This window comes from Acetobacter sp. AC2005, assembly GCF_037901235.1.
Classification (GTDB): Bacteria; Pseudomonadota; Alphaproteobacteria; order Acetobacterales; family Acetobacteraceae; genus Acetobacter; species Acetobacter oryzoeni.
On record NZ_CP149625.1, the window covers coordinates 2,385,172 to 2,442,842 of the forward strand.

The 57,671-nt window shown below is 50.1% G+C and carries 41 protein-coding genes and 4 pseudogenes (2 of these 45 only partly in view); 25 read left to right on the forward strand and 20 right to left on the reverse strand.

Annotated features, from left to right (window positions below):
* Positions 1 to 804, reverse strand: partial view of an IS1380-like element IS1380A family transposase gene (locus QQM41_RS11375; protein WP_012812583.1) — the 5' portion only. It extends 582 nt beyond the left edge of the window; the window shows 804 of its 1,386 coding nt (coding positions 1-804); it begins with the start codon at positions 802 to 804; its stop codon lies beyond the left edge, outside the window.
* A gap of 95 nt (positions 805 to 899) precedes the next feature.
* Here QQM41_RS11375 and QQM41_RS11380 point away from each other — a divergent pair.
* From QQM41_RS11380 to QQM41_RS11435, 12 genes and pseudogenes are all read left to right on the forward strand, one after another.
* A pseudogene (locus tag QQM41_RS11380) lies at positions 900 to 1,502 on the forward strand (TonB-dependent receptor domain-containing protein); the annotation flags it as partial.
* A gap of 94 nt (positions 1,503 to 1,596) precedes the next feature.
* Entirely contained in the window at positions 1,597 to 2,286 is a 690-nt protein-coding gene (locus QQM41_RS11385; RefSeq protein WP_339078114.1) for a Fe2+-dependent dioxygenase, read from the forward strand.
* Positions 2,287 to 2,723: 437 nt separating this feature from the next.
* Entirely contained in the window at positions 2,724 to 4,412 is a 1,689-nt protein-coding gene (gene cydD, locus QQM41_RS11390) for a thiol reductant ABC exporter subunit CydD (RefSeq protein ID WP_339078115.1), read from the forward strand.
* On the forward strand, positions 4,409 to 6,100 hold the full coding sequence (gene cydC, locus QQM41_RS11395; protein ID WP_339077177.1) for a thiol reductant ABC exporter subunit CydC: 1,692 nt from the start codon (positions 4,409 to 4,411) through the stop codon (positions 6,098 to 6,100). Before cydD ends, cydC begins: the two co-directional genes overlap by 4 nt.
* A 64-nt stretch (positions 6,101 to 6,164) precedes the next feature.
* Positions 6,165 to 7,778 (forward strand): cytochrome ubiquinol oxidase subunit I, encoded by a 1,614-nt coding sequence (locus QQM41_RS11400; protein WP_339077178.1) that lies wholly within the window; start codon positions 6,165 to 6,167, stop codon positions 7,776 to 7,778.
* A 14-nt stretch (positions 7,779 to 7,792) separates the two neighbouring features.
* Positions 7,793 to 8,932 carry a cytochrome d ubiquinol oxidase subunit II gene (gene cydB, locus QQM41_RS11405; RefSeq protein WP_339077179.1) on the forward strand — a complete coding sequence of 380 codons (1,140 nt, stop codon included), beginning with the start codon at positions 7,793 to 7,795 and terminating at the stop codon, positions 8,930 to 8,932.
* A gap of 13 nt (positions 8,933 to 8,945) precedes the next feature.
* The gene (locus QQM41_RS11410) at positions 8,946 to 9,140 is read left to right on the forward strand and encodes a hypothetical protein (protein ID WP_019087756.1); all 195 of its coding nucleotides are present in this window, start codon (positions 8,946 to 8,948) and stop codon (positions 9,138 to 9,140) included.
* Between the two features lie 343 nt (positions 9,141 to 9,483).
* A complete protein-coding gene (locus QQM41_RS11415) occupies positions 9,484 to 10,824 on the forward strand; it encodes a sorbosone dehydrogenase family protein (protein ID WP_339077180.1) in 1,341 nt (446 codons plus the stop codon).
* 324 nt (positions 10,825 to 11,148) lie between these two features.
* Positions 11,149 to 11,967 carry a mechanosensitive ion channel family protein gene (locus QQM41_RS11420; protein WP_003630273.1) on the forward strand — a complete coding sequence of 273 codons (819 nt, stop codon included), beginning with the start codon at positions 11,149 to 11,151 and terminating at the stop codon, positions 11,965 to 11,967.
* 200 nt (positions 11,968 to 12,167) lie between these two features.
* Positions 12,168 to 14,444: a TonB-dependent receptor gene (locus QQM41_RS11425; RefSeq protein ID WP_339077181.1), complete on the forward strand. Its 2,277-nt coding sequence runs from the start codon at positions 12,168 to 12,170 to the stop codon at positions 14,442 to 14,444.
* Between the two features lie 269 nt (positions 14,445 to 14,713).
* Entirely contained in the window at positions 14,714 to 15,235 is a 522-nt protein-coding gene (locus QQM41_RS11430) for a DUF4142 domain-containing protein (RefSeq protein WP_128106212.1), read from the forward strand.
* Positions 15,236 to 15,582: 347 nt separating this feature from the next.
* A complete protein-coding gene (locus QQM41_RS11435) occupies positions 15,583 to 17,193 on the forward strand; it encodes a B12-binding domain-containing radical SAM protein (RefSeq protein ID WP_339077182.1) in 1,611 nt (536 codons plus the stop codon).
* A 21-nt stretch (positions 17,194 to 17,214) separates the two neighbouring features.
* Here the strand turns inward: QQM41_RS11435 and QQM41_RS11440 are convergent, their stop codons facing one another.
* The 5 genes from QQM41_RS11440 to QQM41_RS11460 all read right to left on the reverse strand — a co-directional run bounded on the left by QQM41_RS11440 (position 17,215) and on the right by QQM41_RS11460 (position 24,685).
* Positions 17,215 to 18,855: a TolC family protein gene (locus tag QQM41_RS11440; protein ID WP_339077183.1), complete on the reverse strand. Its 1,641-nt coding sequence runs from the start codon at positions 18,853 to 18,855 to the stop codon at positions 17,215 to 17,217.
* Positions 18,852 to 20,678, reverse strand: coding sequence for an FUSC family protein (locus QQM41_RS11445; protein ID WP_339077184.1), 1,827 nt, complete (start codon positions 20,676 to 20,678; stop codon positions 18,852 to 18,854). The genes QQM41_RS11440 and QQM41_RS11445 overlap by 4 nt, the downstream gene beginning before the upstream one ends.
* Positions 20,659 to 21,735 (reverse strand): multidrug transporter subunit MdtN, encoded by a 1,077-nt coding sequence (gene mdtN, locus QQM41_RS11450; protein WP_339077185.1) that lies wholly within the window; start codon positions 21,733 to 21,735, stop codon positions 20,659 to 20,661. The genes QQM41_RS11445 and mdtN overlap by 20 nt, the downstream gene beginning before the upstream one ends.
* Positions 21,708 to 21,986 (reverse strand): YtcA family lipoprotein, encoded by a 279-nt coding sequence (locus QQM41_RS11455; RefSeq protein ID WP_339077186.1) that lies wholly within the window; start codon positions 21,984 to 21,986, stop codon positions 21,708 to 21,710. Before QQM41_RS11455 ends, mdtN begins: the two co-directional genes overlap by 28 nt.
* A 338-nt stretch (positions 21,987 to 22,324) precedes the next feature.
* Positions 22,325 to 24,685: a TonB-dependent receptor gene (locus tag QQM41_RS11460; protein ID WP_339077187.1), complete on the reverse strand. Its 2,361-nt coding sequence runs from the start codon at positions 24,683 to 24,685 to the stop codon at positions 22,325 to 22,327.
* A 298-nt stretch (positions 24,686 to 24,983) separates the two neighbouring features.
* Between QQM41_RS11460 and QQM41_RS11465 the strand changes: the two genes are divergently transcribed.
* The 6 genes and pseudogenes from QQM41_RS11465 to QQM41_RS11490 all read left to right on the forward strand — a co-directional run bounded on the left by QQM41_RS11465 (position 24,984) and on the right by QQM41_RS11490 (position 30,879).
* Positions 24,984 to 25,574 (forward strand): PadR family transcriptional regulator, encoded by a 591-nt coding sequence (locus tag QQM41_RS11465; RefSeq protein ID WP_339077188.1) that lies wholly within the window; start codon positions 24,984 to 24,986, stop codon positions 25,572 to 25,574.
* 32 nt (positions 25,575 to 25,606) lie between these two features.
* Positions 25,607 to 25,711 (forward strand): annotated as a pseudogene (locus QQM41_RS11470) (methyltransferase); the annotation flags it as partial.
* A 94-nt stretch (positions 25,712 to 25,805) separates the two neighbouring features.
* The gene (locus tag QQM41_RS11475) at positions 25,806 to 27,191 is read left to right on the forward strand and encodes an IS1380-like element IS1380A family transposase (protein ID WP_012812583.1); all 1,386 of its coding nucleotides are present in this window, start codon (positions 25,806 to 25,808) and stop codon (positions 27,189 to 27,191) included.
* Positions 27,192 to 27,452: 261 nt separating this feature from the next.
* Positions 27,453 to 28,475 (forward strand): IS110 family transposase, encoded by a 1,023-nt coding sequence (locus QQM41_RS11480; protein WP_041247965.1) that lies wholly within the window; start codon positions 27,453 to 27,455, stop codon positions 28,473 to 28,475.
* A 281-nt stretch (positions 28,476 to 28,756) separates the two neighbouring features.
* A pseudogene (locus QQM41_RS11485) lies at positions 28,757 to 29,278 on the forward strand (O-methyltransferase); the annotation flags it as partial.
* 90 nt (positions 29,279 to 29,368) lie between these two features.
* A pseudogene (locus QQM41_RS11490) lies at positions 29,369 to 30,879 on the forward strand (MDR family MFS transporter).
* A gap of 54 nt (positions 30,880 to 30,933) precedes the next feature.
* On the opposite strand, the gene QQM41_RS11495 reads toward QQM41_RS11490, so the two are convergent.
* The gene (locus QQM41_RS11495; RefSeq protein ID WP_339077189.1) at positions 30,934 to 32,583 is read right to left on the reverse strand and encodes a tannase/feruloyl esterase family alpha/beta hydrolase; all 1,650 of its coding nucleotides are present in this window, start codon (positions 32,581 to 32,583) and stop codon (positions 30,934 to 30,936) included.
* A 158-nt stretch (positions 32,584 to 32,741) separates the two neighbouring features.
* Here QQM41_RS11495 and QQM41_RS11500 point away from each other — a divergent pair, with 158 nt between their 5' ends.
* On the forward strand, positions 32,742 to 33,938 hold the full coding sequence (locus QQM41_RS11500; RefSeq protein ID WP_339077190.1) for a DUF3500 domain-containing protein: 1,197 nt from the start codon (positions 32,742 to 32,744) through the stop codon (positions 33,936 to 33,938).
* Positions 33,939 to 33,961: 23 nt separating this feature from the next.
* Entirely contained in the window at positions 33,962 to 34,480 is a 519-nt protein-coding gene (locus QQM41_RS11505) for a hypothetical protein (RefSeq protein WP_339078116.1), read from the forward strand.
* A gap of 86 nt (positions 34,481 to 34,566) precedes the next feature.
* On the opposite strand, the gene QQM41_RS11510 is transcribed toward QQM41_RS11505, so the two are convergent.
* From QQM41_RS11510 to QQM41_RS11530, 5 genes are all read right to left on the reverse strand, one after another.
* The gene (locus tag QQM41_RS11510) at positions 34,567 to 37,008 is read right to left on the reverse strand and encodes a TonB-dependent receptor (protein WP_339077191.1); all 2,442 of its coding nucleotides are present in this window, start codon (positions 37,006 to 37,008) and stop codon (positions 34,567 to 34,569) included.
* Positions 37,009 to 37,275: 267 nt separating this feature from the next.
* Positions 37,276 to 39,765 carry a phosphocholine-specific phospholipase C gene (locus QQM41_RS11515; RefSeq protein WP_339077192.1) on the reverse strand — a complete coding sequence of 830 codons (2,490 nt, stop codon included), beginning with the start codon at positions 39,763 to 39,765 and terminating at the stop codon, positions 37,276 to 37,278.
* A 29-nt stretch (positions 39,766 to 39,794) separates the two neighbouring features.
* A complete protein-coding gene (locus QQM41_RS11520; protein WP_339077193.1) occupies positions 39,795 to 40,910 on the reverse strand; it encodes a purine nucleoside permease in 1,116 nt (371 codons plus the stop codon).
* A gap of 2 nt (positions 40,911 to 40,912) precedes the next feature.
* On the reverse strand, positions 40,913 to 41,743 hold the full coding sequence (locus tag QQM41_RS11525) for a ribonuclease T2 family protein (RefSeq protein WP_339077194.1): 831 nt from the start codon (positions 41,741 to 41,743) through the stop codon (positions 40,913 to 40,915).
* 36 nt (positions 41,744 to 41,779) lie between these two features.
* Positions 41,780 to 42,550, reverse strand: a complete 771-nt coding sequence (locus tag QQM41_RS11530; protein ID WP_128105476.1) for a phosphatase PAP2 family protein — start codon at positions 42,548 to 42,550, stop codon at positions 41,780 to 41,782.
* 148 nt (positions 42,551 to 42,698) lie between these two features.
* On the opposite strand from QQM41_RS11530, the gene QQM41_RS11535 reads away from it, so the two are divergent.
* Positions 42,699 to 43,793, forward strand: a complete 1,095-nt coding sequence (locus tag QQM41_RS11535; RefSeq protein ID WP_339077195.1) for a nitronate monooxygenase — start codon at positions 42,699 to 42,701, stop codon at positions 43,791 to 43,793.
* Here the strand turns inward: QQM41_RS11535 and QQM41_RS11540 are convergent.
* The 5 genes from QQM41_RS11540 to QQM41_RS11560 are packed head-to-tail and all read right to left on the reverse strand — an operon-like array spanning position 43,788 to position 49,462.
* Positions 43,788 to 44,768: an oligopeptide/dipeptide ABC transporter ATP-binding protein gene (locus tag QQM41_RS11540; RefSeq protein ID WP_339077196.1), complete on the reverse strand. Its 981-nt coding sequence runs from the start codon at positions 44,766 to 44,768 to the stop codon at positions 43,788 to 43,790. The two genes, QQM41_RS11535 and QQM41_RS11540, sit on opposite strands and share 6 nt — an antisense overlap.
* Entirely contained in the window at positions 44,765 to 45,796 is a 1,032-nt protein-coding gene (locus QQM41_RS11545) for an ABC transporter ATP-binding protein (protein WP_339078117.1), read from the reverse strand. The genes QQM41_RS11540 and QQM41_RS11545 overlap by 4 nt, the downstream gene beginning before the upstream one ends.
* 1 nt (position 45,797) lies before the next feature.
* Positions 45,798 to 46,772, reverse strand: coding sequence for an ABC transporter permease (locus tag QQM41_RS11550; protein WP_339077197.1), 975 nt, complete (start codon positions 46,770 to 46,772; stop codon positions 45,798 to 45,800).
* Positions 46,773 to 46,784: 12 nt separating this feature from the next.
* Complete coding sequence (locus QQM41_RS11555) at positions 46,785 to 47,804, reverse strand: ABC transporter permease (RefSeq protein ID WP_339077198.1); 1,020 nt, start codon at positions 47,802 to 47,804, stop codon at positions 46,785 to 46,787.
* Complete coding sequence (locus QQM41_RS11560; RefSeq protein WP_339077199.1) at positions 47,801 to 49,462, reverse strand: ABC transporter substrate-binding protein; 1,662 nt, start codon at positions 49,460 to 49,462, stop codon at positions 47,801 to 47,803. The genes QQM41_RS11555 and QQM41_RS11560 overlap by 4 nt, the downstream gene beginning before the upstream one ends.
* Positions 49,463 to 49,675: 213 nt before the next feature.
* Here QQM41_RS11560 and guaB point away from each other — a divergent pair, with 213 nt between their 5' ends.
* The 3 genes from guaB (at position 49,676) to QQM41_RS11575 (ending at position 54,390) form a co-directional block, all read left to right on the forward strand.
* Complete coding sequence (guaB, locus tag QQM41_RS11565) at positions 49,676 to 51,154, forward strand: IMP dehydrogenase (RefSeq protein WP_050819985.1); 1,479 nt, start codon at positions 49,676 to 49,678, stop codon at positions 51,152 to 51,154.
* A 9-nt stretch (positions 51,155 to 51,163) separates the two neighbouring features.
* Entirely contained in the window at positions 51,164 to 52,477 is a 1,314-nt protein-coding gene (locus QQM41_RS11570) for an RsmB/NOP family class I SAM-dependent RNA methyltransferase (protein ID WP_339077200.1), read from the forward strand.
* Between the two features lie 95 nt (positions 52,478 to 52,572).
* A complete protein-coding gene (locus tag QQM41_RS11575; RefSeq protein ID WP_050819983.1) occupies positions 52,573 to 54,390 on the forward strand; it encodes a sodium:proton antiporter in 1,818 nt (605 codons plus the stop codon).
* Here QQM41_RS11575 and QQM41_RS11580 read toward each other — a convergent pair.
* Complete coding sequence (locus QQM41_RS11580) at positions 54,387 to 54,902, reverse strand: L,D-transpeptidase family protein (RefSeq protein WP_339077201.1); 516 nt, start codon at positions 54,900 to 54,902, stop codon at positions 54,387 to 54,389. The genes QQM41_RS11575 and QQM41_RS11580 overlap by 4 nt on opposite strands.
* Positions 54,903 to 55,048: 146 nt before the next feature.
* Between QQM41_RS11580 and QQM41_RS11585 the strand changes: the two genes are divergently transcribed.
* Positions 55,049 to 55,771, forward strand: coding sequence for a response regulator transcription factor (locus QQM41_RS11585; RefSeq protein ID WP_003623877.1), 723 nt, complete (start codon positions 55,049 to 55,051; stop codon positions 55,769 to 55,771).
* Between the two features lie 653 nt (positions 55,772 to 56,424).
* Here the strand turns inward: QQM41_RS11585 and QQM41_RS11590 are convergent.
* Together QQM41_RS11590 and QQM41_RS11595 are read right to left on the reverse strand one after the other, a co-directional pair.
* Positions 56,425 to 57,201 (reverse strand): tyrosine-type recombinase/integrase, encoded by a 777-nt coding sequence (locus QQM41_RS11590; protein WP_339077202.1) that lies wholly within the window; start codon positions 57,199 to 57,201, stop codon positions 56,425 to 56,427.
* Between the two features lie 206 nt (positions 57,202 to 57,407).
* Positions 57,408 to 57,671: the 3' portion of a hypothetical protein gene (locus QQM41_RS11595; RefSeq protein WP_339077203.1), read on the reverse strand. It continues 111 nt past the right edge of the window; the window shows 264 of its 375 coding nt (coding positions 112-375); the start codon falls outside the window, past its right edge; its stop codon occupies positions 57,408 to 57,410.

Here is a 57,671-nt window from a genome sequence, read left to right on the forward strand (position 1 = left end):
TGCAAGCCCGAACAGGAAGTCAACGTGGTTGTCTTCGCACCATGTCATCAGACTGTCCCGGGCGAAACCGCTGTCCCCACGCACCAGGATACGCACCCGGGGCCAGCGGTTCCTAATCTGCTCCACGATCCGGCTGATGTCTGCCAGTGCTTCCTTCCCCGGGTCCCGGTCTGCCGTGCGCAGGGTGGCGCTCAGGAGATGGTCTCCGCAGAAGATGTATAACGGCAGATAGCAGTTATGGCCGTAATACCCATGAAAGGCCCGGCCTTCCTGATGGCCATGGATACGGTCATCGGTGGCATCCACATCCAGAACGATCCGGGCGGGTGCGCGCTCATGCTGGTCCATGAAGAGCGTCACGAACAGGGTAGCCAGGGCCTCATGATCAGCAATGATGCGGCAGTAACGATCTGCCTTGTGGCCACTGCGCTCCAGCCGGTTCAGCGTGGATTTTCCTGCCAGTGCTGCGCAGTTTGCCCGGCCTCCTGACAGACGGCCCGAGGCCAGACCAAAGATCAGGTCATGCCGCAGGGCATCGTGATCATTGAGATCTTCATAGCCCAGTGCCAGGCCCATGATCCGCTGACGGACAAGGTCTTCAACCCGGTATTCCACAAAGCCGGGATGCCGCTTATCGCGAAAACAGGCAGCAAAGCGGCGGCTGAGACCCAGAATGTCATCAGCCTGCTTCACCAGAATGACGCCCCCATCCGAACTCATGCGACCCCCGTCAAAACGGGCCACAACACGCCGTCCACAGGAGGCTGGAAATTCATACGCGCCTGCGCTACACTCTGTCTGCATCGGGTTTTCTTATAGCTTACGAAAATTTCTTTTACACAAAATAGACTTTTTCATAATCTAACCCGATGTACAACCCTTCTGTGAGATTTCCGCGTCAAGGTTCCAAGCCAGAACGTAGCCGACTTTATGAGTTGGGGGCTAAATATTCAGCTTTCCATGATCGTATTGGTTTTGCGGCCTCTGTTTTCCGTTTGGAAAAGGGCAATTCCATTCAAACAGATCCAAGTTCCGGCACAGTTACACCAACCAGCGATACACAGCGCAACCAAGGTGTGGAGTTGAGCGTATCTGGCATGATTATGAAAAATTGGAACGTGATTGCCACTTACGCACGGTATGACAGCAAAACACTTTCTGGTACAGCAACCGATGTTGGCAAGCAGGTGCAGTATGTGCCCAGAAACCAGGCAACAGTTTGGACAACATATGAAATTGCACCCTCCAAGCCCTACAATTTTCTTGTGGGTGGCGGGATGACATGGCGGGAAGGTGTGTTTCTTGATAACGCCAATACAGCACGCGTTCCTGCAAACGTAGAATTTGATGCAGTTGTTTCTCATCGTTTCGATCAGCATTGGAAAGTTACGATGAATGGTTACAACCTTGCCAATCGTCTAAATTACGGAAACCTGTTCAGTAACCGTGTTACGCCATCTATTGGGCGTGCCTTTTTGTTCAATTTGGCAGCGGATTATTGATTGATCTTGTGTCGGAAATAAAGGAAGGGGGGCGCGTAAGAGATGCTCTTTCCTTTCTGGATATAAGTATAGAATATTAGAAAAGTTTTTGATGATGTTTTTGTGTATTCCATCTGTTCTGACTGCTGATGAGCTTGCCTATTGCCGGATGAAGTTAGAAGCAGCAGAATGGACAGATGGGCGGGAAACCGCAGGGGCTCAATCTGCCAAAAGTAAGAACAACTTACAGCTTCCCCGTAACTCAGAAACTTGTTTGGAGTTGGGGGAGCTAGTTTTGCGCGCTTTGGGCCGGAATGCCTCGTTTAATAGTGCTGTTCTGCCGTATAAAGTTACGCCCCCTTTATTTAATAGGTATGAAGGGGGTATGCAATTTGGTGCTCATGTGGATAATGCGATCCGCGGTGTTTTTGCGGGTGGCATTCACACGCGTATTCGCACGGATGTTTCCTCAACATTGTTTTTTTCTGAACCAGAAGAATATGATGGTGGCGAACTTGTTATCCATACTAACGGCACGCTGCAATCAGTTAAGCTGGCTGTTGGTGATATGGTCGTATATCCCACTACGGTATTGCATAGCGTTGCGCCAGTTACACGTGGCAAAAGATTGGCTGCATTTTTTTGGTCACAATCTATGATCGCAGAAGAAAGCCGTCGGCAAATTATGTTTGATCTGGATATGCAAATCATATCCTTGCGCGAAAGATTGGGGGATACGGATCAAACTGTATTGGCGCTTACAAATACCTATCATAATTTAATGCGCCAATGGTGCATTCTGTAAATAAGAAAATATAGTTATCATCCTCAATAAATATTTTTATATAGAAAACATAAAATATATTGAGCGTGTAATTCTATTCTTGAGAAAGGTTTTGCTTCCGGCCATCTGATCATAAGTCAGATGGCTTTTTTCTTGGTCGCCAATAAAGGCTGTATTGCAGCAGTTCATTCATCGTGACTTCATCATGTCGCGCGTTTTGCTTGTATGACCATGCTGCCGCACACCCTTTCTGCCTTCAAAATAGTTAATAAAAATATGTAAGTTAATGGAGAGGATATCTTCACTCGAGAGAGATTTTTCTTAGTAAAAAAGTATATTTCAAAAAGCCGCCTTCTTTCCCTATCTTGACATAAATAAATACATAATTACATAAACAATGAATAAAGGCGGTACCCTTATCATTCCCCGTTCCTGTGTGGGAGTGAGGGGCAGTGAGTGTGAAAGTGATGACGCAATCTTCGGGCAACAAAACCCTTGTGGGCTTTACGCGGCGCATAAGCCTTTGGCTTGGTGTGTCCGTGCTGCTTGGTGGCGTTGCTGCTGTATTATTGGTCTTACAACTTACTGTTTTTGCACAAATTGTTGCAGATCTAGCTTTTAGGCATCACGCGTTGGAGGCTGAAGTTCCAGCGTTAGGATGGCTGGTAATTTTGCTGGTTGGGCGTGCGCTCTTGCAATGGGGGGCTGATATTGTTGCTGCCCAAGGCAGCCTGCGCCTTATCTCCAAATTGCGGAATGAACTGCTACAGCACCTATTCCATGTTGGGCCTGTAGGAATGGCCAACTACACAACAGGGGAAACAGTTACGGTGCTGGATGCCGGGCTAGAAGGGTTGGAACCCTATTTTGCCCAGTATATTCCACGCGCCGCCATGATGGTGGTGTTGCCGTTTATGATATTGGCCACTGTTTTGCATCTGGATGGCTGGAGCTTCTTAATTCTGGCCTGCACCGGGCCGCTTATTCCTGTTTTTATGGCGCTGGTTGGGTATCGGGCACAGGCTATTATGGACCGACAGTGGACCCAGCTTCTGCTGCTGGGTTCATCCTTTCTGGATGCATTGCAGGGGATGACAAGCCTGCGGCTGTTTGGTCGTGCAAAGGATGTCGTTGTCGCGGTGGCAGGTATGGCAGATGAATATCGCTGTACAACCATGTCCGTCATGAAAGTGGCATTTCTTACCTCGGCAGTGCTGGAGTTTTTTGCCAGCCTGTCCATTGCGCTTGTAGCCGTTGTGTTCGGTGCACGCTTGCTGGAGGGGAAAGCAGATTTTCAGTCTGCTTTTTTAGTGCTGCTTTTGGCGCCAGAGTATTTTATGCCGCTGCGGGCTTTTTCTGCCAGTTATCATGCACGCCAAAATGCAACTGCAGCCATGGCCGGAATCAGCAAGCTTTTTGCACTTCCAGCAGGAGTTGCAGATCATACTCAGCAGCCAATGATAGAGCCACTTCTATCTGTAAACTGTGAGAATATATCAGTAGAATATGAAGAAAACAGACCAGTTTTGTCTCGTGTAAACTGTACATTCAATCGTGGCGCAGTTAGCTTGATAACAGGGGAAAGTGGCGCAGGTAAAACAACGCTGGTGCGCCTTCTGCTTGGCCTGTTATCGCCTGTTGCTGGGCGTATTGTTGCAAAAGATGTTCATGGCCAAATACATACGCATTGGCAATCTTGCATTGGTTGGGTGCCACAGCGGCCTTGCCTTATACATGGCACAGTGGCGGAAAACCTACGTCTGGCAAACCCACAAGCAGATGTTGAATGCCTTCGTAACGTTGCGCGGCAAGCTGATGCACTTTCGTTTATCGAAGCTCTGCCTCAGGGGTTTGATACCCCCATAGGAGAGCGTGGGGTATGTCTGTCTGGCGGGCAGGTGCAGCGTTTGGCGCTGGCACGTGTGTTGTTGCGGAACCCGCAAGTTCTCATTCTGGATGAGCCCACAGCTCATCTTGATCCCGAAACTGAGCAACGTGTTGCTGCCGCCATCGCGCGTGTTGCACTTGATCGTATTGTTATTGTGGTCGCTCATCGTGGGGCAATCATCAATCACGCACGGCAAGTGTTGCAGGTGCATAAGGGGCAGGTTTTTAGCGCCCCACATATGTTGGAGCACGCAGCATGACACCGTTTTTACGCCTTGCCGTGCTGATAAAGCCCATTCGGCGCGAAATGCTGATAGGGCTTGCGCTGGCAGTATTTGCATCTCTGGCTAATTTTGGGCTGCTGTTTTTGTCCGGCTGGCTTTTGGCCGCTGCGGCAATAGCGGGCCTTGGCGGAATTGTAGCACAAAATGCCTTTAATATTTTCTTACCTGCAGTAGGTGTCAGGTTTTTTGCCACTGTACGTATTCTTGCGCGGTATCTGGAACGTGTGGTGACGCATGATGCCACGCTACGGTTTATTGGGCAGGTGCGTGCATGGAGTTTTGAGAGGCTTGCACCCCAGGCTCCTGCCGTTCTGGCTCGGCAACGTAGTGGGGATATGCTGTTCCGCTTTGTGTCTGACACAGACCGGATGGGGCAGTTTTACCTGGAAGTTATGCTGCCTTTTGCCGCGGCTGCTATCTGCGGCGTAGTATATGTGACTGTAACAGGCTTATTTTCTTTTTCAGCAGCTTTGGTTTTGGCTGCAAGTCTGTTGCTGTGCGGAACTATCATTCCACTAACAATAGCCAAGCTTTCAGCAAAAGCGACCGCGCAGATCAGCCTGCAGCAAGATATTATGCATGCAGATATGGCGGAAATCTTACAAGGTATGGGCGAATTCATGTTTCTTGGCGCTGCAAACAGCGTGCAAAAACATATTGCAGACCAGCAAACCAATATTCGCTTATGCCGCCAAAGGATTTTGCTGCTCCAAGGTGGGGCGCGTTGTCTCAGCACGGTTATTGGCACGTTAAGCGCGGTGGCAATGTTGGCTCTTTCTACGCATGCTTATCATGCAGGCACGCTTTCCGCAGCGTGTTTGCCTATGTTGTCATTGGGCGGGCTTGCTGCATTTGATGTGGTGGGGCCTTTACCGGCTGCGTGGCAATTGCTTGGGCATGTGCGGGTGGCTGCACGCCGCGTATTTGCTGTATGTGATCAGCCTCCATGTGTGTCTGTATCTGCTATAATAGCCTCACCAGTTCAAGCATTGGATTTGTGTTTTTGTAACTTGGGAATGCGTTACCCAGAAGCAAAACACTGGGCGCTACGGCACGCTAACTTGTTGATCCGGCAAGGAGAGTATGTCGCTCTTGTTGGGCCATCAGGGGCCGGCAAAAGTACGCTGATAAATCTGCTGTTCCGTTTTTATGATTATCAGGAAGGAACAGCCAGTTTTGGTAACGTTGATCTGAAAAACGTCGATGCTGATGTCATGGCGCAGCACATTGGCGTGGTGGCGCAGGATTATCACCTGTTTCAGGGCAGTATCCGGCGTAACCTGATGATTGCTAACCCCAACGCCACAGAGGAAGAAATGTGGCGGGCATTACAGATAGCGCAGCTGGCAAAGTTTACACACGCTGAGCCAGCAGGTCTGGATACCTTGATTGGAGAAGGAGGTGTTCGCCTTTCTGGCGGGCAGGCGCGGCGGTTGGCCATAGCGCAGGTTGTGCTGCGTGCACCAGCCTGGATCATTCTGGATGAGCCGACCGAAGGTCTGGATGCGCAGACGGAGCAAGAGCTTATGGCCGCCTTGCTTGCTGCTCTACCGCCGCAAACAACCATAATGTGCATTACCCACAATCCTGCAGTGGCCGGATTGATGGACCGTATCGTGCGCGTTGAAGAAGGCCGGTTTCATGAGGCCGGGAGAGCGCCATGATCCGACGATGACCTGACCCACCCAAAACCCTTATTTGCTTTTACCGTAATCAGGAGATCTGACGGTGGAATTTATTGATCCCAATGTCGTCGATCTGTCGCGCTTTCAATTTGCGTTGACGGCATTGTACCACTTCATGTTTGTGCCGCTTACCCTTGGCCTTACATTCATGCTGGCAGCTATGGAGACGGTTTACGTCGTTACCGGCCGGCAGATTTATAAAGATATGGCGCAGTTTTGGGGCAAACTGTTCGGTATCAACTTTGCCATTGGTGTTGCAACCGGCATCACAATGGAATTTGAGTTTGGCACCAACTGGTCCATGTATTCTCACTTCTTTGGGGATATGTTTGGCACGCCCTTGGCTATTGAAGGCCTGATGGCCTTTTTTATGGAATCTACCTTTGTAGGTCTCATGTTTTTTGGGTGGGATCGGCTGAGCAAGCAGGCACATCTGGCCGTTACTTATCTGGTAGCTCTAGGCTCCAATTTGTCAGCCCTGTGGATACTGATTGCCAATGCCGGGATGAATGTGCCCGAAGGTGCACATTTTGATCCAGAAACCATGCGTATGCAGTTTGAAAGCTTTGTAAATCTGGTTTTCAATCCAGATGCACAGGCCAAGTTTGTACATACATCTGTTGCGGGTTACGTTTCTGCGGCAATGTTTGTGATGGGGATTAGTGCTTTTTATCTTTTGCGCGGTCAGCACCGGCAGTTTGCAGCGCGTTCATTCCGTATGGCGGCGTTGTTTGGCATTATCTCCACCGTGGCAGTTATCACGCTGGGAGATGTGCTGGGGCGGTTGGATTATGAAAAGCAGCCGACCAAAATTGCGGCAATTGAAGGCCTTTGGCATACCAGTAAACCACCGTTTGAGCCGTGGATTTTGGCCGCGCTGCCAGATGATGCCAAGCAGGAAAACCATTTTGAAGTTGGTGTGCCGCTTGTACTTACTCCGCTGATTACCCATACGTTTGATCAGCCTATTACGGGTATGCACGAACTGGAAGATGCTGCCGGGCCGCGTATTCGTTCGGGTATTGAGGCTGTAAGCGCCTTGCGCCGCTATGGCGTAACGCATAGCGATGCAGATCTTGCTCTGTTTACGCAGCATGAGCAGGATATGGGGTATGGCCTGTTGGCAGCCCGACACGCGCCCAATCAGGATGTTACGAACATTCCTGAAAATCAGATTGATACTGTGGTGAAAGCAACCCAGCCCGATATTCTCCCCAACGTGTTTGTTACGTTCTGGTCTTTTCGGTTTATGGTGTTTCTCTCCCTATGGTTCTTCGCGCTGTTTGCTATCTCGGCATATATCAGCCTGAAGCGTCGTCTGGAGCATAACAAACTTCTTTTAAAACTGTGTATGTGGTCTATTCCTTTGCCAATTTTGGCAACAGAGTTTGGGTGGATTACGGCTGAAGCAGGCCGTCAACCGTGGACAGTATTTGGCTGGCTGCCAACATTCCTGTCTGCCTCAAGCCATGGTGTGTCTTACATGGTGTTTTCGCTCATCGGGTTTGTGCTGCTTTACAGTGTGTTTATTGCCGCAGAACTTTACCTCATGTTCAAGTTTGCGCGTCTGGGGCCAGAGCACGACAGTATGGAACCCCATGCTCAGCATGATGCTCCCAAACCGTCTGCCTTTGACATGCACTCCACGGCTTCCTGATAGGACACGGTGATATGGAACTTTACGCGATACTGAAAATAGTCTGGGCCGTTATGCTGGGTGTGCTGTTTATCGGCCTTGGCACCATGGTGGGCATGGATATGGGGGTTGGGACATTATTGCGCTTTGTAGGGCGTAATGATGCCGAACGCCGTACGGCACTTAACATTATTGGCCCGCATTGGGATGGCAACCAAGTGTGGTTCATTTTGGGAGGAGGGGCAATTTTTGCCGCTTTTCCCACACTCTATGGTACATCGTTCTCGGTTTTTTACGTGGTCATGATCACGCTGCTGTTCAGCATGATCTTACGTCCGGTCGCGTTTGAATATCGCTCCAAGGCAGATAGCAGACTATGGCGCGCAAGCTGGGACTGGGTGTTTCTTGTTTCGGGCTTTGTGCCGATGTTTATCTACGGCGCAGCCTTTGGGAATATTCTGGAAGGGGTAGGATACCATTTTGGATGGACAGGGCAGTATTATCAGGATGAATCCTTCCTGTCTTATCTGCTCAACCCCTTTGCCATTCTGTGTGGCCTTATGTCCGTTAGCCTGAGCATTTATCAGGGTGGGGCTATGCTGATGCTGCGGGCTGATAACCCAATTTGGGCGCGTGCTCGGCATTATGCCATTGCCGGAGGTATATTTGCGGCCATCCTGTTTGTGGCTGGTGGCGTGTGGATGCAGTTTTTGCCCGGATTTGTCATGCAGGCTCCGGTTAATCCTGCCATGCCAGCAAACCCGCTACATGGGCAATCAGTCGCCATAGTTGCTGGTGGGTGGATGCATAATTTCCACAATTATCCTGCCTTGTGGGCGCTGCCTGTTGTGGGGGTGGTTTGTATGCTGGCAGGTTCTGCCATGCTGGCGGCTGGCCGCACGGTAGTGGCCTGGTGGTTGGGGCTGGGTGCATGGGCTGGCACCATTATGACTGTTGGCTGCGCTATGTTTCCATTCCTGATGCCGTCCTCCACCGTGCCAGATCAAAGCCTGACGGTATGGAACAGCACGGCAAGTGAATATGGCTTGGGCTGTATGTTGGCTGTGGCCGCCATTTTTGTGCCGATTATTCTATCCTACACTTCGTGGTGTTATTACGTCATGCGCGGGAAAGTTCATACCGCTGATGTCGTAAACGATACCCATAGCTACTGATTGTGAGGTCGTGATGACAAAGCTTTTGCGTCTGGCTGGTCTGGCTGTTGTTCTTGTGGTTTCCCTGTTGTTTGCCGTGTTTGTGGGGGACCAGGGGCCTTGGTATTTTGCGTGGGTGATCGGCACGGTCATGATCATTCTGATTTCTGGGGCAGGGGCTATTATGCTGGATGCTCAATCCAACCTTTCATCCGATGAGGAAATCTGACTATGATGGGTGATCTCGAACGGATTATTTTCTTTATTCCCGTTGTGTATATGGGGCTTTACCTTATTGCTTATCGGTGCGGACGGCGCTGGTTCCCATAATAAAAAGGTGCCACCCCAACATATGTGGGTGGCGCCATTATTGGGTGCAGCAGGTAATATAAGTGGCAGATAGTGGAACCTGCCAAGATGTTCGGATGTTACACAGGCACTACGCATTGACCAGACGATCATGCTGTTGTGCTTAAGCTTGTTCTGTTCTTGTTTTTTCTTTCAAGGAATGGAGCACAGGTTTCCTTGTTGGGTGCATGATCTTGGTCGTAACATAAAACCGAGAGAATGTTATGAAAACATGGGTGTACTGGGGTAGCGTTGGCGTGCTGAGCCTTGCGGTTATCAGTGCTGCTGGGTGGAAACTTTTATTGCATCCAGAAGCAGCAGTGTTGCCTGTTGCCGCCGGGTTTGGTCCTAGTCCTGATCTTCCAAAACCCAACCATACCTTGTTCCCAACGGTTAATATTGCAACGCCTATTGGGTGGTCGGGCACGCAAGCTCCATCACCCGCACAGGGGCTGGCTGTTACGGCTTATGCAAAGAACCTGAACCACCCGCGATGGCTCTATAAATTGCCCAACGGTGATATTCTGGTGGCCGAGAGCAATTCCCCCAAAACAGATGTTAAAACTGTTAAAAGCCGTATTGCCGGATTTGTCATGGGCAAAGCAGGGGCGGGGAATGCCAGCCCCAACCGGATTATTCTGCTGCGTGATACATCAGGGAACGGAACTGTAGATACGCGCACGGTTTTTCTGGATCATCTTTATTCTCCATTTGGGATGGCTCTGATAGGGAATGATCTCTATGTGGCCAATGCCAATGAGATTTTGCGTTTTACTTATCATGATGGCGATACGCAGATTAATACGCCGGGTACCAAAGTGGTGGACCTACCTGCAGGATATAACCATCACTGGACTAAAAACTTGCTTGCCAGCCCAGATGGCAGCTTTTTGTACGTAACTATCGGATCCAATAGCAATGTTGCCGATAACGGTATGGAGGTTGAAGAAGGGCGGGCGCGGATAGACAAACTTGACCTGTCCACAGGAAAGCTCATCCCATATGCAACCGGCCTGCGTAACCCCAATGGCTTGGCTTTTGAACCAGATAGCGGTGCCCTATGGGTAGCGGTAAATGAGCGGGATGAAATAGGTAGTGATCTTGTGCCCGATTACATTACCGCCGTGAAGGAAGGGGCGTTTTATGGCTGGCCGTATAGCTATTACGGCCAGCATGTTGATAGCCGTGTTTCACCTCAGCGTCCCGATCTTGTGGCGCAAGCTGTTGTGCCTGATTACGCGGTTGGGGCGCATACTGCATCCATCGGGATTGCGTTTTCTCATGACGCCATCCAACTTCCCGATGCTTGGCGACATGGGTTGTTTGTAGCGCAACATGGATCATGGAACCGTAGGCCTAAAAGTGGCTACAAAGTTATCTATGTGCCGTTTGCCGATGGTCAGCCAGCAGGAATGCCTATTGATGTTCTGACGGGCTTTTTAACATCTGATGAAGCACATGTGCATGGGCGGCCGGTAGGCCTGGCACTTGATCGTTCAGGAGCGCTGCTGGTTGCTGATGATGTTGGCAATGTCGTATGGCGTGTGACAGAGCAGAACCCATAGTGCCCATCGCCTTGAAATGTGATCCTTGCATTCAGGATAATAAAATACGGATCACAGTTATGTGATTTTGGTGCCGAACATGTGCATATGCTTTCAATATCATGAAGGTATATGCACAGAGTTATGACACTGTGTGCCGCAGAATCCGGCCTCACGCCCGGACGCCTCAGTGCGGTGGCGATGTGTGGTTAACCAATTCACAACAATATGTATAAATTTTAGTCAGGCCATAATGATGACGGATAGCCGTGACATATCCTACCATGTCAGGAAGGTGCGGGCGCTACATGCTGCCGTGTAGCAACCGCGAAATATGATTTAGGGATGATTATGGAAAATCAGGTTCATTCAATTTGGGCGCAATTAAGCGGGCTATTGCCTGTATTGTTAGGGTATGTAAGCCAGTTTGTTCTGGCATTGATTGTTCTTTTTGTAGGCTGGAAAGTTGTTAACGCTGTAACGCGGGCAATGGGCCGGATGATGACCGCCAGCCATATAGAACCCACACTCCGTGGTTTTCTACTCAGCGTTGTGGGGCTGTTCCTAAAAGCTCTTTTGCTTATTAGCGTTGCCTCCATGGTAGGTATTGCAACAACATCCTTTGTTGCGGTGTTGGGTGCAGCAGGCTTGGCTGTTGGTATGGCGCTACAGGGTAGCCTTGCAAACTTTGCTGGCGGTGTTTTGATTCTGCTGTTCCGTCCTTTCAAGGTGGGGGATTCCATTACTGCAGGTGGCAGTTCAGGCACGGTGACATCCATTGAGATGTTCCGCACTGTACTGCTGGATGCAAACCACGAAATTATTTATGTTCCCAACGGAACGCTCTCAAACAACATTGTTATTAACAGCTCGGAATCTGACAGGCTTTTGGGCTCAGTCAGTTTGCTGATTGATTATAATGATGATCTTGATAAAGCACGGACGCTGTTGCTGGGGCTGACAGAACAAGATCCGCTGGTTTTGAAAGATCCGGCTGCTTCGGTTTCCTTTTTACCCAAGCCTGCAAATATTCAGGTCACTTTGGGATTCTGGTGTGCGCCGGGGGATGTTTCATCTCTCGTGGCAAAGTATTCCGAGGATTCAATCAAGGTGCTTCAGCGTGAAGGTTATCGTTTGGGGGTAACTGCGCGACCAGCCGCATAATACACGCTATTCCTGTTGGGGCTTCATAAGAGCCATCAATTTGGAAGCAAGGGGTAGGCATTGTCCTACCCCTTTTTTGATTCAGTTGGAGTTTGAGTGCCTTGCAGAAGACCCAACGAAAACTCATGGAAGTACGTACTTGCAATTTATTCTTAGTTGCTTGATAAGGCGCGGGCCGTTCCCATGCAGTGAGCCTTGCCATGAGTTTTCGTGTGTTTTGTTTGAATGCGCTTTGTGTTTCCAGCCTGCTTGCAGGTGTTGGAGAAGGCGTTTTCTTTTCTGATTACGTACGAGCAGAAGATGTAGCATCGTCACAAAAGGCTGTTCGTGCGCCACTTGCAGCTAAAAAACAGCCAAATACAGATCATGCAAAAAAGGCGGAGCAGGGGCAAAACAAACAGACACCAGATTCAGTTGCAGCCAAGCAGGAGGATCTGGTTGTTAAGGCATCGCGTAATAACCGTATGTATGTCACCAACGGAGGGGATCTCGGGGCATTAGGGCATAAAAAGGGGTTAGATGTTCCGTTTAATATACGGAGCTATAATTCCAGCCTTATTCTGAATCAGCAGTCCCAAACGCTTGGAGATGTTCTGCTGAATGACCCAACTGTTCGTACAACAATGGGGTACGGCAATTACGCTCAGCTTTTCCAGATACGTGGCTTTACCCTGTATGGCGATGATATCGCGATTGATGGCTTGTATGGTGTAACGCCACGCCAGCTTGTTTCACCACAACTCTATGATTCAGTTCAGGTTCTCAACGGTGCCAGCGCGTTTTTGAATGGTGCCGCGCCGGGGGGATCTGCCATTGGCGGCAATGTCAATCTTATTCCCAAACGCGCAGCTTCTACTGATATCACACGCGTAACAGGTGATTATACAAGCAGCGGGCAGGGTGGTGGCGCTTTTGATCTCAGCCGCCGTTTTGGCAAAGACCGTGCTTATGGTTTCCGCTTCAATGCCGCAGGCATGGATGGCGAAACACCCATCAAGGGGGAACGGCATGATGATATTGCCCTTGGCGGTTCCTTTGATTGGCATAATGATGATACGCGCATCAATATGAACATGAACTACCAGAAACAGCAGGTTTTTGGTGGACGCAGTGCCATTATTGTTTCCAGCCTTGCAACAGATATGCCCACGCCCAAGGCAACATCTCCATCAAAAAACTGGGGACAGCGCTGGGCTTATACAGATTTGTCCTACCTGTTCGGTACGTTGAATATTGAACATGACTTTGGTGAGCATATTACCACCTACGCAAAATTTGGTGCCCAGAGTGGGAACGAAATGGGTAATTATGCCACAACCACGCTTACCAATTCTCGTACAGGGGATGGATCTGTGGGGGCCATGGCAGATGCTTATAATGTGATGAACGAGGCAACGCAGGCAGGTGTGCGTGCGCATGTCAACACAGGTTTTATCAAGCACGAAATCAATGCGGGTGGTTCTGCAATTTGGGAAGAATCAGATGCAGCCTATGCCATGAGCTTGGTAGGGGAATCTGGAAACATTTATCATCCCACCCAGTTTACGCCCAATGAAACATATGCCGGAGGGAGCCTGCGCAACCCGGGACGCGTTTCATGGAATAAGCTCTATAGTTTGTTTCTGTCAGATACGATGACTTTCTGGCACGATCGTATCGCTTTGACAGGTGGCTTTCGTTATCAGGATATCCTGTCAGATTCCTATAATTACGGAAGTGGTAGCCTACTTTCGCATTATAATTCTTCAGCCTTTTCCCCTGTTATTGGCCTTGTTGTGCACCCGGTTAAGAATTTTGCGTTGTATTTTAACCGTATTCAGGGGCTTTCTGCGGGCACGACTGTTGGTTCTACCTACGTCAATGCAGGGCAAACCTTTGCGCCGTATCAGAGCACGCAGTACGAGGTAGGTGCCAAGTATGATGTGGGCCGTTTTTCTGCTGGCGTTGCATTTTTCCAGACATCCATGCCGTATGGCATGACAGAACCCTACGGAGATACGGGTGAATCTATCTATACCCAAAGTGGTAAGCAGAGAAACCGGGGTATGGAGCTGACATTCAACGGAGAAATCCTGCGCGGTTTGCGGTTTAATGGGGGCCTCACGCTGATTGATGCCAAGCAGGTGCACACAGCAGGTGGGGAATATAATGGCAAGACCGTTATTGGTGTTCCAAATTATACAATTAACGGCAATCTGGAATACGATGTCCCCTTCGTAAAAGGGCTAACGCTTGTTGGCCGTGTGGTTAGCACTGGCAAGCAGCAGTTTAATAACGTTAATTCAGCACATTTGCCTGCGTGGTCCCGGTTTGATCTGGGGGCGCGTTATACCTTTTTGGTGCATAACAAGCCTCTTACAGCACGGTTTGAAGTCGATAACGTTGGAAACCAACGTTATTGGGCCTCTGTTTATCAGAGCGATCTGGTTATGGGTGACCCGGAAACATTTAAGTTTTCAGTAAGCGCTGATCTCTGATACAGCCATATTAGAAGATGCTATTGTTTAGGGCCGGATGTCGCTTTGTCGCATCCGGTTTTTTGATATGTGCATGAGGCCACGATTTTCTTTTGAGAAACAAAGTTTCCAAATTTTTAAAAGTTATTTTGTAAATAAAAATTATTTAAAGAGAAAATTGTTCTTTGATGGTGTGAAACCTTTAGTAAAGGGTGCCGTTCAACACAGTGCGCACTGTGCGGATTTATCTTTTCTGTAAGAAAATCACCGCTTCCAAAAGGACAATACTAATGAAAAAAATGTACTTTCTTGTTGCGGCTTTGTGTGTTGCTGCGCCAGCGCTTGCTGAATCTTTACCAGAACGGACAGGCATCAATTCTGTTATGGGCATAGCACCTAAAACAGATGATTTTATTCAGGCTGTTGTATGGAGTGATCTTTTTGAGATTCAATCCAGTCAACAAGCACTTTCAGAGCCTTCTCTTAAAGATTTTGCATCTAAAATGATAGAAGATCACCACAAAACTTCGGCGGAGCTGAAGCAGATTGTGAGCGATAACAACATGAACAACACGCTGCCAGTTGATGTTGATGAATCAAGCCAAAAAAAGCTTGATACGCTCCATGGCCTGCATGGTGAAAGTTTTGTGCGGCAGTACCGGGAAGATCAGATAACAGCGCATGAAAATGCGCTCTCGCTTTTCCAGCGTTACGCAAAGAATGGGGATAATCCTGCCCTGAAAAAATGGGCTGCCAGCACCGTGCCAACGCTTGAAGAGCATCTGAGATTGGCAAAGAATCTGCCCCAATAAAACTGCCTTGATGATCTAAGCTGTAGAGCGCGAGCGTTCACGGCGGGAAATATCCTGCCAAGGTAATGCGCACCTTGGTATGTCATTTTCTTCTGGAACAGTGATTGATTTGCAATACATGCGCTCTTGAGCGTATAAGCAGCATTCACTCAGATGAAAGGTCGTGTAACGACCTTTTGCTGGCTCTTGCCGCTCTCTGCTCTCAGAACGACGCCCATATGGAAGGTGTCCAGAGCACTTCACCCTCCATAGGAAACCCAAGCCCTGCAGGGGGCTGTGCGCCGTCGAAGAGAGCGAGATATCGTCCACTTTGATTGTGATCAGCTGTTCAATCAAAGGATATCTCTGTGACGACCGATAGCTGCAAGGTCTTGATGATCTTCCCTCTTTTTAACGCCAGTTCATTCTGGAATTATAAAGAAGCCTGTGATCTGGCTGGGGCACGTTATCCGGCAGCTCCCCTTGGTTTGATTACGGTTGCAGCGCTGCTTCCCAAAAACTGGGAGGTGAGGTTGGTGAACCGGAATACCGAGCTTTTGACGGATGATGATTTCGCTTGGGCGGATATGGTCATGACCGGCGGCATGCTTCCCCAAAGAAATGATGCTCTACGCATTATAGAAATGTGCCGTGCCAGCAATAAGCCTGTGGTGGTTGGAGGCCCAGATGTCACCTCCAGCCCAGATCTGTATAGCGCAGCAAATTTTCAGGTGCTGGGTGAAGCGGAAGAAATCATGATTGATTTCATAACGGCTTGGCGTAACGGGGATACACAGGGCGTCTTTAAGGCTCCTATGGGCAAAACAGACGTTACCAAAAGTCCTCTGCCGCGCTTTGATCTGTTAAAGCTCGACCAGTACCTGCATGTAGGTATTCAGTTCTCACGCGGGTGCCCGTTTAGCTGCGAGTTCTGCGATATTATTGAGTTGTATGGGCGTGTGCCGCGGACCAAAACAAACGCGCAGGTTCTTGCTGAACTGGATGCATTATATGCTCTTGGTTATCGGGGACATGTGGATTTTGTTGATGATAATCTGATTGGCAATAAAAAAGCGCTCAAGAAATTTTTGCCGGACTTGAAACTCTGGCAGAATAAAAAGAAATTTCCGTTTGAGTTTTCAACCGAAGCATCTATCAATCTTGCAGATGATACGGATTTGCTGCGCGGTCTGGCAGAGACAAATTTCTTTGCCGTATTTATCGGGATAGAAAGCCCCGATACAGATACGCTGGTGATGACGCAGAAAAAGCAGAATACCCGACGCAGCCTGCAAGAAAGCATTACCAAAATTCATGAAGCCGGCATTTTTGTAAATGCTGGTTTTATTGTTGGCTTTGATAGTGAAAAAGGCAGTGTTGCAGCAGGGATGGTGGACTGTATTGAAGATACAGCCATTCCGGTTTGCATGGTTGGGTTACTATATGCTCTGCCAACAACACAGCTTACACGGCGCCTGCTGGCAGAGGGGCGCCTGTTTTCTGGGGGCGAGCAGACGCAATCTGGGGATCAGTGCACGGCGGGGCTGAATTTTGAAACAAACCGGCCACGCCGCGATGTATTGAATGATTACAGAACCGTGCTAGCAGAAATTTATAATCCGGTTGCATATTTTGGTCGTGTCCGCCGCATGGGGCGGATGCTTAAGCGTGAGCGTGCCCATAAAATGATACGGGGTGATTTGCGCAGCTTTATCCGATTGCTTTTCCGTATTCATCGTGCAGGCCCCGGAACAGCCAAACAGTTCTGGCGCATGATGCTTGATTGTGGCCTGCATAACCCCAAGGCAATACCTTATGTGGTAATGACGAGCGCACTTTATTTGCATCTCGGCCCATTTTCACGGCAGGTAGTGCGTGAAATTGATAGGGAAATTAAGGATGTAGATGAAGGGCGTTGGCATGCCCCAGCAGTAAAGGTTGCAGCAGTGCAGGCCGCAGAACTGGAACCTGCTGCATAACTTGGCGGATACAGAAAGAACTTAATAAGGCTGATATTCTGGCGTGCTGTGGTCAAGCGCCCCGGTGCCGAATGCCAGCCCAGCTGCCGCAATAAGTGTGGCATAATAGGCATCGGAATGGCTGAGTGTTGCATCTACCAAGCCATTTTCAGCTAGAGACGTTTGTACAATAGACCCAACACCATTGCGGTAGGCAGCATATGCGGCATCAAAAGCTGTTTGTGCGGCTATTTCAAGTTTGCCGGAGGATGCATAAGCGGCCAAACTTGTGTGTAGGGCATTTTCTGCTACCACAATTTGTTTAACGGATGAATCAACCGTTTTCTGTAAAGCTGCGTTGGCACTGTCAGCTTGATCCTGTGCCTGCTTAAGTTGTGCAGCCCGCATACCACCATCAAAAATTGGCACGGAAACGCCACCAAGAATAACACTGCTGAGTGAATTGGAAGAGAGGTTGAGGGTGGGAGAGGAATCACTCCCAACACCCGGCACAGAAGAAAGTGCCAAGTGGCCGGTTGTATAGGCCACGTTTCCGGTTACAAAAATCTTTGGCAGAAATTCGCTTTTAGCAGCAGCAACCTGGCTTCTTGCAGCTTTTGCATGGGCATACGCTGCAAGAACATCTGCACGCCGTGAAACAGCTTGTTGAATAAAGGCATCACTCAGGCGCGTATCATCCAATGCCAAAGGTCTGCCAGATATATTCTCTGTTTCAAAATGAGTGCGGGGCGAAATGCCGATAGCGTTAACAAGTTCCAGATACGTGTTTTCAACATCGCCTTGTGCCTGAACAAGACGGAGTTCTGTTTGGGCTGTAGCCTGTTGGGCTGTAGCCTGTTGGGCTTGTGTAACATCTACAATAGTGCCTTGCCCATGTTTAAGGCGCGCTTGCGCGGCTTCCTGCACGCGTTTGGCGTTTTCTAGAGCTTTTTCCAGAAAATGCACTCGGGATACGGCTGCCGCATGTGTATAGAAAGCGATCGTCACACTATAGATAATTTTCTGGTGTTCTGCGGTAAATAGAATATTCGCGCCAATCTGGGCCTGTTGAACGGCAGCAAGAATAGCTTCTCGCTTACCAAAATCAAAAAGCAACCATTCCAAACCTAATGTTTGAATTTCCCCAGCACCTGAATGCGAATTACGCATGCCCCCAATAAGGTTATTAAAATTGGTAACCCCGCCATTAAATATTTCTCCCGCAGCGCCTCCATTGCTGATGCTGGGAGTATCACCATTATTGCGTGCACGGTTATAACCGCCGACGACTGTTGCAGTAAGACGCGGAAGATACGTGCTTTTGGCTATGCCTACGGCCAATGCGGCATCTCGTGCAGTATCCCATGCCCGGCGTGTATCGGGGTTGGTGGATTGGGCAATGTCAATCAATTCTGCCAGACTGTAAGCGTGTCCTGCTTGTGTTGTTATGGCGGCATCAGCCGGGCGTATTTCAATCTGCTTGTTGGACGGTAGCGTATAGCCCGGTGGCAGAACCAGGCCGTGGGCATTTGCACGTCCGGGTTTGATTTCACCATTAGCAGAAAGATTTGGTTCCCACGGCGCATTGGGCTGGGCAGGGGCTGTTTCCAGTTCCTGCGTTGCACATCCACAAAGCATCATAACCGCACAATAAGCAACAAGCCGGAAAGGATTATGGGTCATTGTGCGTTGCGTTCCAGTTGTTCGATATATGCGGTGGTGTGCGCTGGGGTATCTTCCAGCAAGGTGGTAGCTAAATGATCAGCCTGGATCAATGTGCTATGCCACGTAGCCAATTGGTACTGGAGTTGGTGTGTGTTTGCGCCCGGATTGACTGGTTCCGTCTGAGTGTATTCCAGCGTCAGTTTTGCGGCATCCAATGCGCTTTGAGCTTGCGCAAACAGGGCCTCGCGTTGCTGAAGTGTGGGAGCCTGTTCCTGTTTGCGTAAAAGTTGGAAAATAGCTTTCAGCTTTACTGGCACCAGATTGCGGGCACTTGCGGGCCAGAAACTGGTGAAAATGGCGTAAGTAATAAAATTACCAATCATGATCCCGACAATGCGGTCTCTCGCTGTTGTCATATCACTTGTTGGGCCATAGCCGTTCAGATCGGTCAGATAGAAAGCCAAGCCGATCTGAAATCCTGCATAGGCGATCCGCTGATTACCTGCTTTGACCCAAGCCGCCAGAAGTGACACGCCAAAAACAAGCACCAGAAAGCCGGTTATGCCATCAAGGTGCGGCATAACCCAAATAATACTTAAAATACCAACCACTCCACCAATAAGAGCACCGGTAATACGAAGTGTTAATTTAGATATCATCTCGCCCGTAGTGGGGAGTGCAACAATAAAACATGTGATGATACAGGTGTGAATGCCTGGCCAATCTAGCATTTTGAATAAAAGATAACTGCTCATAACCGCGGCAGTACCTTTTACGGCAAAGCGAATATGATCAGGATTACTAAATGCATCAGGCGCGAAAAACCCTGATTTCTCTTCAAATTTTTTGGAGTCCTCTGTTATCGGTGTGGTGAAGGTTGGCAGAAGGGAGGCCAATTTGCGTAGCGTTACACATTTTTCTGGGTTTGCAGGAGGAGTAATACTGGTAGGATAATCTCCTTGAGCAAAGATTGTCGCCATTTCAGTAAGCGTGCCCAGCAATTCAGCAGACGCGGTTGCACCTGACCGTGCGGCGTTGCATGAAAGAGCCAAAACGGCAACGCTGGCATTTGCGGCTTGTTGCAGGCAGGCCAGATCCTGTGGTGACCAGATTTTTTCCAGCTTGGCCATTTTGACATTGCGCATCATCTCAGAAGCCCCTGTGTTTAGAAGGGTGCTTGCATGATCAAGCAATGTGGGATCCGGGTTTTGTAATAAGGAAATGGAAAGCTTAAGGCGTTCCGTTATGCCTTCTGTAAGGAGTGTTTTGGGGGAGGGGCAGATAAGTAGCCCAAGCACAACCATGACTGCACCCGGCACAGCCAGAAAAAGGTCTGCATACAGCACGGCGCGGGTTACAATTTCCCCTACGGGAACCTGATCAATGGCAATAAGGGCGTAAACGATAATCAGCCCAAGCATATAGGCCACAGGCTTGAGTTTGCTGGCTGAACCCAGAAAGAAAAACCCAAAAGAGAGCAGTGCAATAACAATAATCAGCCAAAGAGGATGATCCAGCGTAAGCCGGATAAGCCCGTAAACAAAGGCCAATAGAAAAAGAATAATGATGTTAAGGCCAATAGCAGCTACAGCATTGGTAACGCGGTCTTTCTGCCACAACGCCATGGTAACAAGGGCTGGCACGGCCAGATCAGGCACTTGCCATACTTCTCCAACCAATACCGTGGCTGTGCATCCTGCAGCCATACGTAAAGCATACCCAAGGCGGCCGGGTGCTGGGTTGCACACTAACGCCCATATGCGTGAGAGTGTGAGTTTAGGAGAACTATTCCTATCTTGCTCACCTTGCTCGGGGGAGAGGTCAGTGGCAGGCGGCACCATACCGGATCTCTACATTAGCAGTGGCTCCCATGCGTAACAGTTCAGGCCGTATATCATCTATCTTGATACGTACAGGAAAACGCTGGGCAACATGCACCCAATCCATCTGTCGTGGCACAATAGGGAGCGCACGCGCAAGAATGGTTGTATCAGCAGACATAATGCCCCAACCAATGCTTTCTACATGCCCATGTAACGGCGTATGCCGATCGATCATGGAATAAACCGTGACACAATCGCCTGCATGAATGGACGAAAGGTGAATTTCACGGATGGGGGCGGTAACGTACCATGCATCATCCGCAATCAGGGTAAACAGCACTTGTGATGGTGCCAGAACCTCACCGGGCTTTACTTGTAGGCTGGTAACGTATCCATCAGCAGGGGCGGTTACAGTTGTCTGGCGGAGTTCATAACGTGCATGATCCAGTGTGGCCTGACTTGCAGCCTGTGCCGCCAGAGAGCTTTTAAGGTTACCCACCGCCATATCTGCGGCAATAGATTGTTGGTGAGCCTGCGCCAATGAAACTTCAGCGTTATGCAGTGCCACCCGTGCCTGATCGTATTCTTGCCATGGAATATAGGCTTTTCCGGCTAGGGGTTTCAGGCGTTCTGTTGTGCGGGCAGCAAGATCGCGGTTTGTTTGGGCGCGGGTAATCTGGTCCGTAGCCACAGCTGCATTGGCGGTTTTAACACCAACTAGTCGCTTCTGGTTTTCTACTTCAGCATTTGCCAGTTCCAGATTGGCTTCGGCTTGCCTTACGGTCAGCATGTAAGGTTCCGGGTCTAGGCGGTACAATACATCGCCTTTGTGCACATGCTGGTTAACGTGAACCCGCAGGTCAATCAGGCGTCCACCCACGGTGGAGGCTACATGCACCAGTTCGGCATCAATGCTTGCACTATCGGAACTTGGGTAACTATTGCTTTTATGGGCAACAACAATACCGCATAGGCTTGCCGTTCCAATACAGGCAACCGCAATAAGAATACCTAAGGGCTTCTTGCCTGAAATACGCACGTGCTGCATTAACCCGGCCCAAACACAAATACCCATAATGCCAAGGCAGCCAGAACACCCAAAGCAACATAGGTAAAAAGACGAAAGCTCAAAAGAGCATCAATTCCGGTTAGGAGGAAAATAACGCGCAAGGTTAGTGCGACCGCAATACCCGTTATTCCGCACACCATCCAAGCAGGAAAATAAGCACCAACGATAGGGAAGGAAGGTACCCCCCGAAATGTACACCCGCTAACCAGAGGAACGAGTAAAACAGAGAGGAACCTATGGGAGGGGCTGGGTATCATGCGGGCAAGAAGACTTTTCTGTGATCAGTGTTCGGTGTTTTTTCGGTTAGCATGTTTCCAGTGAAAGAATAGGCAGAAAAACAGATTCACTTTCAAAACCACCCAAACTTAACGATGTTAAAATGGGGGAAGTGCGAAATAAATGTCAAGCATCAAAACATTTATGCCATGTGCGTAATCGGCATTTACCGGAGGTTGAATGGAAAATAACGCAAACAACCTGCAAAAATAGAAAGATCAGATGTTTCTGGAATAACTGTATGAAACAGAACGGCTCTGCGCACTGCTTTTAAGAAACAGAGCGCAGAGCCGCTTAAATATTATAGTGATGTATCGGATTAAAAATCAGCAGAAAGAGTAGCAGTGACCACAAACGGAGAACCGATAACGTAGGTGGGCTGTGAACCAGACAGGCTCTTGCCCGTAAGCACACCATGCTGTGTTTTGGCGTTTGTTGTATAACCATACATTGAAGACAGATAATGGTTATCGCCAAGGTTTACGAGGTTTAGCTTGATTTTAGGAGAGACGTGGCCAATTTGCGGCAAGCGTCTGCCAAAGCCAAGGTTGGCCGTAACGTAACCGGGAATGCTCTGGTCGTTCATAAGCGTGGCGTACTGGGTGCCAGTATATTGCAGCGTAAAGTTGCCGAACCATTTGCCATCATTATAGGTCAGCCCCAATGAGCCTGAGAATTGCGGGGCGCCAACTTCCTGCTTACCCTTTGTTGCAAGATAATCTCCTGCATAGGCAATGTTGTTTCCGTTTTTAGTGTGCATATACTGGCCAGATGCATAAGCACTAACGTGGTGCCAGGGGCGCGTGGCAAGTTCAGCCTGAATACCATAGGCCTCCATGCCACCGGCATTGATCAACTGTGAAATTGTTGATGTTGAGCCCGGTTCATAGCTTACAGCCGAAACCTGATGGTTGGTTACGTTATAATGAAAGCCGGCCAGATTGGCCATAAACAGGCCGCTATAGCGATAGCCTATTTCTTCCGTAATCATATATTCCGGCTTGTAATCAGACATCGGGAGAGATGTCGCCTTGCCATTGTTGTAGCTGTAAGAGGCAAGCTGTGAACTCAGCCCCGCTGGCAAGTGGTAACCGGTTGTGCCGTTTACATAGATCTGATGGTTCGGATTAAAGCGGTAATTGATAAGCACCTGTGGTGAGGGAACAAACACGTTTTTAATGGATTTGCTTGCCGTTACGCCTGGTAGATCTTGGGTGTATTGGCGGTTAGCCATGACCATTCTAATACCACCATCAATAGTCAGGCGGTCATGCAGGAACGACATTTTGTCGTCCACGGCAAAGCTATTCAACTGCTGTAAGGCGTTTTCATTATCTTCGTTAATAAGCAGGCCGCCGTTGGCTGTAAGGGGGGCACCATTGGAGTTCCAATGTCCACTGCCATTCACAGGGTAAAACTTCTGGGAGGCCGCTTCCTGAGCGTAAGAATACCAATAGGTAAAGTTAAGCGTATTGAACTTATGCTTCCAATGCCCGGTAAGCGTTAAGCCGGAGGAAATTGTATACCAGTCTGAAACTTCAACAGATGTCAGCTTGCTTACTGATGGATCATATCCAGGCAGGTTTTTATAATCATCAAGATGCGCGTATTTTTCTGCCCCCGCGTAACCATTGGCAACGGGTACGGTTTCTCCGTAATAATAAGGACCATGAAATTCAACAGAATAGGCTTGTGCATCCAGGCTCAGGCCATGGCCAAAGCTGAAATGGTTTTTTAATGTGCCATAAATAGCCCCGGTATTTTTGCCGTTAAGCCCAACGTAGTGCGTATCGCCGTTGTAAAACTGGTTGTTCAGGCCATATTTTGTGCCGTAGGTTTTCCAGTTCGCCAAGGAGGGGTAAAGCCATTCACCCTGAGCAGCATCTGTAAAACCAAAAATGGCCTCTGAATGGCTACCGGGTGCCCAGCTTTTTGTAAGCGCTGCATCCACATGCCATTTGCGGATATCACCAGCACCACGCCACATATCACTCCGTGCGTAGGAACCTGATACAAAGCCCCGCACGCCGGAATGCCCGATTTCTCCCGTATCGTAGCGGATAAAGTCTTTGTTGGTGCCGTAAGACCCACCAGAGGCTGCAACATGCACATTCTGGCGATCCATCGGGTGGCGCACGGTGGCGGAAACTTCAGCGCCTGTTGCGTTGTAGGTTGGTGAATTAATGTCCACCGAACCCTGCATTACATTCACCTGGCCCATATTCTCACTATCAACGAGAGAAGGGGTGTAGGTGCTGTACGTAAATGGGTTGGCTGCGGGCATACCTTCAAGCGTGACACCAATTTCTGCCTGCGCCATGCCACGAATATGAATGGTAGAAAATGACGTGGTAAGAGGGCCTTCACTGGCAGAAACGACACCAGGCACTGTCTGGATCAGTGACTCAATTGTGGAGGTGGGGGACTGCATTTCGATATAGCTATGGGAAAGTGAGCTTATCGTTTTGGCAGATGTCTGTTTTACCATCATGCCGCCGCCTGCAGTCTTGCGCGAGACGACGTCAACATTCTCATCCTTAGCTTTCGGTAATTTGGCCGATTTTTTTGCGGCAAGGGGAGCGTGATTTTTATGTTTATCGGGGTTGCTGCTCGCTTTGGCTATGGTTGCGGTGTTTTGAGCAAATAAACAAACTGTGCTCAGGATAAGGAACTTTTTCATTGCGGTGTCTCATCTCCCCATAAGGCGCCGCAACCTATCCGACTTTTCTTGGGTGTTTGATAAGAATTATAAAAATTCATTTATATTACATAGAGTATTCACAAAACATTCATGGATTTTCTAAAAAACGGGAGTTCTGTGTATACGGCAAAATATTGATCGTTTGTGTTTTGCCTTATTTGTGTGCTTGCGCGCGTGTGCAGATGGCTTCTGTGAATAGGGTAGGGGCAGAAAAGACTCTAAGATATATATTCCGATATATCTTTACATACGATATATCGGAATATATATCGGAATCATGAAGCACAGACATAAACACGCAGGCGGTCGTAACCGCCAGGTTTTCTCCCCTGAAGGAACAACTGGTTCTGGAGGGAAACATCGCCACCAACATGGTCGGGGTGGAGGCCGGCGCGGTGGCCGTGGCAGGCTTTTTGATTATGGCGAAATTCGCCTGCTGGTTCTGAAGATGATTTCAGAAAAACCGACTTATGGTTATGAACTTATCAAGGATATCGAAGAAAAATTTGCGGGAAGCTATACCCCAAGCCCCGGCGTTATTTATCCTACCCTCACATGGTTGGAAGAAGCAGGGTATATCCGCCCATCTGAAGGGGAAAGCCGTAAAAACTACCAGATAACGCCAGAAGGTGATGCGTTTCTATCTGCCAATAAGGTCGGGTTGGAGGAAATCCTCTCTCGTGCAGCGACGGCGGAACCTGAAGGAAGGGGAGGGCGTAAGAATATTCCCATGCCTGTGATGCGCGGCATGGAAAACCTGAAAACGGCCTTACGTCTTCGGTTACGTAACGGAGGACTTGATCTGGCTGCAGAAGAAAAAATTGCAGCATTATTAGATGAGGCTGCACGGGGTATTGGGCAGGTTTAAAGGCGTAAGCTGCAACCATAGTAAGAGGAAAGATGATCATGGATGACAAAATTCAGGTAGTTCTCACCCTCTATCATGAACGTATGCAGCAAGAACGCAGCCAGCCGCGTGTGGAAGCACCCGGCGGGCGTGATGGACGCGGAAATCTCACAGAAGGGTTGTACATCGGGTTAGATTATGAAAAAGTCTATTTTGTGTAAAAGAAATTTTCGTAAGCTATAAGAAAACCCGATGCAGACAGAGTGTAGCGCAGGCGCGTATGAATTTCCAGCCTCCTGTGGACGGCGTGTTGTGGCCCGTTTTGACGGGGGTCGCATGAGTTCGGATGGGGGCGTCATTCTGGTGAAGCAGGCTGATGACATTCTGGGTCTCAGCCGCCGCTTTGCTGCCTGTTTTCGCGATAAGCGGCATCCCGGCTTTGTGGAATACCGGGTTGAAGACCTTGTCCGTCAGCGGATCATGGGCCTGGCACTGGGCTATGAAGATCTCAATGATCACGATGCCCTGCGGCATGACCTGATCTTTGGTCTGGCCTCGGGCCGTCTGTCAGGAGGCCGGGCAAACTGCGCAGCACTGGCAGGAAAATCCACGCTGAACCGGCTGGAGCGCAGTGGCCACAAGGCAGATCGTTACTGCCGCATCATTGCTGATCATGAGGCCCTGGCTACCCTGTTCGTGACGCTCTTCATGGACCAGCATGAGCGCGCACCCGCCCGGATCGTTCTGGATGTGGATGCCACCGATGACCGTATCCATGGCCATCAGGAAGGCCGGGCCTTTCATGGGTATTACGGCCATAACTGCTATCTGCCGTTATACATCTTCTGCGGAGACCATCTCCTGAGCGCCACCCTGCGCACGGCAGACCGGGACCCGGGGAAGGAAGCACTGGCAGACATCAGCCGGATCGTGGAGCAGATTAGGAACCGCTGGCCCCGGGTGCGTATCCTGGTGCGTGGGGACAGCGGTTTCGCCCGGGACAGTCTGATGACATGGTGCGAAGACAACCACGTTGACTTCCTGTTCGGGCTTGCAGGCAACACCCGCCTGTATGACCGGATTGCCTCTTTGTCCGCTGAGGTTCGTGACGAAGCCGCCACGACAGGCAGAGCTGCGCGCGGTTTCGCCTCCTTTGACTGGATCACAAAGGACAGCTGGACGCGCCGCAGGCGGGTCGTGGCCAAGGCCGAATGGCGCCACGGCAACCGCTATCATCGCTTTATTGTCACCACGCTACCGCAGGGAATGTCCGACCCCCGCCATCTCTACGAACAGATTTACTGCGCACGCGGGGATATGGAAAACCGCATCAAGGAATGCCAGATGGATCTGTTCTCAGACAGGACCTCGTCCCACACCATCCGGGCCAACCAGCTCCGGCTGTGGTTCTCGGCCGCAGCCTATGTCCTGCTGACCGCTCTGCAAAGACTGGCCCTTGGCCAGACCAGCCTGGAGACGGCGACCTGTGGCACCATACGCGCACGACTGCTCAAAATCGCGACACGTGTAACGCTCAGCGTCCGTCGGATTGTCCTGTTCATGCCGGACATGTTCCCCTGTCAGCACGAATTCGCCCTCGCTCATGCACGATTGCGAAGGCTCCGGCAGGCCATCTGAAGAAACAGACAGTGCACAGACCACATAGCTTCCACCAACACTGCCTTCTCAGGCCGTGACACCCTCACTGCGTTCAGAACCCGCCGCCAGAAGCAGAATATCGTCAATATTCCAGATCGGGCTCCTGTGGGATGACTGAATTCTACAAAATGACCCGAAATTGCCTCAAGTGTGAGATGGGGTGGTTGCCGTCCTCCCCGCACGGCATCGCAATGTGCCAGAATGGTCGTTGAAAGAAACGACTGCGCGAAAGGACGGCAGATGAAGGATACAGTGATAGGCGTTGATCTGGCAAAGAACATTTTCCAGGTTCATGGAGCTTCGCGTGCGGGCGAGGTGATGTTTCGCAAAAAGCTGCGTCGTCAGCAGTTTATGCAGTTCATGGCCACGCAGCCGCCTGCTCTGGTCGTTCTTGAAGCGTGCGGGAGCGCGCATTACTGGGCTCGCGAACTGGCAGGAGCTGGTCACGAGGTCAGACTGATCGCTCCGCAGTATGTGAAGCCTTTCGTGAAGCGCCAGAAGAACGATGCTGCTGATGCGGAAGCGATCGTCATTGCGGCCCGTCAGCCGGAAATGCGCTTTGTCGAACCACGCACTGAAGCGCAGCAGGCGCGTGGCGTTCTTTTCCGGGCCCGGCAGCGTCTGGTGCACCAGCGCACGGAACTGGTGAATGCCCTGCGTGCCGTTCTGTATGAATTCGGTCTCGTCGTGCCACAGGGGATTGCGCATATCAGACACATTGAAGCCATGCTGGATGAGGCGGTTCTGCCAGAGGCTGTGAAGCAGGAATGCCTTGATCTGCTGCGACAGATTTCGGAGCAGAGTGTGCGGATTGATGTCAGAACAAAGAAGATCAGGATGCTTGCCCAGGAAAGTGAAAACACCTGCAGATTGCAGAGCATGCCTGGAGTGGGTCCTCTGACCGCTCTTGCGATTGAAGCTTTTGCGCCTGACCTGCAGAGCTTCCGGCGCGGGCGCGACTTTGCTGCGTGGCTGGGGCTGGTGCCCCGTCAGTTCTCATCTGGCGGAAAGGAAAGGCTGGGGAAGATATCAAAAGCCGGGCAGGCTGATATCCGCAGGCTTCTCATCATGGGCGCCATGACCCAGGTGAACTGGGCCAGCCGTAAGGCCCCTGCACCGGGAAGCTGGCTGGCACGGATGCTGGCCCGCAAGCCCCGTATGCTGGTAGCCATTGCGCTGGCCAACAGGATGGCACGAGCCATCTGGGCCATGGCAACAAAACAGGAGGATTATCGGGATCCGGCCCTGTCCGTGGCAGCCTGAGCGATGGCTCGGCTTCCGCGGATGGAACCGGTAGGGGTGTGAGAGGGCGATGACCTGAATGGGCGCATGATCGTTTGATCCGGATCGGAAAAACCAGTGGATTTCTCTGTGCTTTAAAGCACGCCTGTGAGATTTGGATCTGATCCGCTGATCACCATACCGGCCAGTGGCTTCTGAAAGGCCACATCAACAGGCCTTACAGAAGACCGCACACGATCACACGTCAATATGGGTCAGAAAACTCTTGCATAACGGACGGTAACCACAGAAGAAATCCGCGTGGAGGGCATGACCAGCGCATGCGCTCCATCGGCCCGGAAACAGGGCAATTGCTGAATATTCTAGCCAAGAGCCTGAAAAGCCCAACTATTCTGGAGCTCGGCACATCCTTTGGGTATTCTGGCATCTGGCTTGCTGAAGCTGCGCGTGCTGCGGGCGGCAAGCTGATTACGATGGAACTGCATGAGTATAAATCTGCTTATGCCCAACAAATGGCGCAGCAGGCAGGTTTGGCGGATTGGATAGATTTCCGCGTAGGTGATGCTGTGCAGATGATTGATGATCTGAGCGGAAAAGTAGATTTTGTTTTTGTTGATCTTTGGAAAGATCTTTATGTACCCTGCCTAAAGGCGTTTTATCCACGCCTTAACCCCGGCGCAATTATTGTGGCGGATAATATGATCCGACCCGGCACAGAAGATGTAAAACGCTATGGGCAGGCCATACGCGCATTACCCGGCATTTCGAGTGTTTTGTTGCCAGTTGGGACGGGTATAGAGGTAAGCCGTTTTGAAGCGGAGTAAAGCTCCGGGTAACAGGTTTTACATCATGGGCTGCTCATAATACCTGTTACCCAACTTATGATCTATTTTTGATAGTTACAGGACCTTTACGTGCAGTCATCTTCTGCGGCGGAAACCTCATCTGCCTATTCTCCCACTACGCGCATTCTTGTGTTTATCGGTCTTATCATGACCATGATTATGGGGGCGCTTGATCAGAGCATTGTTTCAACAGCTCTGCCAACCATTGTAAGTGATCTCGGTGGCTTGGCCCATATGTCGTGGGTGGTTACAGCGTTTATGTTAACCTCCACCATTGCAACGCCTATGTATGGCAAACTGTCTGATATGTTTGGCAGGCGGCCATTGCTGGCGTTTAGTATTGGGGCTTTTCTGTTTGCATCGCTTCTGTGCGGGATCGCGCAGAATATGTGGCAGCTTATTTTGTTCAGGGGCTTGCAAGGTGTTGGGGCAGGTGGGCTGATGACCCTGTCACAAACCGTTATTGGCGATATGGTAACGCCCCAGCAACGTGGCCGTTACCAAGGGCTTTTTACCGGTGCTTTTGCTGTAAGCAGTGTTACAGGGCCATTTTTAGGTGGTGTGCTTACAAGCGCGCTTTCATGGCGCTGGGTGTTTCTTGTAAATCTGCCCATTGGGCTGCTGGCTTTTGCGTTAATTATGTTCAGCCTGCCTGCGGGGCGGTCTGAAGCCAAACCTCAGATTGATTATCTGGGCGCTGGGTTGCTGAGTATTGCAACAGCAGGCTTTCTGCTTCTGTTCAATTCTGTAGGTACATCTCTGGCTTGGACATCTCCGTTAACCTTCCTGCTATTTGGCTTGAGCCTTGCTGTTTTTTATCTTTTTATTCGGCAAGAAAAGCAGGCCCCAGAACCGCTTATAAATCTTGGGTTATTGCGCATTGCCAATTTTTCCGTGTGCGTTGCCGCAACGGGTATTATGTCCTTCGCCATGATGGGATCACTGGTTTTTCTGCCTTTATACTACCAGCTGGTTCTGGGGCAGACACCGGCAACCTCTGGCCTGATGATGCTGCCGCAAGTTGGCACTATGCTTGTTAGCTCCATATTGGGGGGGATAGTTTCCTCCAAAACGCAGCGTTACGAGCTTTTGCTTGCGATAGAGGCGTGGGTATTGAGTTTTCAGCGCTCAGCCTGATTGCGTATTGTGCACATCATGGCGCACCGCCTCTGTTCTTTCTTATCAGCCTTGGCTGTTTGGGGGTAGGCATGGGTATTGGTATGCCTAACGCCACCGTTATTATCCAAAACTCGGTGCCAAGTAATGCGTTGGGTATTGCTACGGCTATGATGTCCTTTATCCGTTCATTGGGCGGATCTTTGGGGGTAGCGCTATCTGGAGGGGTTATGGCGCTTACGCTGCAACATCAGTTGCAAGCCATGGCAGATAAGATTGATATTTCTGCGTTTCTGGAAAAAGGTATGGTGGCTCTTCAGGCTCTTTCTCCAGCAATGCATGTGCAAGTGACTGAAGCATATAAAGGAGCCATTAGCGCCAGCCTCAGCGTAAGCAGCAGCTTTATGTTCTTGGCTTTTTTAATGGTTGTTGGGCTGATGATACGCAAAGTAAGATCAAGCTAGAAAGCATTATCAGCGCATAAAAAAGGCCCGGTACATGCCGGGCCTTTTTTATGCTTATTTGCTCTGACTATCAGGGGCAACACAGGTAAAGCTGCTGGCGTCATCCATATTGCCATGCCCATCATACCGGGCAACTTTGGGCCAAGCGCAGAGGGGGCGCGTGCGCACAACCTGGCCATTGCTCACGCGGGATGCCACAATTGTTTCAGGGGCCTGCTTGTTGCTCACCCAGTTATCAATGGCACCAAGCTTGCTGAATGTGTCACACCCTGCGCCACCGTAACAATGGCCCATACCGGGAATGGTAATCAGCCTAACGTCGTTCTGATATTCTGGTCCGGCATTGTGTTGGAGAGCCTGATAATAACCAGCCAACTGTTCAGGGTTATGGCCATCATTCCAGCCAATATACATCAGCAATCGGCCACCATGCTGGAAGAACGGGGTGAGATTGTCATCAACATGCAAAAGGGGGCCAACTTTGTGTGTGGCTTCCTCTATATCGGTATCCCATTTCAGGGTTGTCCAATCCCAATTTGGGTTCTGGAAAGCTGCATATTTGAAAAGATCCAACGCAACAGGAAAGGCTTTGCCATCGGCAGAAAAGCCATCCTCGCTTCCTTTCGCGGGACCAGGAAAAATCACCTCATGCGTTTGCGGGTTTACCGGCCCCTGATAGATGTTTTTGGCAGCCTGAACTTCATTTGCCGTCAGGCAGGATGAGGTATCATCCCCTTTGCACAAAAGCTGATCTGGGGTGAATGTGCATTTATCTGGCTCATCCAAAAAGCCTTGTTTTTTGCCAACAGGTGAAGCGCAGGCGTTCATGACCGCGGTGTTTAACAGACGAAACTTATCGCGTGATACACGCAAGGCCGGATTGTGATAGCTCATCCAGCCCGCCCAGAGTTGCTCGGCATTAAAGTTCACAATCGGGTTGGGGGGCGCACCAGCAACAATACCATCGTAATCTTGCGGGTATCTCTTTGCTTCAATCAGTCCTTCAAGGCCACCAAGTGAGCAGCCTATCCAGTAAGCATGGCTGGCAGGTTTTTTGTAAAATGCTTCAATGAGCGCTTTGGCCGTGGTGGTCATTAAATGATCAGCGCGGTAAGCGTAATCAATCAGTTTTTCTGGGTGGCCAAGTGTAAAGCGGCCGCCTTGGCCTTCCGGGGTGGAGCTATCATGCCCGGTATCGGTGCTGGTTACGGCATAACCTTCTCCCACACCTGTTGCCATGCCGTAATACATGAGAGAGCCGGCCCAGCCAAAATTGCCAACGCCCAACAATTTACCATTCCAGCCTTTAAGGGGTAGCCAGACTTCTGTGCGGATATGTGAATCAGCAGAGGGGTGCAGGGTCATGGCCACACGGCAGAAAGCCGGGTTAGGGGCCTGTGTAGGGTGGCCCGCCACATTCATGCCCGGAGCAGACATAATGCGGCTGAGTTGATTTTGCGGTGGCTGCCACTTACCGGCTTGCACAATTTCCACAGTGGTAAATGTTGTATCTGGCAGAGCTTGATGCGCGAGTTCTGCGCAGCTTGTGGCATGGACTATGTGCGGAAACATGAGCGTTGCCAAGGTAGCTCCCGCGACACACAGGGAAAAACGGCGGGGGAATACCGTCAACAGTGCTGAAAGTGGGTGCGGATAAGGCATGAGAAAACCTGCAGAAAAGGTGACACAATAATAGGGTACCATGCGCCAGACAGCTTTTAAGCGGCACTCGCGTGGCGATTGATAACATTCTGGACGGGAATAGAGGAAAAAGGAAACCCTCTTGAGCCAAAAGTAAGGTCCATGCAGTGTTGATGATAAAAGAGAATGATATCTGACCCAAAGGGTAAAGCAGAAAACGTATGCGAAAAATTTTTGGTATAGTTGGTGGATTATTAAGTGTGGTGCCTGCAGTAGCACAAACTTCTGCGCCACAGGTGTCACCCACTTTGGTGCGTGCGGATGAAACAGCAACGGCCCAGCAGACCCATGCTGTGGTTATTGCTGCGCAGTCTTTTCTGTCCACTCTAGATGCACAGAAACGTGCCGCTGTAGAGTTGCCTTTTACCATACAGAAGTTTGCAACACTTGCGCGTTTTCGGCGGAGTGCTCCAGATCAGCATGTGCAGCCCGTAACAGATGCGCAAGCACATCAACCAACAGTGCGGGGGCTGGGTATGGGGCCGCCTGGTGGTTTTGTTGGTGAACGTTATGGTGCATCAGTATGGTCTAACTTTCCGGTTAGTGATGTGCTGCGCCCCGGTTTGCAAATGGGGCAGTTCACAGTTGCTCAGCAGGTAGCCGCATTGCATGTATTGCAGACGGTTCTAAGCCCTAAAGGTTACCAGAAGGTTCTGGATATCATGGGGGCTGATCAGGCATTGGCCGATAGCGGAACGCCTTTTGCTTCAGGCAAGGCAGTTTACACCATAGCTATTTTTGGTGCCCCATCAGAAACAAAGCCGTGGATGATCCAGTTTGGGGGGCATCACCTTGGTTTGAATATTGTTATTGATGGTGAGCATGGGGCAATGACACCTACCTTAACAGGTGCGCAGCCCGCTGTTTATACAGCCAATGGCAAAGTGGTACGTGTTCTGGCTGGGGAGAATGACCGTGCTTTTACGCTGCTGGATGCGCTGGATGCAAAGCAACGTCAGCAAGCCATTTTACCCTACAAAGTAGAAGATCTGGTGCAGGGGCCGGGCCATGATGGTGAAACCATTGTTCCCGAAGGTATAAAAGGCTCTGCTCTTACAGCCGTTCAGAAAGAACTGCTTATGGCAGTGATTGGAGAATGGGCGGGTATTATAAATGATACCTATGCGGCACCTCGGCTAAAGGAGATTAGGGAAGGCCTGAACGATACATGGTTTGCCTGGAGCGGCCCAACAACACATGCGCTAGGTCGCAATGGGTCATCCTATTATCGTATTCAGGGGCCACGTCTGCTAATTGAGTTTTCACCGCAAGGGGTGGGGGATGACCCAACCATGCATGTGCACACGGTGTATCGTGACCCCACCAATAATTACGGCAGCCGGTATACTGCGCAGTGAAACCAAAATTATCCTTCTTGCTTATGCTGGCAGGGCTCACAGCTTTTGTGGTTCCGGCATGGGCGCATCGTCTGGATGAATATTTGCAGGCCACAGTTATTGATGTTTCGAGGCAAGAAATAGATGTTGTTTTGCGTCTTACGCCAGGAGTGGATGTAGCATCTCAAGTTCTGCGCCAAATTGATGCGAATGGAGATGGCAAACTTTCTGCTCATGAACAGCAGCAGTATGCTCACCATACCGTAAGCCAGGTGTCTTTAATGCTGGATCATACGTATCTTTCCCTCAAATTGAGAGACTATGTATTTCCGAGTGTTGAAGAACTACGTGCAGGAAGTGGCACGATAAACTTGCATCTTGGGGTGCAGGCTATTCTTGAGCCCGGGAAACATCAGTTGAGATATAATAATCAGGGAGCAGGACCAGATACTGTTTATTTGGTAAATGTGCTGCTTCCGCATGATGCAGCCGTTCATATACAGAGCCAAAAACGATCATTCAATCAGGCTGTTTATGATATGGACTTTAGTGTTGATCAGTAGGTGCTCTTTATAGAAAGGGATATCCTGCGTTTTTAAGCGCATAGCGTAAAATATCAGCAGGATATCCCAAGTGTTATAATACTATATTAAAAGTCTACGCTTGCTCCACCCATAACCATAAAAGGTGCCGCAATAGAAAAGGTGCTGCTTCCGCCTTTAATGCTGGTGCCATACATACCGGTAGTGGCCAGAGCATTTGCGGCGGTGCCATTTACGTAGCCCAGATAATGTCTGTCTGTAATGTTACGCAGGTTCAGCTTGAGAGTTGGAGCCTTGAAAACCCCCATATCTGGAAAGCGATAGCCTACATTGATGTTCATGGTCAGATAGCCGGGAATGTGCTGATCATTCACAAAAGTTGAATACTGTTTGGCAACGTATTTCAGGCTGTATCCACCAAATAGATGTCCATCATCGTAATCAAGGTTAAGGGCAAATTGATATTTGGGTGTCTGGGGCGCAAATTTGCCTTTACTAAAAACAAAATCTCCACCGCTGCCAGCTGCAACGTTACTATCTGTACGTGCATTTATGTATTCGGCTGAGAAATACGGGCGGATGTGGTACAGAATAGGCCGTGTGCCAATTTCAAAATCAACACCATCGGCATGAGAATTCCCGCCATTAAAGCTGCGGCTATAATAGTTGCCGTTCGGCATAACAACAGTTTGCTGATAAAGGCGGTTGGTGAAGTTGTAATGGAAATAAGAAACAGAGCTCATGATTGTTGGGCCCTGATACCGCCATCCGAATTCTTCCGAAATTGAGATTTCCGGCTTCATGTTTGCATTGGCGCGCGTAGAATACCCCACACTAGGCGTAAAAGTTCCTGAATCATACAGGGATGTATTCATCGGAATACGAAAGTTTGTGGTGGAAGATGCAAAAAGCTGGTTTTCATCATTAATTTTGTAGCGAATAGAAGCGGCAGGCAAAGGCTGCTGCCAGGAACCGTTTATGTATGGGCCAGTGGATGTATCGGGCAGAAAGTTATGGCCTTGGCGGTTTACTACGGCATATTTCAGGCCGGCTTCCAAGTTAAGGCGGTTATTAAGTAGGGAAAGGCTATCTACAATAAACATGGTGTGGATGCGCGTTTGTGTTAGCGTATCACGATACTGAGCAGTTACACCATTGGAAAGAATAAGGTTTTGCCCACCACCTAGCAGATCGTCCGGTTTGCCTGTCTCATTATCAACCAAGCTAAATGGACCGGTCTGAAGCTGCTTTGAATACTCAAACCAATACCCAACAGTTAGCCGGTTAATGCCTGTGTGCAAGGTCAGCTTGGTTACAGACCCCGGGCGGTAAGTTTGGGTGTTGGACGGATTATATAACAGCAGAGATTTGGTGTTGGAGGCATTATATGGGCCAATAGAACCCGTAAGCGTTTCATTCCCATATTGCTGAGAAGTCAGGCTTTCACTGTAAGCACCACCACCATTGCCATTACCGTACCAAAAATAAGGTGTTTCCGTTAAGGTGAGGTTGTCTGTAAGCGTAAAGGTAGAAGGTGCGCTGGCATAAATGTTGGTGAATGGATTACGGTGTAGTTGGTAATAGTTTTTGCTGGGGTTTTTAGGGTCCCATTTTGATTCATAGGCGTTATGGATACCTTTTTGCTGCCATGTATCCATATACGTGGTGGGAAACAAAACGCCGGTAGACTGGTTGCCAACCAGAGAGAAAGACACGATATTGCCTTGTCCCCATTCACTCATCCATTTTGTTTCACCGTGCATTTTGTTCTGCCCGCCTGGCCCACGCCAGGAATGTTCAGTTGCATCGGAAAATGAGACAAAGCCTTTTACATTTGTATTGCCAACGTATCCTGTGTCCAGCCGTCCGAAAATACGGCGTGCATTATAGTTGCCGTAAGAACCAACAATCTGGCCGCCCAGTTTATCCTTGGGGTTGCGCAGATACATGTTAACAGCGCCGCCCGTTGCATTAAGGTGAGGGCTATCCAGATCTGCAGAGCCCTGTTCTACATTAATCGTTCTTAAATTTTCTGGATCAACAATTTCTTGCGGATAAACGGCATAGTTGCCGATATCGTTAATAGGAAAGCCTTCAAGTTCAAAACCAATCTGGTTTTCTGTCAGGCCTCGCATACTCATATGCCCACCCGAAAGCCCCATTGGGTCTGTGGATGTGGTGTTTACGCCGGGCAGAGATTCAATAAGCTGCATGGGGTTTAGGCCGGCAGCCTGCTTTGCAATATATTCCGCTGTAACAGTAGAGCGAGATTTAGGGGCATCTTCCTTAATCATAAGGCCGCCACCTACAGCACGATGGCGCCCACCATGTACTTCTAGTTTTTCTGCGGCCTGATCTGTTGGAGCTGTCGCGCCCATCATGGAAGGCAGTGTAACAGTAGCTTTTTTTGGCGCCGCTTTTGCGTGCTGAGATGCCTTTACTGTAGAGGTTTCTGCCTTGGCTGTAGGAATATTTGCTTCCCATGCATAGGGAATGGCAATTCCGACAAGCGTCGTGCATACGAGAGACTTTCGGAAGCAGGAAGGCATAGAAAGACCTTTTAGTGAATTGAAGACCAGTTGTTGAGAACAGGTCCGTTTCTAAATGGTATTGTTGTGGTTTTGGTGTGAAGGTTTTGTTATTTGTATTTTCAATATGTAATATAATATAAATATTTATATGTAATTATTTTGTAACATTATGCGTGATTGAAATTGTTCTTGCGCTTTGAAGCCCCATAAAAATTTAGGGCGTTTGCATGGCTGAATATGCAAACGCCCTAAGATATAAATCTCTATAGAAGAATGAACTATAACTTACTGTATCAGCCCCATTGCTGGGTCTGTAATGCTATGGTGCCCATTATCAACGTGCCCGGCAAAAACATAAGAAAACTCAGGTTCCTTAGGTGTTGTCAGCGTTAAATCATACCACATGCTGGAGTGTGCAAGAGATATCTCCTGCTTAATGCTGCCGTGAGCAGGCACGTGCAGAACATGCAAAGATGGATGTTCTGGCACATTGCAGTGAATTTCCAATGGCTCGTGACCCATATTTTTTAGGCAGAGAAGAATGCTTTCCTTGCCGGACGGCATATATTTACATTCAGCTAAAAGCTTTATGCCGTTCTTACGCCCGGTGAATTTGCGGTAGAAACCATTGGGAGCATGCACGGATACATTATAAATATTATTATCAGATAAACCACTATCAACATTAACAGCCATATTATCTCCGGCAGCTACAGCGTAAGTGCTGGAGCGCATGCCACCTTCTTGCTGTATGTTATGGCTATAAACATTAAAAGGTGCACCAGATGAAAGATGTTTGTGTACTTTGGTGCCCGCTTGCAAATGTAAGGTTATGGTTTGTCCATCTGCGTCTAGGCCACCATCACAATACAGTTCGTACGGTAGGGCACAGGCAGGGCGTGTTCCTGGTTCCTGTTTTACATATTGCTGTATCTGCCTAGGATTATTTTTGATCTGCGTAATTTCTGTTTCTTCAAGAGATTTAAAGCCACTGGGCATAGGCCGGTAGCGTGCATCTTCAATAACTTCCAGATGCTTGTCTCTTTCAATAAACGGAAGCTGCGGGGCTGTGCCATCATAGGGGCGGAAGCAGGATGTCAGATCCCCACTAATGGCACGGCGCCATGGAGAAATATTTGTTTCGGTAATCTTTTTACCAAACTTACCTTCAATAAATTTCTCAAGAAACTGAAGAGTAGAGCTGTGTTCGAACAGTTGAGAATTAACCCATCCGCCACGGCTCCATGGAGAGGCAATAACCATGGGAACCCGAAAGCCCAGACCAATAGGGCCGCTACGGGCCAATGCAGATGGCACGCCCATAACTTCTTCATCTTTGGCGTAAGTGTATTCCAGACCATCAGGCCCAATGCTGGTGGAAGATTTGCCAGTTTCCGGGCGTTTAGGGTCTGGTGCGGTGAAGGAGCAGCAATGGTCAAAGTAGCCGTCATTTTCATCATAAGTCATAATGAAAATGGTTTTTTTCCAGACTTCTGGGTTTTCTGTCAGAATATCCATAACTTCTGATACAAACCATGCACCATACCAAGGTGAAGCTGGGTGATCAGAGAAATGTTCCGGCGCGGCTAACCACGAAACGGTGGGGAGTTGGCCATCTTTCACATCCTTACGGAATTGGTAAAGGATATCTCCTTTGGGGGCATCCATATGGCGCGTATTGGGGCCATCAGAAAATGTTAGCGTTTCAAGTGTTCTATAATTTTTGTCTGCTTTGTTGGTTACAAAAGCGCGCTCAAACAGGCTGCGTTCTGCCGGAGTAAGTTGTTCCACTGTTCTTGTAGCGGCATCACGCCGGCGTTTAAGAACCGCTAGCAAAGCATTGGCTTCAGCTAATTGTTCCTCACGTTTTTCCGAAACAAGCCTCTCTTCTGTCTGAAGTTTTTCAATATGTTTTGAACAGGCTTTTATGCGTTCATCTACCCATTCATGAAATCTGGGGTTTGCTGAAGTATTATATTTTTCAAAGCATTCTAAGATATTCAAGGCAAAGTTAGAAAGCCAAGCGCGCTCTTTTTCATCTAAGCCGCCAACCTGGTCTGTTTCATTTTGATAGACTTTCCATGAAACACCAATTTGCTCCAACCGTTCGGGAAAGGTTGTCCATGTTAGGCCAGATTTCAGAATTTCTGGGTTACGCATGTAAACTGTAGAATCTGTGCTTTGTTTATCACGCACTGTACCGGTCCAGAACACCAGTCGGTTCGGGCAGGTGCTTGTCATCACACCGCAGTAATTTTGATCACAAACAGTAAAAGCATCTGCCAATGCGTAGTAAAACGGCAGGTCTTCTCGTGTATAATATCCCATGGTCATAGGATAATGTTCGTATTTCTTGTAATGAGATTTTTTAACGTCCACCCACCGGTCATGATGTCCGTTGTTCCACGCATCAACCTGGCTTTCACGCGAGTGGGGGATGGAGCCCATCCATGTAATGCGTGTATCGTGGATGTTCAGGCGCCAAGGCACATAGGTTTGCCCTTCAGTGCTGGATTGCACAAATACCGGGTTGCCGTTGGGCTGCCGCATGGCTCGTGGGTCGTTAAATCCACGCACGCCCTGTAATGTACCATATAAATGATCGAACGACCGGTTTTCCTGCATCAGAATGACAATATGTTCTGCATCCTGATATGTCGTTCCCGGATCGGGGGAAATGGCAAATGCCCGGCTGATGGCGGAAGGCAACATACCCGCAGAACCAGCAGCCCCGGAAAGGAACGCATATTTCAGAAAATTACGACGTGTCGTCATGTCTCGATCCTGTCAGATACGTAAAACGTCTAATGAGAGGGAATGGTATTTTCGTAATGGTCCCAGTGCGTCGCTATTTCTTTTACAACAACACTTCCAGCCTGGTACGCAGCATCCAGAGCAGGTAGAAAACCGGAAAAACCAGATTCTTCAGTTTCAGCCTTAAGCAAATTTGCTGCCGTTTGCCCCGGTGGGGGCATGTCAAAATTGCTACCAGCACGCAAAACCAGAATACGGTTCATATCAACACGGCCAGCGCGTGCTTGCAGGGAAAGAGCCTGCAGCATGCCAATTTCTTCTTCTGCCGTTGTTGCAAAAACACCTTGGTTCTCGGTCCAATATTTTACCCAGCGTTCTGCCCACGCATTCATCCGCTTGCCAACCCAGAAGGTTTCAGATGCCAAGGTGTCTCCCACCATGACCTGTGGAGGCATTTGCGCGTGTGGGTATCCTTTGTATTGGCGACGGTTGGCTTGCAGGGCAGGCGTATCCGTTAAGGGCAGTGAGTGCGTAAGTTGGTATGCCCATGCAACCAAATTGGGGTTAAGCGTATAAACCATATCACCCCACTGGGAATGTAAAGCGGGGAGGGGATGAATGTTGGGGCCAGCACCTTGAATGGGCACCAGTTCATCTTGCCAGTCTTTGGGCATTTCACGGGCATCAATCATATGGGCCAGGCCGCCATTCACGGCGTATCGCGCCCATACGGCAGATCCGGCGGAGCCAAAATTGGGGTTTATGCCGCCAATACCGGCCAGAATAAAATAGGCTTTGCGTAGGTCAAATCTTGGATCAAGCACAAGGCCGGTCATGGCAGAGGCCATATGTTCCGGGCCTTCTCCTGCAACCACACCCAGAACCTGAAGATTTGGATTATAGCGCATAACGCCATGATCTGTCGCGGGGGCAGAAATTTCCTGATTAAGGGGTAGTTTTTCTACCCAATTCTGAAATTCGCCCGGAGTATCGCCAGTATCTTGGCCGAGTTCAAAAGTGGTGACAACAACCACCCTAACCGGAATTTTCTGTTCCTCTGCTTTTGCAGGTAAAATCGTCCCCATAAAAGAAGCGAGGAGAGAAAACGTAATTCCGGCAGAAATTAAGGAGCGGATGCCATTTTTGTTAGGAAAAGAGTTTTGCATTTTCAAAGTGCAGCCTTTGTTGGGATGGAACTTGCTGTTCCTTTTATAGTATCCCAAGTTGGCAGCAGAAAATGCGTAGGGCAGTTATCTTGTTCCCACGGGCTGCTTGTAAAGGATGAGGCGTGAGGGAACTCACCAAGTTTTTCAGGCTTAAGCGTAAACCATAGTTGCGCTAAAACCATGCGCCCTGTTGAATCTTTGTTGCATTGAAACTGCAAGCCTTTTTCTGGCAAAGGCCCTGTATCGGTTTGTATAAGTGTTTGCAGTTCGGATTTGGAAATAACCTGTCCAGCTTTAGCCGTTATCTGGGTAGATGCTGGTAAAGCTGCAAATCTGTCGCGCAATGTGGCGGCTACAGTAAAAAATTGTTCGGCGTTCATGCCAAAGCAACTCGCATGTTTGATGTATTCATGCGCGACCAGATCAGACGGAAGATGCGCGACAATGCTGGAAAGTCGTGTAGATAGGCCAGAACTTAAGGCTGGCACCGTGGGCGTAGGGTCCGCATCCGCATAGATGCTACACCCTTTCTTCCACCAGATTGTCACATCCTGATGGTTTTTGATCAGATCCGATGGGCGAGAGGCCCACAAACCATGCAAACCGATAAGCGGCGTTTGAGGCTGATCTGATTTGCATGTGTTTTGGCCGTGCAGAAGGCAAAATCCCGGCTGCCACGTAAGCGCCAGCGTATAATGCTTGAAATCTCCATGGCGCGGGGCCTGAATAGTGAGATGATCTGGTGCTTCAGAAGTGATTGGCAAGGAATGCTGTGCGCAACCTGCCAGTGCCAAAAGCAGCAGGAAAGGCAACGCAGGTAAGCGGCAACTCATGAATATCCAGATCCCGAAAACAGAAAATATAGATTATTAAAAAACGTCTTGCGCTGCTTGCTGTTCTACAGCGCACGCTTTTGCGTCTGGTTCTGTTTTTGCGTTACGCAAAGCAAGGAGTTCCTGACGAACTTTTGCCATTTGCTGCGTAAATGCGGGTTGTTCCTGAAGAGCTGCAAACATGGCACTTCCGTTCATGTAGCCAGCTTGTACGTCGCTTTTCCAATGTACGCCGCAGACAATACGGCTTTCACCAAATATACGGCCACGCTGCATGATCTGTGTTGCACGATCTGGCAGAGCGCTGGCAAGAATGGATGCCGTGAGCCATCCCCACGTTGTATGGCCAGAGGGATAGGCATAGCTGTTATCAAGCCCATCTGAATGTGCTGTGCAGATGTCTTTATTTGTTCCAACAAACGGCCTGCGCCGTTTCCAGAAGTCTTTTTCGTTTGAAACATCTTGCTCTACAGGTTGTGCGAGCGAGGTAAGAAGATTGACCATTGCGGGAAGTTTGGCCGGATCCAGCTCAAACCCGGCGGCGCATGAAAAATCTTTGATGACGTGGGATGGGTTAAGGTTGGCGTCATTCTGGGCCAATTTCCAGCGCGCTTTATCTTTCAACCCTCGTGTTTTTTCAAAAGCCCGCAAATCTGCCTGTTGCGCGGGTTCTTCAGCCTGTGGTGGTGGGGGCAAAAATGCGCGCCCATCAGGTAGGGTAAACTGTTGTGCCTGTGCGGTGTATCCAAAAAGGCTGCTCGCTAAGGAAAGGCTTGCGGCATAAAAAAAGGCGTTACGAAAACGCATAGTAACTTATTCCCACATCAATCGTCATACTGGCGCATAAGTTACCTGCATTTCATAGTTTAAACTGTGACGATTGCATGAAGATCGTGGAGAATGTGTTTTATAAAATACAGTGCCATGCTGCAAAAAAGAATAGAAAGATAAACAGATGCCAAATGACACATTTGTTGAGCAGTTAGGGCTTGCCTTGCCAGTTGTTCAGGCACCTATGGCAGGAATAAGCACTGCTGAGATGGTTGTTGCCGCCAGTAATGCAGGTTTTTTAGGCTCTCTTGGTGCAGGTATGATGTCTCCAGCAGAAATTGAGACGTCTCTCCGCCAGATTAAATCTGAAACAACAGCAGCTTTTAACGTTAATCTTTTTATTATTGATCACCTACCAGAGTATCAGCTTTCTGCAGAAGATATTTTGTTTTTGCGTCATATCTACGAAGTAATGGAATTAGATTTTATTTTACCTCAGCAATATGCTCCATCTTTTCATGAGCAATTTGAGGTTCTGCTTCACGCCAAGCCGCCTGTTGCAAGCTTTACATTTGGTATTCTTACACAGGAACAGGTTTCCAAGTTGCACGCACAAGGCATTCTTGTATGTGGCACAGCAACCACCAGTGCAGAGGCACGGGCATGGGCAGATGTTGGAGCAGATGCGGTGTGTGCCCAAGGCATAGAAGCAGGAGGGCACCGCGGAAGCTTTCTCTCTGAGGGTAAAAATGGCGTTGGATTACTTCCTCTTGTGCGGGAGATTGTAAAAGAGATCTCAATTCCAGTTATTGCTGCCGGGGGCATCATGGATGGAGCAGGTATAGTGGCGGCCATAAGCATGGGTGCTCAAGCCGTGCAGATGGGCACGGCATTTCTTGGTTGTTCAGATGCAGTTTTGGCCCCGGCGTATAGAAAGACCCTTGCTCAGCACTTGCCTGCTGAGAGCACTGTATTGACCAATGTTTTTTCAGGTAAGTTTGCGCGCGGCATACGTAATCAATTTATTGAAGAATATGGAAGTTCCCAGCCACTTCCTTATCCTGTCCAGAATGCCTTAACTCAAGCATTACGCAAGAAGGCTGCGCGAGATGGAAACGCTGAAAACATGTCTTTGTGGGCCGGGCAAGGGCTTAGGCTGATACGAGATGTTTCTTTCATAGAGTTGGCGCATGTTTTACAGGATGAAATCCGTACCGTGGTAGAAAAAGTAAATGCGGCCTTATCTGTTACAATGCACTGTGGACGCAGCGGGTCATAACGGAAAATGGCAAGCGACTTCATGCCCATTGTGACGAATGGGGCGTAAAGCAGGATCTTCCTGCTTGCAGCGTGTTTGCACATAGGGGCAGCGTGTATGAAAACGGCAGCCACTTGGGCGGTTAATGGGGCTGGGCACATCCCCCTGCAAAGGCACTGGGCGTGCCAGCCCTGTAACAGGCCGAGGGATGGCAGCAGTAAGAGCGGCTGTATAAGGGTGCGCTGGTGTATGCAGCACGCTATCGGTATCACCAATTTCTACAATGCGCCCCAGATACATGACAGCCACCCGGTTTGATATCTGGCGTACAACAGCCAGATCATGGGCTACAAAAATATAGGTAAGCCCAAGTTGTTTTTGTAAGTCAGCAAACAGGTTGATGATCTGGGCCTGAACCGAAACATCCAAAGCAGATACAGGTTCATCAGCAACAATCAGTCGGGGAGAAAGAGCTAATGCACGTGCAATGTTAATGCGTTGGCGTTGGCCTCCAGAAAATTCATGCGGATACCGTGCCAGTGCGGTGGTGGGCAGGTTCACCAGTTGCATAAGTTCGTGCGAACGTGCCGTGATTTCGGCAGAGGAACGCTTTCGGCCTTTGGCATCGGGGTGAACCTTAAGGGGTTCGGCCAGCAAGTCTCCTATTCTTCGGCGCGGGTTCAGGCTGGCGTAGGAATCCTGAAAAACCATCTGCATACGTTGGCGTAAAGGGCGCAAAGTGCGTTCGGGCAGATGCGTGATATCATGCCCCTCAAACACAATTTGGCCGCTTGAGGCAGGTGTCAGCCTGAGCAGGCAGCGACCTAAGGATGATTTTCCACACCCAGATTCACCCACAATGCCCAGCACTTCCCCTGAGTGAACGGAAAAGGAAACACCATCTACAGCCTTCAGTTCCTGCCTGCGGGGTAGGCGATATGTTTTATACAGATCGCGCACCTCCAGAATGGGAGATAATGTTGCAGACGTTTTCATGGCCGGAGATGTTCCTGTGCAGTTGCATCGCTCAGGCGTGGTGGCAAAGGTTTACCTTCCTGCGGGAGAACACAGGCTGCAAAATGGTCTGGGCCCATTTGGACGTAAGGCGGTAATGCTGCTGTGCAGGCTGTATGCGCGTACTGGCAACGTGGTGCAAAAGCACATCCTGCCGGCCGGTTTTGCGGAAGTGGAGGAGAACCTGCAATAGCAGGCAAACGCAATGGCCGAGGACCATCCAATGGTGGAATAGAAGCCAGAAGCCCGGCTGTATAGGGGTGAGAAGGGGATGCGAACAAGGCAGATGTCGGCCCATATTCTGCAATACGGCCAGAATAGAGCACCATGGTGTTATCGCAAGTTTCTGCCACCACCCCCATGTCATGCGTAATAAGTAAAATGGATGAGTGGTGCGTATCTCGCAGGCTGCGTATCAGTTCCAGTATCTGTGCTTGTACTGTAACATCCAGCGCAGTGGTGGGTTCATCTGCAATCAGAAGCGAAGGATTGCACGAAAGGGCCATGGCTATCATGGCGCGCTGACGCAAGCCCCCTGATAGCTGGTGCGGATAGCGATTGGCTGTGCGTTCAGGATCTGGCACGCCCATATCACCCAGTAGTTTTACAGTGCGGGCACGGGCTTGTTTGCGAGAAACACGTTCGTGGGCGCGTATCTGCTCATCAATCTGCCAGCCTATTGTGTAAACGGGTGTAAAGGCTGTCATGGGGTCCTGAAAGATCATGGCAATTTCTTTGCCACGCAGGCGCCGCAGCTTTTTTTGCGGTATTCCTACCAGTTCCTGCCCCCGAAAGTAGACAGCACCTGTTACTTGCACACCGGGGGCATCAATCAAGCCCATAAGCGCCAAAGCCGTAACAGATTTGCCGGACCCGGATTCACCTACCAGCCCCAGAATTTCCTGATGATTCAAGGTGAAGGAAACACCATCCACAATTGGAATCATCTGCCCACGGGCCGGAAAACTCACCCGTAGATCGCGCACATCCAGCAGGGCTTTGGGTGGCATGTCAGCGGGCATCGCGCACTCGGGGGTCAAGCAGAAGGTAGATCATATCCACTGCCGCATTTGCCAGCACAACAAATACTGCAGAATACATGACGGTAGCCATAATAAGGGGTAAATCCAGATTGGTAAGGGCCTGATAGGTGAGGCGCCCAACACCGGGTAGGCCAAAAACCACTTCTGTCAGCAAAGCGCCCCCTCCGACCAACTGGGCAAAATCCATGCCGAATAGAGATACAAAGGTGACCATAGCGGTGCGCAGTCCGTGCCGGATAAGAATACGGGAGGGAGAAAGCCCCTTGGCGCGGGCTGTGCGTATAAAATCTTCACCAGAGAGCGCGACCAGATCAGCCCGCAGCACCCGGCTGTAAACGCCAATAAACAAAACAGCTAAAACAACCCACGGAATAACCAAGGCTTTAAACCAACCCCAAGGGTTTTGTGTAAGCGGCACATAGCCCAGAGCCGGCACCCAGGAAAAAAGCCATGTATCGTGGTAACGGTTCTGTGTAATCAGGTTTGCGACTTGCCCAAGCCAAAAAACGGGTATGGAAATACCAACTAACCCGAGCATCATGAGCGTACGGTCAACCCATGTGCCTTTCAGGGCAGCAGCCAAAGTGCCCATGGCAATGGAAAACACAATCCAGATCACGGCTGCACCACACACCAAGGAAACTGTCACCGGGGCCGCGCGTGTAATTTCGGGCACCACCAGTTCGCCTCTATCTGCGTAAGAGGCCAGATCCTGCGTGATGAACAACTTTTTCATCATGATGGCATATTGAACGGGCAAAGGGCGATCAAACCCGTATTCCTGCCGTACTTTCTGCATGGTTTGGGGCGATGCGTTTTTACCAGCAATACGGGCGGTAGGGTCTGCGCCCGGTGTGGCAAAAAACACAGCAAACACTAGCGCAGAAATACCAAACAGCACAAAAACTGTTTGTCCCAAGCGGCGGAGGGCGGCCATCAACATGCGTTGGGCCTCCTATTGTTCACGGTGGCTGGCATCACGCACATCCAGTGCATCTCGCAGGCCATCGCCCAGAATGTTCAAGGCCAGCACTACGGCAATAATGGCCAAGCCCGGAGCAATAGCCACCATGGGGCGCGTATAAATAAGGCCTTCACCATCCTGAATCAGCGTGCCCCAAGATGCCGCAGGGGCCTGCACCCCAATGGATAGAAACGAGAGCGCGCTTTCTGCTAGCAGGGACATCGCCATGATCAGCGGCCCAAGCACAACAAGGGTGGATGTGACGTTGGGGAGAATATCGCGGAGCACAATGCGCCAGCGGGGTACGCCAAGGCAGCGTGCAGCCATAACAAATTCAGCCTCCCGCAATGCCATGACACGGCCCCGAATGGGGCGTGCCGCATAAGGGATATAAACCAGCGCGATAATGCAGATAGGCAGAAGCAGGTTATCAGATTCAATAACAAACGGCCCCAGATGCAGCCCATCGCTGACCGTGACAATAGAAAGAGAAATAGCAAACAGATACACGGGAACGGACCACATGATATCCATCATGCGGGAGAGAATGGTATCGACAATGCCGCCGCAAAAACCCGCCGCTATGCCCACAACCGCAGCCATTATGAGGCACAGAACAGCAGAACAGAATGAAATGAGCAAAGAGTTCTGCCCACCATATAATAGCCGCGCTGCAACATCGCGCCCCTGACTATCAGCCCCCAGCATATAGCTTCCGTGCCATGTGGGGCCAATGGGGCTTAGGCCAAGATGCAGTGGGTTATCATTGGGCTGCATGATATCCACTTCCTTCCCCCCCACCATGATGGAACCTGCCACGTTGGAGACAAACGGATCTGTATGCGCAACATAGCGTGCGTAATAGGGTGCAAGCAGGCTAGCCGCAGCTAGAAATACCAAAACAGTCAAAGATATCAGCGCTGAGCGATTGTGGCGGAGGGACCGCAGCGCCATGCGCCACGGGCCGGGTGGTTTGGTGTCTTGCGCAGGAGAGGGGGCGGGATCAGTCATGGAACCTGTAGCTGAGAAAGCAGGATTTCATCATTAAGCGTAATTATGACATTTCGTGTGCGTTTAGAAACCAGCACAACTCTTTTGGTCTGCACCAAAGGCACTGCAGGGGCCTGTGCCATCAGCGCTTTATCAGCTTGTGCCCACATGGCATTGCTGGCAGCGCGATCTGTTAAGGTAAGCTGGGCAGCATGGTGCATCATGTCATCAATATGCGGGTCACAAAAGCCGGACATATTGGGTGAGTTATCGGAATGGGGATGAAAATTGGAACATGCAAACAGCGTATCCAGAAAGCTGGCAGCCGAGGGATAATCAGCATTCCACCCACTGATGGAAATTTGCACATGGTTGTCTGAATTCTGCACAAACGTAAAATGGACGGCAGGGCTGATGCTATGAACCGAAGCCTTGTAGCCCAGATTTTCCAATACGCTGCGTAATTCAAGCGCGGTATTGTCTGATTTGCCGCCGGAAGGGGTGACTATAGTAACCCGCATACCTTTTGTGCCACTTTCCTGCACAAGCTGGCGGGCTTTTTCCATGTCGGGTTTTACCCATTCTGGTGCTGGGTTTCGTGGAGAGGCTCCCGCAGTATAGGCACAAAAACGTTCATACCCCGGAGTGCCTTCTGGCAGAAGCTGGCATTGCGGAGATGCAACCGCGCTACCCCCATCATAAATCACCATCGCATGCCGATTGACCGCGTAATTGAGTGCCTGCCGCACCTTGAGGGATGTAAACGGCGGTTCATTTACATTCAGTGTTGCGTAGTAATACAGCAGAGGGGTGAAGATGTGCACCTGATCCGCATATTTGCTGCCAACTTCGCCTAATCGGTCTAGCGGAACATTTTCATACATCAGGTCGGCTTGATCGTTTTCTACGGCGGTTACAGCAGATTCTGGTTCCAGCCCAAATGTCACTTCCATGTGGTCTGGAAATCCCGCAGGCTGTGCGTTGTGTGACCATTCATGAAAATAAGGATTGCGTTCAAAACGCATATGCGTTGTGGGGTTGTAATCTGTTATTTGGTAAGGCCCGGTCCCCGGAGGTGCAGTGTTTCCCATATCATGGGCAGGTGTATTGGCAGGTAGAATAGATGCATGAAACCATGCCAGATGCTCCAGAAATTCAGGGTCTGGGCGGCTGAGGTGGAATGTAATGGTGTTGGTTGCAACATCCGTTTCAATACCCTCGGCCAAAGTGCAATGGGCAGGGTCTTTCAGGCAGGCATCAGCGCCTTTAATGGCACTGTAATATGGCCCGGCAGTGGGGCTGCCTGCAGCAAAAATACGACGGAAAGAAGCAACAACATCCGCTAGGGTTAAAAGCTGGCCATTGGAAAAATGAATGCCGTTACGCAGAGTGAGCCTGTAGGTTAGTCCGTTATCTTCTGGCAGGGGAACGTTTACTGCCAGATTTGGAATAACAGGTTGCGCGCCTGGGCCTGCAAATTTTGGATAAGTTAAAAGCGTATCGTAAACAGGTGTTTCAAAAAATTTGGTCAGGCCAACGTAGGATATCTGCGGGTCAAGCGTGCCAACTGCACTGGAAACCAGAATGCGCAGCGTGCCTCCCTTTTGCGGGGCTTCTACGGCATGCGCAGCAGCAGGGGCCAGCATAAAACCGCATAGGAGAGGAAGAACACGTTTCATCCACCGTGTTATGGCCTGTATGCGGGTGTGTTTCAAACTTTCAAGCTCTGCTTTTTTACATTCACATTAAAAAAACAGACAGAAGGCGCGTGTAATGCTTGCCTTTATGCGTGCATCATCATAAGAGGGAGCGCCAATGGTCGGGTGACCTGCGGCGTAGCGTATGCTTCAGGGTAACCTGCCTTTTTGTATTTCAGCAAGGGTGCCCGCAGCATGACCTCTTCTCCCTATAGCCGTGTTACGGAAGCTCTGGCGTTTGACGATGTGCTGGTTGTGCCGGCTGCATCTGACGTTGTGCCCAGCCAGACAACCGTTCGCACGCATCTCACACGCTCTATTGAACTGAACATTCCGCTGGTTTCCGCCGCTATGGATACGGTTACGGAAGACCAGATGGCAATTGCCATGGCCCAGCAGGGTGGCCTTGGTGTGATCCATAAAAACCTGAAGCCAGAAGAACAGGCCGAGCAGGTTCGCCGCGTTAAGCGCTTTGAATCCGGTATGGTGGTGAATCCGGTTACGGTAGGGCCGGATCAGACACTGGCAGAAGTGCGTGATATCATGCACCGCCACGGCATTAGCGGCCTGCCCGTGGTTGAACCCGGCACGCAGAAGTTGGTGGGTATTCTGACCAACCGTGATGCCCGTTTTGCCGTAGATCCCAACCAGCCTGTTTCCGAATTGATGACCAAGGATCGGCTGATCACGGTTAAAAATGGTGTGGATGCAGATACGGCCCGTCAGTTGTTGCACAAGCACCGCATTGAAAAACTGCTGGTGGTTGATGATGCAGACCGCTGCGTAGGTATCATTACCGTTAAGGATATGGATAAGGCTGTTGCCCACCCGCTGGCTATCAAAGATAGCTTGGGCCGCCTGCGTTGTGCAGCCGCAACAGGTGTGGGCGAAGATGGCTTTAACCGCGCCAAAATGCTGATTGAAGCTGGCGTGGACGTGCTGGTGGTAGATACAGCGCATGGCCATTCTGCCGGTGTTCTGGGCGCAGTTGAGCGCCTGAAAGCCTTTGATGCCAATGTGCAGATTGTGGCTGGTAACGTTGCAACGCCAGAAGCCGCTCATGCCCTCATTGAAGCAGGGGCAGACTGCGTGAAAATTGGCATTGGCCCGGGTTCCATTTGCACCACGCGTATTGTGGCTGGTGTGGGCGTGCCTCAGTTCTCCGCCGTTCTTGAAACCTCTCTGGCATGTAAGGAAAAAGGTATTCCCTGCATTGCAGATGGCGGTATTCGCACATCGGGTGACATCGTAAAGGCCATTGGTGCTGGTGCCGATGTTGTCATGGTGGGTTCACTGCTTGCTGGCACGGAAGAAGCGCCGGGTGAGGTGTTCCTGTATCAGGGACGTTCCTATAAATCCTACCGCGGTATGGGTAGCCTTGGCGCCATGGCGCGTGGTTCGGCTGACCGGTATTTCCAGCAGGAAGTCAAGGATGCGCTCAAGCTGGTGCCAGAAGGTATTGAAGGCCGCGTGCCTTACAAAGGCAGCATGGCTGCGGTTATTCATCAGCTGGTGGGTGGTCTTAAAGCCGGTATGGGCTACACAGGTTCCCACGTGCTGAAGGAACTGCAAGAAGGTGCCCAGTTCCGCCGTATTACCGGTGCTGGCCTGCGTGAAAGCCATGTGCATGATGTTTCCATCACGCGTGAAGCTCCTAATTATCGTCGGGATTGATAACCACATATGACACCTTCAGCCAGGCTTGCGGCCGCCATTGATCTGCTTGCAGCAATGGAAGCCGCCCCGCGCAAACCCGCCGATGCTGTAGCCAACAGCTTTTTCAGAGAGCGGCGCTACATGGGCGGTGGAGACCGCAGAGCCATATCCGGCCTTGTATGGGATGTTATGCGGGCGTGGCGTCGGCTTGGCTGGTGGCTGGAGCAAAAAGGGCAGGTAGCATCTGCCCGGCTCCGGGCCGGGGCGCGCCTGTTGTTCGATGGTTTCTCTCTGGCCGAAGTAGAGGAAATGTTCGAGCAGGGGCGCTTTGCCGCAGGCGCTTTAACGCGTGGGGAACTTTCTATCCTTACGCCGCTTGCGGGTAAAACTCTGGATACCCCGGAAATGCCTCGGGCTGTTCGGCTGGAACTGCCCGATTGGCTGTTGCCGCATCTGGAAGCAACTTTTGGTGACAAGTTAGAAGATGAACTTGCCGTCATGTCCACCCCAGCGCCTCTGGATTTGCGGGTGAATATTCTGCGCGGCCCCCGTAAGGAGGCGCAGCGTAGTTTGGCCTGTGAAGGCCTGCATGCTGAGCCTACACCGCTTTCTCCGTGGGGGTTGCGTTTGCCAGCGCGTTTGCCGGTTACAACCAGCGTGGCGTTCCGTGATGGGCTGGTGGAAATTCAGGATGAAGGCAGCCAGCTTGTTGCGGCCATAAGCGGCGTTGAGCCCCAGATGCGTGTGCTGGATTATTGTGCTGGTGCTGGTGGTAAAACACTTGCCATGGCCATGATGATGGAAAACAAAGGCCATATTGTTGCATGCGATGTTTCTGCACCCCGCTTGGAAGGTGCGGTTAAACGCTTGCGGCGCGCGGGCGTGCATAATGTAGAACGGCATTTGCTGGTTCCCGGAGATAAGTGGGCCAAACGTCGCGCCGGATCCTTTGATCGGGTGTTGGTGGATGCTCCTTGTAGTGGCACAGGCACATGGCGCCGTAACCCAGATGCACGTTTTCGCACCACAGAACAGGACCTGACAGAACTGTTGGAAAAACAGGCTGCCATTATGGATCGGGCTGCAGCACTTGTGCGTGCCGGAGGGCGGATGGTGTATGCAACCTGTTCTCTGCTTCGTGCAGAAAATATGGATCAGGTTACGGCATTTTTGGCGCGCCATCCTGATTTCAAGCTCGTTCCTTCAGATAGCCCAGATATGCCAGAGGCATTGCGTAAGGAAAGTTCCATCAGTTTAACGCCTTTGCGCGATGGCACAGATGGCTTTTTTGCCGCCGTAATGGAGCGCGCCGCGCCAGAACCGGAAGCAGGTATAGAATAGGAAAATATTTTTAACTGTTCATCTTATTGGTCTTACGCATAATACTGATGCCTGATTCATCAGGTCCTATAGACCAATAAGATAAATGGCCCCGCATGACTGAAAGCGTAATCCTTTTTGTTTTTCTCGTGCTGGGCGGCGGTATGCTGGCACAATGGACGGCTTGGCGCTTTAGGTTACCTGCCATTGTCCTGCTTTTTTCTTTAGGTTTGCTTTTGGGGCCGGGGTTGCAGATCATGCATCCCTCCGAGGTTGCCGGTAGTGCCTTCCACCAAATGGTCTCTTTGGCGGTGGCGCTTATCGTGTTTGAAGGCGGTCTCGCGCTTGATTTTCGTCAGCTAAAAGAAGCCGGTGAGGGCGTTTTGCGCCTTACGCTGGTGGCATTGCCGATCAATTTAATTTTAGGCAGCATTGCAGCCCATTACGTTGGGCGCATGGGCTGGGGCCCGGCCTTTCTGTTTGGCGCCATTATTGTGGTAACAGGGCCAACGGTTGTTCTGCCTTTGTTGCGTCACGCTAAGCTCAAGCCTCGTATTGCAGCCTTCTTGCGGTGGGAAGCCATTCTGAATGACCCGGTAGGCGCCATTCTGGCAACATTGGTGCTGGAAGTGCTGCTTATGCAGCCGGGCGAGGGGTCTGGCACATTTTTTGTATCCATCATCCCACATATGCTGATGAGTGCGACATTGATGATCGCTCTTGGCATTGGCACGGCATGGTGTGTGCGGTGGTTGTGCATACGGGATTTAATGCCCGACCTCCTGAAAATGCCGATACTGCTTAGCCTTGCACTGATTTTGTATGTGATAGGCACCTTAACCATGGATGGCGCAGGGCTTATTGCCTCTACCGTATTTGGCATGGCGTTGGTTAATCTGCGTATTCCCGGCATGGCGGAAATCCAACGGATGAAAGAAGCACTGGTGGTGCTGATTGTCTCCATCCTGTTCATCATGCTCACTGCGGATCTGACACGAAGTGAGCTTGCTGGTTTGTCATGGTCTATTGGGGCATTAACATTGGCTGTGCTGTTTGTAGTGCGGCCTTTGGGTATTTGGTTGGCTACCATAGGTTCCAGCCTTAGTCGGGCTGAGCGGCTGTTTATGGGGTGGATTGCACCACGTGGTATTGTGGCGGCCGCAGTGGCAGGTGCCGCCGGTGTGCGCTTGCAGGATGCTGGTTACCCCGGAGCTTCTCAGGTTATGCCGGCGGTTTTTGCCGTTATTGCTTCCACCATGATTTTGCATGGTTTTTCTCTTATTCCGCTGGGTCGGCGGTTGCATCTTACGCTTTCCAACCAACCCGCATTGGCCATTGTGGGAGCTAATGACTGGTCCACTCAGTTGGCTATGGCAGTGCATGCTGTGGGCACGCCTGTTTTGCTGGTGGATAGTTCCTTGGGTGATCTGCATCCAGCCGAGCGTGCTGGTGTGCCTGTTTTATGCGCCGAAGTTTTATCGGAAGAAGGCACAGAAAACTTGGAGGAACGTCCGGCTGATTATCTGATTTCAGCTACGCCGGATGCCATTTACAATGGGCTGGTCTGTGCGCATCTGGCACCACATTTTGGGCGGCAGAGGGTTTATCAGGTTAGCCCGGGCATAGCGCGGCTGGACCAGTATCGTGGTTTTAGCCGGGAAGCACGCGGAAAGGTGTTGGGGCAGCCCGCCTGGAATTTTACCGTGCTAGAAGCGCTGGTGAGCCAAGGCTGGCATTTTGTTGCGATAGAAGTAACCGAAGACAACCAGAACTACCTTTTGAGTGAAAGCAGCCATTTCCTGTTATTTCTGGTGCTTCAGAAAGGTGCAGGCATTACAATTGTTTCGGCTGAGGATGAGCCACAACCAACCCTGACACCAGGTTACGTGGCAATAGGGTTGGTTGCGCCAGAGCAGATGGCCAAGCCAGCTTAACGGGACGGATGAATAGTTATTTCTGTAGCGCCAGATGCCAGAACAAAGCGTAAGTCGGCTTCTGTGAGCGCAACACATCCTTCAGTTGGCGTTTTGTTGGGGCGTTGCAAGTGCATGAAAATGGCAGAACCTTTGCCGGGTTCTGCTGGACTATCGTTGTAACCAATCACGACAATCAGATCATACACGGCATCTTCACGCCATAGTATTTCATGGCGGAAAGAAGAGGGAAGCTGAATGTGCTGGTTATAGCTGGACGATGACGGATCATCACACCAGCCATCCTGCGGGCTTAATGGAATAACGGGCAGGGCGGATTGGGGCTTTATAACCCGATCAGCCCGGTAAAAGACCTGCCTGAGGGAGAAGGTGCCTAGCGGTGTGCACAGGTCTCCTTCGCGCTTATGGTGGGTTACGCCATTTTTGCCGATAATGGCGCTCATGCTTTTGTGTCTGCAATGCAGTTGTGCATCCATATTGCTGTTTACTGTTGGCCAGACGTGTATCATCATAAACAATCTTACCCCTGCTTTATGGCTTTCGCGTGAGGTTGACGTATCATGCCGGAAATTGGTTTCGATACGATTCGTTGTGTGATCGATAAAGAAGTAGGCCAAGGCAGCCGAGCCAGAGGGCTGACATAAGGAGACGATGTTCCATGACGGGTGCGCGCCCAATTTTGGTTGTAGATGACGATCAGGTCATTCGCAGAACACTGGCAGAGCAGTTGCAGTTGGATGGAGAATTTCAGGTTCTGGAGGCGGCAACATTGGCCGAAGCTCGCCAGAAGCTGAAGGAACCAGATGCACGGTGTGATGCCATTCTGCTGGACGTAACCCTGCCAGATGGAGATGGGCGCGATTTTTGTGCAGAACTGCGCAAGGATGGCCTGCGTATGCCCGTTATCATGCTTACAGGATCAGATGATGAATCTGATATTGTGAAGGGGCTTGATGCTGGTGCCAATGATTACGTTGCCAAACCTTTCCGTATTGCAGAACTTCTGGCCAGATTGCGGGCGCAGCTAAGACTGTTTGAAAACAGTGAAGATGCTGTGTTTTCCATTGGCCCATATACGTTCCGCCCTTCTGCCAAGCTGTTGCAGGAACCAGCCAAAAACCGTCGCATTCGTTTGACGGAAAAAGAAACGGCTATTCTGAAGTTTCTTTATCGCGCAGGAACGCGCCCGGTGCCCCGGCAGGTTTTGCTAAACGAGGTGTGGGGATATAATGCTGCGGTAACAACCCATACGCTGGAAACCCACATTTACCGCCTGCGCCAGAAGATTGAGCCAGATCCAGCTCATGCTTCTTTGCTGGTTACAGAAGGCGGGGGGTATCGCCTTAACCCAGAACCAGAAGTTGCGACAACAGCCGTTTGATTTTTGGTAAATTGAAGTCGTTTTAACTTCTAACGGCTTCGTGATTTAAATTATATGAAAAAAGCCCTCCACATTGGAGGGCTTTTTTGTAGTTCAAGACACTATAATAGCGTTTATTATTTTATTAAGCATGCAGAACAGAATGCCCGCTGACTTAGTAAAGTGACCCCAATTGGGGGGGGCTCAACATTGCTTATAATAAGCAAAACCCGATCTGACACACTCATTTTCTGCATCGCTACAGGTAAACAAATGCTTTAATTCGCTGATTGTTTGTAATTTGATAGGCAGATTAAAATCTTGTGGTTGTTTTGGATAACCTCCGCCAAGGTATTACCAACAAGCTCCAAATCTTCGCCAGATGAGCTACCACCAAGATTAGTTAGGCGCGGAAACGTGTCGAGAATGTCATGATTGGAACAATCTGACAGTGCGGACATAATAAGTTATGCCATCGTGTGCTTTTTGAATAATGGGTTATTAATTTTAAGGGAAGTTAATCAAGCTAACCTAGAAAATGAGAGATGAGCACAAATGCTCTAAAACCCGCAGAAATCTAGGAAAAACCGTGGTGGGTGCGACAGGGATTGAACCTGTGACCCCCGCCGTGTGAAGGCGGAAATCCCAGTTACTAACTTATTGAAAAATAAGCACTATTCTTCATCATAAACCAACTGGCCCGGATATGGCACGCAATCGGTAATTTCTGGCCACATCCGGTAATTCAGCCAACGCTCAATCGCTGGCCGGTAATGCTCAGGCATCTTCTTGGCGTATCTGGCCACCATGGTGATGGTTTGCCATCCACCTTCTTCTTTTAGGCCGATCAGGTCTTTGTGTAGGCAGTAATGCCATGTCGCAAAGGTGTGGCGTAAGCAATGGGGCGTGAGGTCTGGAACGAATTGAGTGCGTGGCCACCGTTCATTCTTTGGCTGCCACGTTCTTTCATGCCCGGGAAATCCCGCGCGTTTGCAGGCTGCCATCCATGCACTTTTGATCTGGCCGCCGCCTGTGCGTTCTGTATCGTGATAATGCTCACCAATTGCCCAGCGTGTTATGCCTTGCTTATCGCGGCGCTTATAGGCTGGACGAAATACCCGGCCTGTCCTCCATGGTATTCCACTCAGGGCCAGAACCACTACAGGCGGCAGATCGATATGGCGTTCATTGCCCTGCTTTTGCCAAACAACGCATCGAGCGGCTTCTAGGTCTAGGTCTTTCCATTCCAGCTCCAGGGCTTCTGACATTCTCGCACCTGTACCGATCAGAAAGACGAGTAGGGGCCTGATATGAGGAGCGGCCTCATTCACTAGACGGATTGCTTCATCTGGCCGCAGGAAAAGCATACGCACTTGTTCAACTTTTGGGCGCTCAAATGCTGGCTTATCGCACCATCCACGCACGGCCGCATATTCCAGAACGGCGCGCAATGGTGTGAGAACTGCCCTGATCTTTGTGGCAGAAGATGCCGCAGACCCCTTGGTCAGTATTGCCTCGTAAGCTGCATCCAGATCGGTCTGGTTTATGCTTGATACTTTACGGTCGCCGAAATGCTTAAGTAATCGGGAAAGGTGAAGAAGGGTTGTTTTGCTGCGGGGCGCAGCTTTTTCATACCCCGCAACAGCCGAAGCAAATGTTACAACGGCACGCTTTCCATAAACACTTTCTTGCCAGAGTTCCGCTTCTCTTTTCGCGCGGTAAGCCTCTGCATGCTTCGGGTTATTTGTGCCTGTGCTTTCATATATGCTTTGTCCGCCGACGGTTCCGCGGACGTATAGCGTTTCCCTTCCTTTGCGTGAGACGATTTTGAGCGACATTCAAGGCTTTCGATAAGGCGTGGCAAATCTTCTGGGTAGAATACGATCTTGCCGCCAATGCGCCGGTGCGTTGGCTGGCCATT

Bases quoted from the DNA above. Each gene is read 5' to 3' on its own strand.
- QQM41_RS11385 (WP_339078114.1), top strand. From the start codon at position 1,597: ATGTTTTTGTGTATTCCATCTGTTCTGACTGCTGATGAGCTTGCCTAT.
- cydC (WP_339077177.1), top strand. From the start codon at position 4,409: ATGACACCGTTTTTACGCCTTGCCGTGCTGATAAAGCCCATTCGGCGC.
- cydB (WP_339077179.1), top strand. From the start codon at position 7,793: ATGGAACTTTACGCGATACTGAAAATAGTCTGGGCCGTTATGCTGGGT.
- QQM41_RS11410 (WP_019087756.1), top strand. From the start codon at position 8,946: ATGACAAAGCTTTTGCGTCTGGCTGGTCTGGCTGTTGTTCTTGTGGTT.
- QQM41_RS11415 (WP_339077180.1), top strand. From the start codon at position 9,484: ATGAAAACATGGGTGTACTGGGGTAGCGTTGGCGTGCTGAGCCTTGCG.
- QQM41_RS11420 (WP_003630273.1), top strand. From the start codon at position 11,149: ATGATTATGGAAAATCAGGTTCATTCAATTTGGGCGCAATTAAGCGGG.
- QQM41_RS11425 (WP_339077181.1), top strand. From the start codon at position 12,168: ATGAGTTTTCGTGTGTTTTGTTTGAATGCGCTTTGTGTTTCCAGCCTG.
- QQM41_RS11430 (WP_128106212.1), top strand. From the start codon at position 14,714: ATGAAAAAAATGTACTTTCTTGTTGCGGCTTTGTGTGTTGCTGCGCCA.
- QQM41_RS11440 (WP_339077183.1), bottom strand. From the start codon at position 18,855: ATGACCCATAATCCTTTCCGGCTTGTTGCTTATTGTGCGGTTATGATG.
- QQM41_RS11445 (WP_339077184.1), bottom strand. From the start codon at position 20,678: ATGGTGCCGCCTGCCACTGACCTCTCCCCCGAGCAAGGTGAGCAAGAT.
- mdtN (WP_339077185.1), bottom strand. From the start codon at position 21,735: ATGGGTATTTGTGTTTGGGCCGGGTTAATGCAGCACGTGCGTATTTCA.
- QQM41_RS11455 (WP_339077186.1), bottom strand. From the start codon at position 21,986: ATGATACCCAGCCCCTCCCATAGGTTCCTCTCTGTTTTACTCGTTCCT.
- QQM41_RS11460 (WP_339077187.1), bottom strand. From the start codon at position 24,685: ATGAAAAAGTTCCTTATCCTGAGCACAGTTTGTTTATTTGCTCAAAAC.
- QQM41_RS11465 (WP_339077188.1), top strand. From the start codon at position 24,984: ATGAAGCACAGACATAAACACGCAGGCGGTCGTAACCGCCAGGTTTTC.
- QQM41_RS11475 (WP_012812583.1), top strand. From the start codon at position 25,806: ATGCAGACAGAGTGTAGCGCAGGCGCGTATGAATTTCCAGCCTCCTGT.
- QQM41_RS11480 (WP_041247965.1), top strand. From the start codon at position 27,453: ATGAAGGATACAGTGATAGGCGTTGATCTGGCAAAGAACATTTTCCAG.
- QQM41_RS11495 (WP_339077189.1), bottom strand. From the start codon at position 32,583: ATGGTACCCTATTATTGTGTCACCTTTTCTGCAGGTTTTCTCATGCCT.
- QQM41_RS11500 (WP_339077190.1), top strand. From the start codon at position 32,742: ATGCGAAAAATTTTTGGTATAGTTGGTGGATTATTAAGTGTGGTGCCT.
- QQM41_RS11505 (WP_339078116.1), top strand. From the start codon at position 33,962: ATGCTGGCAGGGCTCACAGCTTTTGTGGTTCCGGCATGGGCGCATCGT.
- QQM41_RS11510 (WP_339077191.1), bottom strand. From the start codon at position 37,008: ATGCCTTCCTGCTTCCGAAAGTCTCTCGTATGCACGACGCTTGTCGGA.
- QQM41_RS11515 (WP_339077192.1), bottom strand. From the start codon at position 39,765: ATGACGACACGTCGTAATTTTCTGAAATATGCGTTCCTTTCCGGGGCT.
- QQM41_RS11520 (WP_339077193.1), bottom strand. From the start codon at position 40,910: ATGCAAAACTCTTTTCCTAACAAAAATGGCATCCGCTCCTTAATTTCT.
- QQM41_RS11525 (WP_339077194.1), bottom strand. From the start codon at position 41,743: ATGAGTTGCCGCTTACCTGCGTTGCCTTTCCTGCTGCTTTTGGCACTG.
- QQM41_RS11530 (WP_128105476.1), bottom strand. From the start codon at position 42,550: ATGCGTTTTCGTAACGCCTTTTTTTATGCCGCAAGCCTTTCCTTAGCG.
- QQM41_RS11535 (WP_339077195.1), top strand. From the start codon at position 42,699: ATGCCAAATGACACATTTGTTGAGCAGTTAGGGCTTGCCTTGCCAGTT.
- QQM41_RS11540 (WP_339077196.1), bottom strand. From the start codon at position 44,768: ATGAAAACGTCTGCAACATTATCTCCCATTCTGGAGGTGCGCGATCTG.
- QQM41_RS11545 (WP_339078117.1), bottom strand. From the start codon at position 45,796: ATGCCACCCAAAGCCCTGCTGGATGTGCGCGATCTACGGGTGAGTTTT.
- QQM41_RS11550 (WP_339077197.1), bottom strand. From the start codon at position 46,772: ATGTTGATGGCCGCCCTCCGCCGCTTGGGACAAACAGTTTTTGTGCTG.
- QQM41_RS11555 (WP_339077198.1), bottom strand. From the start codon at position 47,804: ATGACTGATCCCGCCCCCTCTCCTGCGCAAGACACCAAACCACCCGGC.
- QQM41_RS11560 (WP_339077199.1), bottom strand. From the start codon at position 49,462: ATGAAACGTGTTCTTCCTCTCCTATGCGGTTTTATGCTGGCCCCTGCT.
- guaB (WP_050819985.1), top strand. From the start codon at position 49,676: ATGACCTCTTCTCCCTATAGCCGTGTTACGGAAGCTCTGGCGTTTGAC.
- QQM41_RS11570 (WP_339077200.1), top strand. From the start codon at position 51,164: ATGACACCTTCAGCCAGGCTTGCGGCCGCCATTGATCTGCTTGCAGCA.
- QQM41_RS11575 (WP_050819983.1), top strand. From the start codon at position 52,573: ATGACTGAAAGCGTAATCCTTTTTGTTTTTCTCGTGCTGGGCGGCGGT.
- QQM41_RS11580 (WP_339077201.1), bottom strand. From the start codon at position 54,902: ATGATGATACACGTCTGGCCAACAGTAAACAGCAATATGGATGCACAA.
- QQM41_RS11585 (WP_003623877.1), top strand. From the start codon at position 55,049: ATGACGGGTGCGCGCCCAATTTTGGTTGTAGATGACGATCAGGTCATT.